Consider the following 50,052-nt stretch of genomic DNA (forward strand, 5'->3'; position numbering starts at 1 on the left):
TGCGTTCCGGACGCCGGGCCCGTGGGGCCAGCGGGCCGTCGACGGTGAGCAGGAGCAGCAGCGCGGTGACCGTCACGAGGAACACGCCCCACGGCACCCTGCCGGTGAGCACGAGCGGGGGGCACCAGAGCGCGAGCAGCGGCGCGCCGACCGCCGCGGGGCGGCGCAGGGCGCCGGCGAGGATGTCGGCGAGCAGCAGCACCAGGAGGGTGCCCCCCACGGTGAGCAGGCCCATCGGGACGCTGCCTGCGACGGGTGCCACCTCGGAGCGCGCGATCTCCCCGCCCTCGCCGAGCCGCGTGACCACGCGGGCGAAGTGTTCCGGCGTGACGATGAACGTCGGGTCGGCGGTGGGCCCGCCGAACCGGGCGAGCACGAACCAGGCGGCGACGACGGCCCCGAGAAGGGTGGGCAGGGCCGAGCCCGACTCGCGCGCGCGCCGGCCCTGCGCGCGGGCCCGGCGCTCGAGCAGGACGCGGGTCGTGACCGTCGTCGCGGAGACGAGGACGATCCCGACCAGCCCGGCCCGCGTCCAGCCGCCCGCCAGCACGACAGTCGTGAGAGAGAGCATCGATGCGGCCACCGCGACCGCGACGAGCACGCCCGACGCGACGATGCGGGTCGTGGGGCCGGCGTGGGCGGGGATCATGCGATGCCCTCCGCGAGGAGCGCCCACGCGTGCTCGGGCGGCGTCCCGGGCCGGCAGGTGGTGACGCGCCATCCCGCGGCGCGCAGCTCCGTGACGGTCCGGTCGGCGGGGCCGGCCGCGCGACCGTCCTGCGTGCGACCGTCCGTGGGCGCGACCACCACGGCCCAGCAGGTGCCCTCGACGCCGAGCTCGGCGACCTCGCGGAGGGCGGCGTCGGGCAGCACGCCGAGGATGGCCACCGTGATCTCGTCCTGGGAGCGTGTCGTGCGCAGCGCCCGGACGGTGGTGAGGGTGGCGCGCTCCGCGTCGGCACCGCCGCGGTGCCCCTGCAGGTCGACCGTCGAGTCGAGGATTGCCGCGCGCCCGGTCCGCGCGCCCGCGGCGAAGGGCGTCGGTGCCGGCCCCGCTCCCGTCGGCACGAGCCGTGCCGGGTGTCCGGCGTCGAGGAACGACAGGGCGATCGAGGCGGCGAGCTCCACCGACATCTCGCCCTCCGCGAGGGTGCGCACGCCGCGGGGCGTGGGCCACGCGCCGTTCCGGGAGTCCACCGGGGGCGGGAGCAGCGACCGGTCGAGCAGAACGGTCACGGGGCGCACGCCCGCGCTCTCGTCGGCGCGGACCATGAGGCGGCCCTGCCGGGCGGACCCGGCCCAGTGGACGCGGCGGGGGTCGTCGCCGGCGACGTACTCGCGCAGCACCGAGTCGTCGGTCGACGCGAGCCGTGCACCGGTCGCGGCCCGTTCGACCTCGCCCAGCACGCGCGTGCGGGTGGGGAGCTCGACGGTGCGGGGCCACACCGCGACGCGCGTCGCGACGCCCAGGGGTTGCGTGGTGCGGACCAGACCGAACGCGTCGGTCCGGGTGGTCAGCAGGGGCCCGAGCGGCCAGCGCCCGCGCCGCGACGGGGTGAGCGCGTAGGAGACCGCGATGCGGTCCGCGTGCGCCGTCACGCGGGCCCGGATGCCGTGCGGCCCGGCGAGCTCGTGCGCCGCCTGCTCGGACAGGCGCAGGCGAGCGAGGCGCTCGTACGCGGCGCCGGTGCGGGCCCGGGCCCCGACGACGAGGCGGACCGCGGCGGACTGGTCGCGCACGACCGGGTTCGGGGTGAGCTCGCGCGTGACGTCCAGCGCTCCGCGGCCGGCGTCGAGCCGCTGCGCGCCCATGAGGGCCCAGGCGAGCAGGACGGCGAGCGCGGCGGCAGCGCCGAGCCCGACGACGTCGGGCAGCTCGAGCAGCGCTCCCGTCACGCCGAGCACAGCGCCCGCGCACAGGAGCGCGAGGCCGCGGCGGGTGGGCCGCACCCGGGCGAGGCGTCCCAGCGCCGGGTGCTCGGTCTTCGGCGTGGCCGTCGTGGCGGTCGTGGCGCCCGGGGGTGTGTCGCGAGGGGTGCCGCCCTCGACGCGACCGACAGGGCGGTCCGTGGCGACGTCGCCGGTCATGGTCGGCGCCTCACCGACCGCGCTCGCGCGTGGGGCGCGAGAAGGACGCGGGAGGCGGTGGCGACCGGACCGCCCGGACCTGGCCGCCCGGCACGGCCGTGCGCTGGACGATCTCGTCGATCACGCCCTGGGCGGTCACGCCCCCGAGCCGCGACTCGGTGCTGAGGATGAGACGGTGCGCGAGGACCGGGGTCGCGAGTTCCTGCACGTCGTCGGGCAGCACGTGGTCCCGGCCGGACATCGCCGCCGTGGCCTTGGCGACGCGCAGCAGCTGGAGCGAGGCGCGGGGCGAGGCGCCGAGCCGGAGACCGTCGTGGGTGCGCGTCGCGCCGACGAGGTCGAGGACGTACTGCTTCACGGCCGGCGCGGCGTAGACGGCCCGGACCAGGCGTGCGTACCGCACCATGTCGTCGCCGGTCGTGACGGGTGACAGGTGGGAGAGCGGGTCGGACACCTCCTGGCGGTCCAGCATCTGCATCTCGGCGTCGTTGTCCGGGTAGCCGACGGTCAGCCGGGCCATGAAGCGGTCGCGCTGGGCCTCGGGCAGCGGGTACGTGCCCTCCATCTCCACCGGGTTCTGGGTCGCGACGACGAGGAACGGGCGCGGCAGCATGTGCGTGGTGCCGTCGATGGTCGTCTGACCCTCCTCCATGCACTCCAGGAGCGCGGACTGCGTCTTGGGGGAGGCGCGGTTGATCTCGTCGCCGATCACGACGTTGTTGAAGACCGGTCCCGGCCGGAACTCGAAGTCGTGGGTGCCGGTGCGGAAGATGTTGACGCCCGTGAGGTCGCTGGGCAGCAGGTCGGGTGTGAACTGGATGCGACCGACCTGGCAGTCGACGCTGCGGGCGAGCGCCTTCGCGAGCGTCGTCTTGCCGACTCCGGGGACGTCCTCGATCAACAGGTGACCCTCGGCGAGGAGGACTGCGACCGTCGTGTCGGCCAGCCCGCGGCGCCCCGAGACGACCGAGTCCACCGCGTCCCGGACGCGGCCGGTGGCGGCCACGAGCTCGTCGAGACCGCGGGCCAGGGCGTCCGGGCCGAGCTCGTCGTCCGGCCGGGTGCGACCCTCGGCGTCCTCCGTCTCCGTGCGGGCGCCGGCGAGCGTGGGGGAGACGGGTTCTGGGTGCACGGGTGACCTCCGGTTCACGTGCTCATGACGGTTCTCGCAGCCTAGTGGAATCGCGACCGGACGTGACGACGATCACCCGATCCACGTCGCTCCACGTCGCTCCACGGGCCGCTCGCCGCAGGGCGTCGCGCCGGTGTCGACCGTTGCCTGGAGGCGGCGGGAGGCGGCGGGAGGCGCCTGCCGGGGCGGTGCGGTCACCCGGTCGCGCCTCCACGGCGCACGCCCTCCATCCCGCTCCACCCGGGCTCTGTACGGCTGACCTGCGGCGATGTGTGAACCGCGGGTGAGATGGGGAGCCCTACCCATCCTTGACCGCGCCTGGTGGAGCAAAGTGGAGTAGCGTGGAGCATGCGGGAGCCCGAGGGGAGGTGCCGGCCGTGGCAGGACTGGAGGACGCGTTTCCTGGGGTCGGGCTGCTGCTGGGCACCTACACCCCCAAGCTCGACGAGAAGGGCCGGCTCATCCTCCCGGCGAAGTTCCGCGCCCGACTCGCTCCCGGTCTCGTCATGACGAGGGGGCAGGAGCGTTGCCTCTTCCTACTCCCCATGGACGAGTTCGGCCGCATGTACGAGCAGGTCCGGCAGGCTCCGGTGACCAGCCGGCAGGCGCGCGACTACCTCCGCGTGTTCCTGTCGGGCGCGAGCGACGAGCTGCCGGACAAACAGGGCAGGGTCGTCGTCCCGCCCGCCCTGCGCGCGTACGCCGGCCTCGACCGGGACGTCGCCGTCATCGGCGCCGGCACCCGGGTGGAGGTCTGGGACCGGACGACGTGGGAGAGCTACCTGGCCGAGCAGGAGTCGTCGTACTCCGAGACGTCCGAGCAGATCTTCCCGGACCTGCAGTTCTGAGCACCACCGACAACCGCAGAGCAACAGGGCACCCCGCACACCGGGTGCCACCGGGCCCCGCACGGCGAGGCCTCCTCCCGCGAGGGTCTGGCGTACTTCCCCGGCGCCAGAACGACGCGGAGGGAGACCTGGCCGGACGGGGCCCGACGACCAGCCGGCACGAGACCGCGACACGAGAGACAGCGAGAGGAGACCACCGATGAGCCCGACCCACGACGCCCGCCCCACCGGGGACCGGCACCGGCCCGTGCTGCTGCAGCGCTGCGTCGACCTCCTCGCGCCGGCCCTCACGGAGCCGGGCAGCGTGCTGGTCGACTGCACGCTCGGCATGGGCGGTCACACCGAGGCCGTCCTGGAGCAGGTCCCGACGGCGCGCGTCGTCGGGATCGACCGCGACCCGCAGGCGCTCCGCCTCGCCGGGGAGCGGCTCGCCCGCTTCGGCGAGCGGTTCACGCCGGTGCACGCGGTCTACGACGAGATCGGCGACGTGGTGGCGGACCTCGGGCTGAGCGCGGTCCAGGGCGTGCTCATGGACCTCGGGGTCTCGTCGCTCCAGCTCGACGAGGCCGGCCGCGGCTTCGCCTACTCGCAGGACGCGCCGCTGGACATGCGCATGGACCAGACGCGCGGGATCACCGCGGCCGAGGTGCTCAACACCTACGACGAGCGTGCTCTCGCCCGGGTGCTGCGCGAGTACGGCGAGGAGCGGTTCGCTCCGCGCGTCGCGCGCGCGATCGTGCGGCGCCGTGCGGAGCGTCCCTGGGAGCGCACGGCCGAGCTGGCCGACGTCGTGCGCGCGTCCATCCCCGCGGCCGCGCGTCGGACCGGCGGCAACCCCTCCAAGCGCACCTTCCAGGCGCTGCGGATCGAGGTGAACGGCGAGCTCGAGGCGCTCGAGCGCGCGGTGCCCGCCGCGATCGAGGCGCTCGCGGTGGACGGGCGGATCGTCGTGGAGTCCTACCAGTCGCTGGAGGACCGCATCGTGAAGCGGGCCCTGGCCCGGGGGACGACGTCGAGCGCCCCGGCGGGCCTGCCCGTCGAGCCGGAGACGCACAAGCCCTACCTCGAGGCCCTGACGCGGGGCGCCGAGGAGGCCGACGAGGCGGAGCTGGTGCGCAACCCGCGGGCCGCCTCGGTGCGGCTGCGCGCCGCCCGCCGCGTGCGCCCCACCCCTGCCCACCTGAAGACCAGCTCGCGACAGTCGAGCTCGCGACAGTCCAGCTCGCGACAGACCAAGGAGGACCGCCGATGAGTGCCCTGCGTGCCCCCGCCACCCCCGGGACCCGTCCCGCCGCCCCGCCGCGCCGCGCGCCGCTCACCTCGCTGCCCGGCGGCGGCGCCACCGCCGACCGCGGGCGCAGGCTCGACGCGGTCCGCGCGCCCCTCCAGGCGACGTCGGGCGTGCCGTTCCTCGTCCTGTGCGCCGTCGTGCTCGCGGGGGCGCTGCTCGCCGCGCTCCTGCTGAACACGACGATGGCCCGCGGGTCCTACGAGGCGGCCCGCCTGCAGGCCCAGGTCGGGCTGGTCGCCCAGGACGTCGAGGCGAAGCAGGCGGACCTGCGCGCCAACGAGGCGTCGCTCGCGGATCGGGCCGAGAAGCTCGGCATGGTTCCCGCCGAGGACCCGACGATGATCAGCATCGAGAAGCGTGCCAAGGTCGGGTTCGGCGCGGAGGCGGGCTCCTCGGAGAAGCCGTGAGCGAGCGGCGGAGGTCTCCTGCGCCGCGGTCGGGCGCGGGCTCGACATCCGGGGCTGGGCGCGGCTCGGTCAGCGGTCGTGCGACACGCCCGGCCCCGGCGCGCACGACCCGGGCCGCCTCGCCGCAGACTCGGGGGGTGGCACCTCGACGCACGACAGGGACGACGGCACGCGGCGCGACGGCGTCCGGCCGCGCCACGTCGGGCCCGGCGAAGGCGGGCGCGGCGAAGCGGGACCGCACGTCGAAACGGACGACCGCGCCCGCCCGCCGCACCGGCGGGCGCAGCGCGGTGCGCTCCGGTGGCGGTTCCCCGCCGCGGCCGCGCACCGGGCGTGCGCGGGGCGGCAGGCCCGGAGACCCGGAGCGCCGGCAGCGCTGGATCATGGTGGTCGCGGTGCTCGTCCTGACGGTGTTCGTCGGGCGCCTCGTCCAGGTGCAGATCTTCCAGGGCCCGGCGCTCGCCGCCAAGGCCCAGGACGAACGGACCACGAGCTCCGTGGAGGTCGCGCACCGCGGTGACATCGTGGACGCGAACGGCCGCGTGCTCGCGACGTCCGTGGACCGGTACACGATCTCCGCCGACACCCTGGCGATCCAGAGCTTCCAGGGCGGGCAGCGCGTGGACGCCGCGACGGGCGAGGCGGTGCAGGACGGGGCCCTGGGCATCGCCCAGCTCCTGGCCCCCGTCCTCGACGCGCAGCCGGCGGAGCTCGCGGCCAAGCTCAACGGCGACGACCAGTACGTGATCCTCAAGCGCAACGTCGTGCCCGAGGTGCAGCGGGCGATCGCCAAGCTGAAGCTGCAGGCGTACGTCCGCACGGAGCTGACGTCGCGCCGCACCTACCCGTCCGGCGTGGTCGCGGGCACGCTCGTGGGGTACGTCGACCAGGACCAGGTCGGCAAGGGCGGTCTCGAGCGGGCGTACGAGGACGTGCTCGCGGGCACGGACGGCAGCACCACCTTCGAGCGGGGCCGCGACGGCGTCAAGATCCCGAATTCCGCGCGCGACTCCACCCCGGCCGTGCCGGGCGGCGACGTCGAGCTGACGATCGACGCGGACGTGCAGTGGAAGGCGGAGGAGCTGCTCGACGACGCCGTGTCGAAGACCGGCTCGAAGTACGCCATGGCCGTGGTGCAGGACGTGCGCACGGGAAAGGTGCTCGCGGTGGCCGACTCGGGCGACGTCGACCCGAACGACCGGAGCACCTCCGCCGTGGCGAACGGCTCCCGGGCCGTCAAGGACGTCTTCGAGCCCGGCTCCACCGGCAAGGTCATCACCATGGCCGCCGCCCTGGAGGAGGGCTACTGGAAGCCGGACAGCCAGTTCTCCGTGCCGTACCGCTACACCGCGCCCAACGGGGAGAGCTTCAAGGACTCGCACGACCACCCGGTGCAGCAGCTGACCCTCGCGGGGGTGCTGGCGCACTCGTCGAACACGGGCACCGTGCAGGTCGGGGAGAAGATCCCCGCGCAGGTGCGGTACGACTACCTCGGGAAGTTCGGCTTCGGCTCGCCGACGGGCCTGGGCCTGCCGGGCGAGTCGGCGGGCATCATGCCCGACCCGAAGTCTTTCGCGAACGACGCGCGCACCCCGTACACGATCCTGTTCGGCCAGGGCGTGGCCGTGAACGCGATGCAGGCCACGCAGGTCTTCTCGACGGTCGCGAACGGCGGCGTGCGGGTGGAGCCGGGCCTGGTGGCGGGCACGCGCGCCGCGGACGGCACCCTCACGCCATCGGCGGCGCCCGAGAAGACGCGCGTGGTGTCCGAGAAGACCGCCGACTCCGTGATGCGGATGATGGAGTCGGTGACGGGCGAGGAGGGCACCGCCGAGAACGCCCGCGTCCCCGGCTACCGGGTGGCGGGCAAGACCGGCACCGCGCAGATGTGGCTGCCCGGCGGGGGCACCACCTACATGGCCTCGTTCATCGGGGTCGCGCCCGCGGACGACCCGCGCTACACGGTGTCGGTGTTCCTGCGCAGCCCGCAGTCCTCGATCTACGGTGGTGTCGTCGCGGCGCCGGTGTTCAGCGACCTCATGGGGTACACGCTGCAGAAGATGGACGTGCCCCCCAGCAGCGCCCCGGCCGACCCCTACGACCTGACGTGGTGAATGCCGTGGTGACGTCCGTGACGGTCGTCATGCCCGGCACGTCGGGTGCGGGGCCGTCAGCCCGCAAGCGGTAGGTTCTTCTCCGTGACATCCCCGCTTCCCCGTATCCGGCCCGCGGGCACGACGCCCCGACGGGTGCGGGACCTCGCTCTGACCTTCGGGCTCGAGGTGACGACGCCGGCGGCCGACCCCCACCAGGTGGCACGACCGTCGGCCGGTACCGACGTCGTCGTCACCTCGGTCGCGTCCGACAACCGCGTCGCCACCGACGGCGACCTCTTCGTCGCCCTGCCGGGCGCGCACGCGCACGGCGCGCGGTTTGCCGCCGACGCGGTCGCGCGCGGCGCCCGTGCCGTCCTCACCGACGCCACGGGGGCCGAGGCCCTCGCCGCCGGCCCCGACCGGCTCGACCCGGCGGTCCCCGTGCTCGTCGCGGCCGACCCGCGGGCCGTCCTCGGACCGGTGGCGGCCTGGGTCTACGGCGAGCCCGCCGAGCACCTCATGACCTTCGGCGTCACCGGCACCAACGGGAAGACGACCACCACCTACCAGCTCGACCACCTGCTGCGCGCCCTGGGCTGGACGGGCGGGCTGATCGGCACCGTCGAGATGCGCGCGGGCGACCGTGTGCTGCCGAGCCGGCTGACGACGCCCGAGGCCGCCGACCTGCAGGCGCTGCTCGCCGCGATGTGCGAGGCCGAGGTGCGCACGCTCGCGATGGAGGTGTCCTCGCACTCGCTGTCCATGCACCGCGTGGACGGCATCGAGTTCGGCGTGGTCGGATTCACCAACCTCAGCCAGGACCACCTCGACTTCCACGGCGACCTGCAGGCCTACTTCGACGCGAAGGCGTCCCTGTTCACGCCCGAGCACGCGCGCCGCGGCGTCGTGGTGGTCGACGACGTGTGGGGCGAGCGCATGGCGGCCGCCGCGCAGGTGCCCGTCGCGACGCTGCGCACCCGCCCCGCCCGCGACGGCGAGCGCGCCGTCGACTGGGCGGTCACCGACGTGACGGCGCACGGCACCGGCTCCGCGTTCACGCTGACCCACACGGACGGTCGGTCCCTGCGGACCTCCACGTCGCTGCCGGGGGAGTTCAACGTGGCGAACGCCGCGCTGGCGGTCGCGATGGTGCTGGAGGGCGGCGCGCACGTGGCTGACGTCGCCGAGGCGCTCGAGGCCGGCGACGGGCTCTCGGCCGTCGTGCCCGGCCGGATGGAGGTCGTCGGGGCAGGGGGCGCCGAGGGGGAAGGAGACCCACGCGTGATCGTGGACTTCGCGCACAACACGGACGCCCTGGAGCTGGCTCTCGCAGCGCTGCGCCCCACGACCGCCGGCCGGCTGGTCGTCGTCTTCGGCGCCACCGGCGACCGGGACAAGGGCAAGCGCCCCGCCATGGGCGCGGCCGCCGTCGCCGGCGCGGACGTCGTCGTGGTGACCGACGACGACCCCCACGGGGAGGACCCGGCCGCGGTGCGCGCGGAGGTCCTCGATGGCGCTCGGGCCGCCCGGCAGGTCGCCCACGAGGCCGGCCGCGACGTCGTCCTGAGCGAGGTCGCGCCCCGAGCGAAGGCGATCGCGGACGCCGTGCTCGACGCGGCCGCCCAGGACACGGTGCTCGTGGCGGGACGCGGCCACGAGACGATCCAGGAGGTCGCGGGCGTCGACCTCGAGCTCGACGACAGGGCAGAGGCCCGCCGGGCGCTGGTGCGCCGGCACGAAAGGACGACCGCATGATCGAGCTGACCGCCGCCGACGTCGCCGAGGCGACCGGGGGCCGGCTGCACGCCGCGCCGCAGACCGCCGTGACAGGGCCCGTCGTCGTGGACTCGCGGCGGGTCGTGGCCGGCGGGCTGTTCGTGGCGCTGCCAGGGGAGCGGGTGGACGGGCACGACTTCGCGCGGACCGCCGTCGAGGCCGGCGCGGCGCTCGTGCTCGCCGCGCGGGAGGTCGACGGCGTGCCCACGGTCGTCGTCGACGACGTGCGGGCGGCGCTCGGCGAGCTCGCCCGCGCGGTACTCGCCCGCGTGCGGGACGGGGGGGAACTGCGCGTCGTGGCCGTGACCGGCTCGGTCGGCAAGACGACGACGAAGGACCTGCTCGGACAGCTGCTCGCGGACGCGCTGCCGGACGGCGTGCGCCCCGAGGACGCCCTGGTCGTGACTGCGGGGTCGTACAACAACGAGGTGGGCCTGCCGCTCACCGTGCTGGGCGTCACCGAGGCCACCCGGTATCTCGTCCTGGAGATGGGTGCGGACGGCCCGGGCAACATCGCCGACCTCACGCGCATCGCGCCGCCCGACGTCGGCATCGTGCTGGCCGTCGGCACCGCGCACGTGGGCAAGTTCGGCTCGGTCGAGGCCATCGCGCGCACCAAGGCCGAGATGGTCACCGGCGTCCTGCCGGGCGGCACCGTGGTGCTCAACGCGGACGACCAGCGGGTGGCGACGATGGCGTCGCTCGCGACCCCGGAGCACACGGTCGTGACCTTCGGGACGATCCCGTCGGCCGACGTGCGCGCCGCCGACGTGGAGGTCGAGGCCACCAGCCGCGCCTCGTTCGCGCTCGTCGTCCGCCCCCGGAACGGGGCGGACGACGGCGCACCGGAGCCGCTGCCCGTGGCGCTGCGCCTCGTCGGCGCGCACCACGTGAGCAACGCGCTCGCGGCCGGCGCCACCGCGCTCGCGCTGGGCGTCCCCGCGGCCGAGGTGGCCGCCGGGCTGTCCCGCGCGACGCCCGTCAGCCCGCACCGGATGGCCGTGACCGAGCGGCCGGACGGCATCACCGTCATCGACGACGCGTACAACGCCAACCCCGACTCGATGCGCGCGGGCCTGCGTGCTCTCGCGGTGATCTCCGGGCGCACGCGCCGGTCCGTCGCGGTGCTCGGTGAGATGCTCGAGCTGGGCGACGACGCGCGCGCCGCGCACGACGCGATCGGCCGGCTCGTGGTGCGTTTGAACATCAAGCTGCTCGTCGTCGTCGGCGACGGGGCATACCACATCCACGAAGGTGCCCTGCAGGAGGGGTCCTGGGGAGAGGAGTCGGTCTTCGTGCCCGACCTCGAGGCCGCGCGCGCGGTGCTCGCCGAGGCACTCGAGCCCGGGGACGTCGTCCTCGTGAAGTCGTCGCTCGGGTCCGGGCTGTGGCGCCTCGGCGACGAGCTCGCCGCGGGCGGGCCGGCAGCGCCGGCCACTGACTCCGGCGTCGAGCCCGGCGTCGAGTCCGGCAGCGAGTCCAGCGTCGAGTCCGGCTCGGAGGTCGCCCCGTGATCGCGATCCTGGCCTCGGCCGGCGTCTCGCTGGTCGTCGCGCTCTTCGGCACGCCGCTGTTCATCCGGTTCCTCGTGCGCCGCAACTACGGCCAGTTCGTGCGGCAGGACGGCCCGACGGCGCACTTCACCAAGCGCGGCACCCCGACGATGGGCGGGGTCGTGATCATCGGCGCGACGCTGGTCGGCGTCGCCGCGTCGATGGCGGTGGCGGGCCGGCTGCCGAGCGCCTCGGCCCTGCTGAGCCTGTACCTCATGACGGGTCTGGGCGTGGTCGGGTTCCTCGACGACTTCACCAAGATCCGCAAGCAGCGGTCGCTCGGGCTCACCCCGAAGGCGAAGATCGTCGGCCAGGGCTTCGTGGGCATCAGCTTCGCGGTGCTGGCGCTGCAGTTCCCCAACGACAACGCCCGCACGCCCGCATCGATGCGCATCTCGTTCCTGCGCGACACCAACCTGGACCTGGCGTTCGCGGGCGCGACGGTCGGCCTGATCCTGTTCGTGGTGTGGGCCAACTTCCTCATCACGGCCTGGTCCAACGCCGTCAACCTCACCGACGGGCTGGACGGGCTCGCGACGGGTGTGTCCCTCGCCGTGTTCGGCGCCTACGTGCTGGTGAGCATCTGGCAGCTCAACCAGTCGTGCCAGCGGCTCGCCGCGGCCGGGCCCCGCTGCTACGAGGTGCGCGACCCGCAGGACCTGGCGATCGTCGCCGCGGCGATCACGGGAGCCTGCCTCGGGTTCCTGTGGTGGAACGCGAGCCCGGCGAAGATCTTCATGGGCGACACCGGGTCCTTGGCCCTGGGCGGCGCGCTGGCCGGCATCTCGATCCTGTCGCGCACGGAGCTGCTCGCGGCCATCATCGGCGGTCTGTTCGTCATCATCGTCATGTCCGACGTCATCCAGATCGGCTTCTTCAAGCTGACCGGGCGGCGCGTGTTCAAGATGGCGCCGCTGCACCACCACTTCGAGCTGTCCGGGTGGGGCGAGGTGACGATCGTCATCCGGTTCTGGCTCATCGCCGGCCTGTTCGCCGCCCTCGGGATGGGCATCTTCTACGCCGAGTGGGTGGTCACGTGACGCCGTCGCCCGACGGGCGGGGCGTCGTTCCGGGGACGGCCCCGGACGTCGATCTGGGCCGGGCGCGGGTCGTGGTCGCCGGGCTCGGCGTGAGCGGGCGAGCCGTGGTCGAGGCGCTCGCGGACCGGGTGGGCTCGCTCGTGACGGTCGACGTCCGGGCGGACGATGCCGACGTGCGCGACACCGACGACCCCGCGGTGGCCGAGCGGGTCGTCGCGGCGGCCGACCTGGTCGTCACGTCACCCGGATGGGCGCCCAGCACCCCGCTGCTGGCCGCGGCGAGGGCCGCGGGCGTCCCGGTCTGGAGCGAGGTCGAGCTGGCTTGGCGGCTGCGTGCGGACCGGGCTGATCGTGCGGACGGCTCCGGCCCGGCGCCGTGGCTCGCCGTGACCGGGACCAACGGCAAGACGACGACGGTCGAGATGCTCGCCTCGATCCTGTCCGCCGCGGGGCTGCGCGCCGTCGCGGTCGGGAACGTCGGGACGCCCGTCGTGCAGGCGGCCCAGGACCCCGGGCTCGACGTCCTCGCGGTGGAGCTGTCCAGCTTCCAGCTGCACCACACGCTCTCGACGTCGTTCGAGGCGGCGGCGGTGCTCAACGTGGCGCCCGACCACCTGGACTGGCACGGCTCGCTCGACGCGTACGCCGCCGACAAGGGGCGGATCTACGCGCGGGCGCGGGTGGCGTGCGTCTACAACGTGGCCGACCCGCGCACCGAGCGGCTCGTGCTCGACGCCGACGTGCAGGAGGGCGCCCGGGCCGTCGGGTTCACGATCGGCGCCCCCGGGCCCGGCCAGCTCGGCGTCGTGGACGACGTCCTGGTCGACCGGGCGTTCCACGCGGTGCCCGACGCCCGCGACCGGCAGGGCACCGCGGCCGAGCTCGGCACGCTCGCCGACCTGGCGCACCTCGCGCCCGCGGGCGGCGCCACGGTGCCGGCGCACGTGGTCGCCAACGCCCTGGCCGCCACCGCGCTCGCCCGCGCCCACGGGGTGCCCGCGTCCGCGGTGCGGGACGGCCTGCGGGCGTACCGGCCCGGGGCGCACCGCATCGCCCGGGTGCGCGAGCTCGACGGCGTCGCGTGGGTGGACGACTCGAAGGCGACCAACGCCCACGCGGCCGCGGCCTCGCTCGCCGCGTACGCGCCCGGCACCGTCGTGTGGGTGGCGGGCGGCCTGGCCAAGGGCGCGTCGTTCGACGAGCTCGTCGCCGACCGCGCGGACCGGCTGCGTGCCGCCGTCGTGATCGGGGCGGACCCCGAGCCGATGCGGGGGGCGCTGGCCCGACACGCCCCCGAGATCCCCGTCGTGGTGGTCGATCCCGGCGACACTGGGTCGGTGATGCGTCGCGCGGTCGCGGCAGCACGTGACGCCGCCCGTCCGGGCGACACCGTGCTGCTGGCCCCCGCCGGCGCGTCGATGGACCAGTTCGCCTCCTACGCGCAGCGCGGGGAGGCCTTCGCCACGGCCGTGGCGGAGCTGTAGGCGGCAGGGGCTCCTGCCGGGACGAGCGAGGGGGGCCGGATGGCGGTCACGACGGGCACCCCGCGAGGCTCGTCGCGCGGGCCGGGCAAGCCGAGAGCACCGGGCACGTCGAGGGGGCCCGGCAAGCCGAGGGGGCCCGGCAAGCCGAGGGGACCCGGCAAGCCGAGGGGACCCGGCACGTCGAGAGGACCCGGCACCTCGAGAGGACCCGGCACCTCGAGAGGACCAGGCGACCGGCCCTGGCTCGGACAGTGGAACTCCACGGTCACGAGCTACTACCTCATGGTCGGGGCGACGGGGCTGCTGCTCGTCATCGGGCTCGTCATGGTGCTGTCCAGCTCCGCGGTCACGTCGATCGCCGAGGGCGACTCCGCCTACGCGGCGTTCCTGGTCCAGGCGCGATACGCCCTCATCGGGCTGCCGTTCATGCTGCTGGCCGCGCGGCTGCCGGTGCGCTGGTACAAGCGCCTCGCCTGGCCGGCGATGCTCGTCGGGCTGGGGCTGCTCGTCGCGGTGCTCTTCCTCGGCAAGGACGTCAACGGCAACCGCAACTGGCTGGCGCTCGGCCCCCTCCAGTTCCAGCCCTCGGAGCTCGCCAAGCTGGCGCTCGCGGTGTGGCTGGGCGCGGTGCTCGGCCGCAAGCAGCACCTGCTGGGCAGCTGGCCGCAGGCCGTGGTGCCCGGGGTGCTCGGCCTCGGTGCGGTGCTGGGGCTCGTCATGGCCGGGCACGACCTCGGCACAGCTCTCATCCTCGCGATGCTGGGGCTCGGCGCCTACTGGGTCTCGGGGGCGCCCGCCACGATGCTCGGGCTGGGGGCGGTGAGCGCCGCGCTGTTCGTCGGATGGACGTTCATCGTCAACCAGGACAGCTCCGACCGGCTCACCCGCATCTTCGCTGCCTACGGTTCCTGCACCGACCGGCAGGGCGAGTGCTACCAGTCGATCCACGGCATGTACGGCCTGGGCACCGGCGGGCTCTTCGGCGTCGGGCTCGGCGCCAGCCGCGAGAAGTGGAAGTACCTGCCGGAGGCGCACAACGACTTCATCTTCTCGGTGATCGGGGAGGAGCTCGGGCTGCTGGGCACCCTGCTGGTGCTCGCCCTGTTCGCCGTCCTCGGCGTCGCGATGGCGCGCGTGGTGCGCCGGCACCTCGACCCGTTCGTGAAGATCACCACGGCCGCGATCGGCTGCTGGATCGTCGGGCAGGCGTTCATCAACATCGGCGTGGTCATCGGGGTGCTACCGGTGATCGGCGTGCCGCTGCCGCTGGTCTCGGCGGGCGGATCCGCGCTGGTCACCACGATGGTGGCACTGGGAGTGGTCATCAGCTTCGCGCGCAGCGAGCCGGGCGCCGCGGAGGCGCTCGCCGCCCGCCCGAGCGTCGTGCGCAGGTCCATGGCGGTGCTCGGCCGACGGCGCCGGGCGGGCTCGGGCAAGGGGGGCGGGGGCCGATAGGGTCCCGGGTGTGAAGAGATCTGCAGTCACGTCCGTCGTCCTCGCCGGGGGCGGCACCGCCGGCCACGTCAACCCGCTGCTCGCCGTCGCCGACGAGCTACGTGCACGCGAGCCCGAGGCGCGGGTCCTCGCGCTCGGCACCACCACGGGCCTGGAGGCCGAGCTCGTCCCGGCGCGCGGCTACCGGCTGTGGCCCGTGCCCCGCGTGCCGCTGCCCCGCCGCCCGAGCGTCGACCTGCTGCGCCTCCCGGGCCGGCTGACGGCGGCCGTGCGGGCCGCCGAGGCGGCGATCGACGAGATCGGCGCCGAGGTGGTCGTCGGCTTCGGCGGGTATGTCTCCACCCCGGCGTACCTCGCTGCCCGGCGCCGCGGCATCCCCGTGGTGGTTCACGAGCAGAACGCGCGCCCGGGCCTGGCGAACAAGCTCGGCGCCCGGTGGGCCGCGCGCGTGGGCGCGACCTTCCCCGGCACGCCGCTGCCGGGAGCCCAGATGGTCGGCCTGCCGCTGCGGGCGGAGATCGCGGACCTGATCACGCGGCGCGAGGCCGACCCCGTGGCGGCGCGGGTGCAGGCCGCGGACGCGCTGGGCCTGGACGCCGCGCTGCCGACGCTCGTCGTCACCGGTGGCTCGTCGGGTGCGGTGTCGGTCAACGCGGCGCTCGCGGGATCGGTGGACGCCCTGCTGGCCAGCGGGATCCAGGTGCTGCACCTCACCGGCAAGGGCAAGGACGGCCCCGTGCGGGCGGCGGTCGAGGCCGCCACCGCGGCGGGCGGGCACGAGGCGGCGCGTTACCAGGTGCGGGAGTACCTGTCCGAGATGCACCTGGCGCTCGCCGCCGCGGACCTCGTCGTGGGTCGGGCCGGCGCGGGCACGGTGTGCGAACTCGCCGCGCTGGGTGTCCCGGCCGTCTACGTGCCGCTGCCCTATGGCAACGGGGAGCAGCGGCTCAACGCCACGCCCCTCGTGGAGGACGGGGGTGGGGTGCTGGTCAACGACGCGGACCTCAGCCCGGCGTGGGTCGCGCAGCACGTGCCCGCGCTGCTCGCCGACCGGGCCCGGCTCGAGGCCATGTCGTCCGCGGCGCGGGCGTCCGGCGTCCGCGACGGCGCCGCCCGGGTGGCGGATCTCGTGGCCGAGGCCGTCGCCGAGGCGGGCACCCGCCCCGACTCCGAGCAGCAGGCATGAGCGGGACGGGACCCGCGACGCCGGCCCCCGAGCCGCCCCCGGCGCTGCCGGTGGAGTCCCTCGGCCGGGTGCACCTGATCGGCGTGGGCGGCGCGGGCGTCTCCGTCGTGGCGCGGCTGCTGGCCGCCCGCGGCGCCGACGTCCAGGGCTCCGACGCCGCCGACGGCCCGGCGCTCGAGGCGCTGCGCGCCGACGGCGTGCGAGTCTGGGTCGGGCACGACGCGGCGCACGTCGTGGGCACGGACGGCGCGCCGCTCGTCGACACCGTCGTCGTATCGTCGGCCGTCCGGGACACCAACCCGGAGCTGGCAGCCGCCCGCGGCGCGGGGGTGCGCGTGCTGCACCGCTCGCAGGCCCTCGCCTCCCTGATGCTCGAGCGCCGCGCGGTGGCCGTCGCCGGGGCCCACGGCAAGACGACCACCTCGGCGATGGTCGCCACCGTGCTGAGGGCCTGCGGGGTCGACGCCTCGTTCGCGATCGGCGGCACGGTGCGTGTGCGGGACGACGCCGGCCGTGAGACCGCCGTCCCGGGCGGCCACCTCGGCAGCTCCGACGTGCTGGTCGCCGAGGCGGACGAGTCCGACGGCTCGTTCCTCAACTACGCCCCCACGGTGGCCGTCGTGACCAACGTCGAGCCGGACCACCTCGACCATTACGGCTCGCAGGAGGCGTTCGAGCAGGCCTTCGTCCGGTTCGCGGCACGGATCGTCCCGGGAGGCACGCTCGTGGCGTGCGTCGACGACGCCGGCTCGGCGGCGCTCGCCGCGGCCCACCGTGCGGCGGGCCACGCCGTCGTCACCTACGGGCAGGCCGAAGGGGCCGACGTCCGGGTCCGCGACGTCGTCGTCGGCGCCGGGACCGTGGCGGCCGTCGTGTCCGGCGGCCCGCTGGGCGCCGATCCGCGTGACCTGCGGCTTGCCGTGCCGGGGGCGCACAACGCGCTCAACGCCACGGCCGCCGTCGTCACGGCAGCGCTGCTGGGCGTCGAGCCGGGCGACGCGGTGGCCGGCGCGGCGACGTTCGTCGGGACCGGGCGGCGGTTCGAGCCCAAGGGCGAGGCCGACGGCGTGCGGGTGGTGGACAGCTACGACCACCACCCGACCGAGGTCGCGGCCTTGCTGCGCGCGGCGCGGCCCGTGGCGGGCGACGGGCGCATCGTCGTGCTGTTCCAGCCGCACCTGTACTCGCGCACGCGCATCTTTGCCGAGCGGTTCGCCGCTGCGCTCGCGCTCGCGGACGAGGTCGTGGTCACAGGGATCTACCGGGCGCGCGAGGACGTCGACCCGGCCGTGGGCCCCCGCACGATCACGGACCTGCTCGAGCGGACGGAGTCCGGCGGGGGAGTGCGCGCCGTGGAGGACCGCGACGAGGCCGCGCACGTGGCCGCGGCGCTCGCTCGCCCGGGTGACCTGGTGCTGACGGTCGGTGCGGGCGACGTGACCGAGCTCGGGCCGGTGATCCTCGCGGACCTCGCCGCACGGGCCACCGGCGTGGCGTCGCCGACCAGCGCTCCCGGCGACGCGAACATGGGGTGATGCGACCGCCAGCCCGCCCGCGCCCGACGCCTCGCGCGACCCCATCGGGTCCTGCGACGGGCGCCACGAGGTCGGCGGCACGGGCGGCCTCGACCGCGACGGCACCGACCGCGACGGCACCGACCGCGACGGCACCGACCCCGAGGGCACCGACCCCGAGGGCACCGACCCCGAGGGCACCGACCCCGACGACGAGGAAGAAGGCCCCCGCGTCCTCGAAGTCTTCCGGGACGACCGCCGTCGTGCCGGCCGGACAGGCGGTTCCCCCGCGGGTGTCGACGGCGATGGCCGACCGGCTCGCGGAGCGCACCGCGATGCGTCGGCACCGCGCCTGGCGACGGGTGGCCGCCGGGGTGCTGTCCGTGGCGGTGGTGGTCGGGCTCGCGGTGGCGGCGTTCTGGTCCCCGGTCCTGGCCCTCGAGAAGGGCGACGTCTCCGTCTCCGGGGCGGACGAGTACATCGACGAGGACGCGGTGCGCGAGATCGTCGAGGCCCCCGGCGGCACGCCCCTGCCGCGGCTCGACACCGTCGCGCTGCGCGAGCAGGTCCTCGACGTCCGCGGCGTGAAGGACGTACGGATCTCGCGTGCCTGGCCGCACGGCCTGGTCGTGTCGCTCACGCCGCGCGTCCCCGTGGCCGCCGTCCCGGACGGCGACGAGCTCGCACTGCTGGACTCGGCGGGCGTCCGCGTCGCGACGCGCGACGCGGCTCCCCGCGGGTTGCCGCAGGTGGACGTGCCGGTGGACGACGGGCGGGCACTGCAGGCCGCGCTGCACGTGCTCGCGGCCCTGCCGGCAGGACTCTCCGACAAGGTCGAGCAGGTGAGTGCGGACACGCAGGACGCGGTGGAGACGGTGCTGGAGGACGGCACCACGATCCGCTGGGGCGGTAGCTCGGACCTGCCCCTCAAGGTCGAGGCGGTGCGCACCCTGCGCAAGCTGGACGGCGAGGCGCGCACCATCGACGTGTCGTCGCCCGAGCTCCCGGTGACCCGGTGAACCGGTGACCGGGCCGGCGCGGGACCGGGCGGGTCGAGCACCCGGGTGCGGGCACCACAAGTACCGGGTGCGTGCGACACGCCGAGAGACGTCCGGCGTCGTGCCTGACACGACGCCTACCGTCGATCGCAGCAGCAGCCTGACATAACTCTAACCCTCAACTCGAACCTTAAGGTGAGACCCTACGGGTCGACGAGGGGGAACGAGACCGGACGTCGGGACAAGGAACGACCCGAGAGGCAACGACGTGGCAACTCCGCAGAACTACCTGGCAGTGATCAAGGTGGTCGGTATCGGCGGTGGCGGCGTGAACGCCGTGAACCGCATGATCGAGGTCGGGCTCAAGGGTGTCGAGTTCATCGCCATCAACACCGACGCGCAGGCGCTGCTGATGTCGGACGCCGACGTCAAGCTCGACGTCGGCCGCGAGCTCACTCGTGGCCTGGGCGCCGGCGCCGACCCCGAGGTCGGCAAGAGGGCGGCCGAGGACCACGCCGAGGAGATCGAGGACGTCCTGCGGGGCGCCGACATGGTCTTCGTGACGGCGGGCGAGGGCGGCGGCACCGGCACCGGCGGCGCACCCGTGGTGGCGCGCATCGCGCGCTCGCTCGGCGCGCTGACGGTGGGCGTCGTGACACGTCCGTTCACCTTCGAGGGGCGGCGCCGCTCCGTGCAGGCCGAGCAGGGGATCGAGGCGCTCCGCGAGGAGGTCGACACCCTGATCGTCATCCCCAACGACCGGCTCCTGTCGATGTCCGACAAGAGCGTCTCGGCGATCGCGGCGTTCCACTCCGCGGACCAGGTGCTGCACTCGGGCGTCCAGGGCATCACGGACCTCATCACCACACCGGGGCTGATCAACCTCGACTTCGCGGACGTCAAGTCCGTCATGCAGGGGGCGGGCTCGGCGCTGATGGGCATCGGTTCGGCGCGGGGCGAGGACCGGGCCATCCAGGCGGCCGAGCTGGCGATCTCGTCGCCGCTGCTCGAGGCGTCGATCGACGGGGCGCACGGCGTCCTTCTGTCGATCCAGGGCGGCAGCGACATCGGGCTCTTCGAGGTGCACGAGGCCGCACGCCTGGTCCAGGAGGCCGCGCACTCCGAGGCGAACATCATCTTCGGCACCGTCATCGACGACGCACTCGGCGACGAGGTGCGGGTGACGGTCATCGCGGCCGGCTTCGACGGTGGGGTCCCGCAGACCCGCAAGGACGGGCGCGGCCTCGGGCAGATCGCGGGGGCTTCCCCGAAGCCCGCCACGCCGGGGCTGCCCGGGCAGGGCGGCCCGGCGACCACGCCCGTGCCGCAGCCCGATGCGGCGCGTACCGCCCAGGGGGCCAACCCGGCGGTGGGCCAGCCGCGTCCCATCCCGGCCGAGCCGGACGACGTGCCCGTGAGCCTCGACGCGCCCCCGGCCCCGCCGGTCCCGGTGGCGTCGGCGGACCCCCGGCGGCCGTTCACGGTGGTCGAGGACGCCGAGGGCGAGGGGGTCACCGTCGAGCGTCCGGTCGAGGTGCCCCGGCTGTTCGACGAGCCGCGCCGCCCGGCCGAGGAGCTCGACGTGCCCGACTTCCTCAAGTGAGCCAGGAGTGAGCGGAAGGCTCGACGGCATGGTCGGCTGGGCTCAGGAGGCGCTGTTGCCGGCACAGTTCGGTGCGGGGCTGCTGCGGGTGGACCTCGGGGAGGGCGTCGTGGCGGGCTTCACGACGCGCCACGGCGGGGTGTCCCCGGCGCCGTGGTCCTCGCTCGACCTGGGCATGTCGACCGGTGACGACCCCGTGCGGGTCCGGGCGAACCGGGCGCGGCTCGGGGAATGGATCAGGGCTCCGGTCGCGTTCGCCGCGCAGGTGCACGGCGACCAGGTGCTGAGCCTGGGGGCACCCGAGCATGCCGAGTGGTCGTCGTCCGAGCCGCCGGCCTCGGCGGGGGAGGCCGACGCGATGGTCACCGCGGAGGCCGGCCTCGGCCTCGGGGTCCTCGTCGCCGACTGCGTGCCCGTCGTGCTGGCCGACCCGGTGGCGCGCGTGGTGGCCGGCGCGCACGCCGGGCGCAAGGGCGTCGCAGCGGGCGTCGTGCACCGCGTCCTCGACGCGATGGTCGCCCGCGGCGCCCGCGTCGAGGACGTTCGCGCGGCCGTCGGCCCGGCGGTCTGCGGCACCTGCTACGAGGTGCCGGCACTGATGCGTGCCGAGGTCAGCGCCGTCGTCCCCGAGACCTGGTCGACCACGACCGCGGGCACGCCGGCACTCGACCTCCCCGCGGGGGTGCTGGCGCAGCTCGCTGCCCGCGGCGTCCCGGCCGTGCGGGTGGACCGGTGCACGCTCACGGATCCCGACCTCTACTCCCACCGTCGCGCCACCGCCCGCGGTGCGACGACGGGGCGTCAGGCGGGCGTCGTCGTCCTCGTGTGACCTGGAGTGCCGTCCGGAGCGGCGCCCTGCGTGGAGCGGGACACACCCGGCGTGTCGTGCGGCCCCGCGTGGACGGGCGTGGTTAACGTCGTGACACCGTCCGGGACGGAGGACGGTACGTGGCGACGAACGGAGCAGGGCGATGGGCGGAGCGCTTCGCAAGACGATGTTGTACCTGGGGCTCGCCGACGACCAGGGTGAGTCGGAGGAGTACCTCGACGAGTACGAGGAGCAGGAGGCACCGGTGCGCGACCGTGACGACTACCAGGCGCAGGTCACCCCTCTGCATCGGGGCGGCGCAGGCGAGTCCGTCGTCGCCTCCGACCTGCGGCGGATCACGACCATCCACCCGCGTTCGTACAACGACGCGCGCACCATCGGCGAGGCGTTCCGTGGTGGTACGCCCGTGATCATGAACCTGTCCGACATGGACGACGCCGATGCCAAGCGCCTGGTCGACTTCTCGGCCGGCCTGATCTTCGGGCTCCGTGGCTCGATCGAGCGCGTGACCAACAAGGTGTTCCTGCTGTCTCCCGAGCACGTCGAGATCGCGGGGGAGGAGCGCCGCCCTCCGGAGAAGCCCACCGCCGGCCGGGGCGCCTTCTACAACCAGAGCTGACCGCGTTCCGACGCGCACGACCGGCCGGGGCAGCCCGTGCCCGGCCCGGGGCCGTCCGCCCCTCCGGTAGGTTCGACCTGTGAGCCTCGTCTTCAACCTGGTCTACGTCGTCCTCTGGCTGTTCCTGCTGTGCCTGATCGTGCGCCTCGTCTTCGACTGGGTCCAGTTCTTCGCCCGGGACTGGCGCCCGAAGGGTGTCCTCCTGGTCGTCGCCGAGGGGGTCTACACCGTCACGGACCCCCCGCTACGGTTTCTGCGCCGCCTCATCCCGCCCCTGACGCTGGGCCAGATCCGCCTGGACCTCGCGTTCCTCGTGCTCTTCCTCGGGGTGTCGATCCTCATGCGGGTCTTCTCGTCCCTCGCGAGCCGCTGAGCGGTCGGCCCCGACCTCGACCCCTTTGGCACGCCCACGGCGGCAGGTGTGAAGACGTCGTGTGGGCGGGACGCACCGGCCCCCTCGAGCGGGTCGTCCGTGGACGCGTCCGCTACCGTGGTCATCCAGACGACCCGGTACGGGGTCCCCCGACTACTGTTGCAACCGCAATGAGGTGAGACGATGGCGCTGCTGACGGCAGAGGACATCCTGAACAAGAAGTTCTCCGCGACAAAGTTCCGTGAGGGCTACGACGTCGAAGAGGTCGACGACTTCCTCGATGAGGTCGTCCGGACCCTCACGGCGGTCCAGGAGGAGAACGACGACCTGCGCTCCAAGCTCACGGCTGCGGAGCACCGCGTCGGCGAGCTGAGCCGCTCGGACGCGGCGCAGCAGGCGCACCCCACGCCCACCCCGGCTCCCGCGCCGACCCCGGCGCCGGTCGCCGCGGCGGCGCAGCAGCAGCCGGCGGAGCCGGAGTCCGCGACCGGGATGCTCCAGCTGGCCCAGAAGCTGCACGACGACTACGTGCGGTCCGGCCAGGAGGAGGGCGACCGGCTCATCTCCGAGGCCAAGTCCGAGGGCTCGCGCATCGTCCGCGAGGCGGAGGAGACGAGCCACCGCACGCTCTCGCAGCTGGAGCAGGAGCGGTCGCTGCTCGAGCGCAAGATCGACGAGCTGCGGCTCTTCGAGCGGGACTACCGGACGCGCCTCAAGAGCTTCCTGCAGAACCTGCTGGGCGACCTCGACGCCCGGGGTTCGGCGCTGCCGCCCCAGCAGCGGCAGAACGCCGCCGCCGGCCGTAGCTCGGAGCTCTGAGCGGGGGGCCGTCACCCCGCGCATCCCGCTCCGTCTTCCCTCTGTCGCGCCGAGCGGCCCGCACGACCTCACGCGCCTCACCGCGCGTGCTGTTGTGCGGGCCGCTCGGCGCCCTTACGCTGCGTTGACTCGTCGTCGACGCACCAACGAAAGGGCACCGATGGCTAAGCTCTCGACCACCACTCGCGCCGCTCTGCGGGAGAACTTCCCGCACCTCGCGCGGGACGTGAAGTCGTTCCCGGTCCGTGACGGTGAGGAGCCGTGGAGCCTGCGCGAGGTCGAGGAGCTGGCCGCCTTCCTGCTCGAGGACAGGGAGCGGCTCGAGCGCGAGCTCGCCACGGCCGACCAGGAGCTCTCGGACCTGCTGCGCAACTCCGGGGACGGCGCGGGCGACGACCAGGCCGACTACGGCTCGAGCGCGCTCGAGCGGGAGCAGGAGCTGACCCTGGTCAACAACATGCGCGACCTGCTCGCCCAGACGTCGCACGCCGTCGACCGCATCAGCAAGGGCACCTACGCCACCTGCGAGGTCACCGGGCTGCCCATCGGCAAGGCCCGCCTGCAGGCGTTCCCTCGCGCGACGCTCTCCCTCGAGGCGAAGGCGCGCGAGGAGCGGCGCTGACCCGCGTCCTGGCGCACGTCCTGGCTCACCGTGCGTCGGCCTAGACTTGCGCACGATGTCGACCACGCCCGCCGGCTCTGCCCCGGCCCCTGAGCCCTTGCCGCGCGCCGGCGCACCCGAGTCGCCCCTGTCGGGCGCCCCCGCCGAGACCGTGTCCCCGGCGCGGCGCCGGCGCCTGCTGACCTGGACGTTCGCGCTGGCCGCGATCGTGCTGCTCGCGGACCAGCTCACCAAGTGGTGGGCCGAGTCGGCCCTCACCCTCGGCGACGCGCCGTCGCCCCTGGTGGGCGAGCTGCTGCAGCTGCGCCTGATCTACAATTCGGGTGCGGCGCTGTCGATCGCGACCGGCATGACGTGGCTGCTGACCATCGTGGTCTGCGTGGTGGTCGTGGTCATCGTGCGTGCGATCCGCCGGATCGGTTCGACCGGGTGGGCCGTCGCCCTGGGGCTGCTGCTCGGAGGGGCGCTCGGCAACCTCGGCGACCGGTTCTTCCGCGACCCCGGCTTCGCGCGCGGCCACGTGGTCGACTTCATCGACTACGGCGTCTTCGTGGGGAACGTCGCGGACATCGCTGTCGTCACCGCGGCGGTGCTCATCGTGATCCTGTCGTTCCGGGGGATCGGGCTCGACGGCCGTCGGCACACGGACGACGACGCCGCGACCGACAGCGACGACGACGCCGCGACCGACAGCGTGACCGACAGCGCGACAGACAGCGCGACAGACGAGGGACGTTGACGGTGTCCACGCGGACGCTGCCCGTCCCCGACGGGCTGGCGGGCGAGCGCGTCGATGCGGCCCTCGCCCGGATGCTCGGGTTCTCGCGCACCCAGGCGGCGGAGCTCGCGGCGTCGGGGGCGGTGCTCCTGGACGGTCGCGAGGTCGGCAAGTCCGACCGGGTGGTGGCCGGCGGCCGGCTCGAGGTGACGGTCCCCGAGGCCCGGCCCGCGTCTGCCGCAGTCGTCGCGGAGCCCGTGCCGGGCATGTCGATCGCCTACGAGGACGACGACGTCGTGGTCGTGGACAAGCCGGTCGGGGTCGCGGCGCACCCGTCGCCCGGCTGGACCGGGCCCACCGTCGTCGGGGCGCTGGCCGCGGCCGGCTACCGGATCGCGACTTCCGGCGCGGCCGAGCGGCAAGGGATCGTGCACCGCCTCGACGTGGGCACCTCTGGCCTGATGGCGGTGGCCAAGAGCGAGGCGGCGTACACCGGCCTGAAGCGCGCGTTCAAGGAGCGCACCGTCGAGAAGGTCTACCACGCGCTCGCGCAGGGCCACCCGGAGCCGACCGCGGGCACCATCGACGCGCCCATCGGCCGGCACCCGAGCGCGGACTACCGGTTCGCCGTCGTGGCGGACGGCAAGCACTCGGTGACGCACTACGAGGTGCTCGAGATGCTGCCCGCGGCGTCGCTGGTCGAGGTGCACCTGGAGACGGGGCGCACGCACCAGATCCGGGTGCACTTCCAGGCCGTGCGCCACCCGCTGGTCGGCGACCTCACCTACGGCGCGGACCCGGTGCTGGCGTCGAAGGTGGGGCTGGAGCGGCAGTGGCTGCACGCCGTGCGGCTCGGGTTCGAGCACCCGCTGACCGGCCGCTGGGTCGAGGTGACCAGCGAGTACCCCGACGACCTCGCCCACGCCCTCGAGGTCGTGCGCGGCGCGTACGCGTAGCGCAGGTCTTGTCCCACGACGTCCCACGCCCTAGCGTTCGTCGGGACGGGTGACACGAGTCACTCGCGACCTCGACGAGGAGGACGCATGCCAGCACACCCTGCGCCGGGATCCCCGGCGCCGAGACGTCGGCACCGGCTCACGCCGGTCGTCGCGGCAGGAGCAGCACTCGTGACCGTCCTGGCGGGGGCCGCCACAGGAGTCGGCGAGGCGCAGGCCGCCCCGACCCAGCGCGTCGATCCGACCGACCCGGACCTCGGCCCGAACGTCACGGTCTTCGGCCCGGACACGCCGCAGGCCGAGATCCAGGCGACGATGGACGCGCTGCACGAGCAGCAGGTGGATGCGGAGATGGGCGCCGGCCGGCACGCGGTGTACTTCCTGCCCGGCACCTACGGGTCCGCGGCGGACCCGCTGCAGGTGAACGTCGGCTACTACACCGAGGTCGCCGGGCTCGGCGCCTCGCCGCAGGACGTCACCGTCGAGGGCGCGATCGAGGTGCGCAACCGCTGCTTGGGCGACGACGCGAACCCGAACTGCATCGCGCTGGTGAACTTCTGGCGCACGGTCTCGAACCTCTCCCTCGAGGTGAACACGTCCGGCCAGGACGGCTGCAAGGCCACGGCGAACTTCTGGGCCGTCTCGCAGGCGGTCTCGATGCGCCGGCTCGACGTCCGCGGGCCGCTGTCGCTCATGGACTACTGCACCGCGGGGCCGCAGTTCGCCAGCGGTGGGTTCATCGCCGACTCCCGGTTCGACACGTCCGTCGTCAACGGGTCCCAGCAGCAGTGGCTCACCCGCAACAGCGAGCTGGGCGGCGGCTGGTCCAACGGAGTGTGGAACCAGGTGTTCTCCGGGGTCGAGGGCGCGCCGAGCGAGGCGGGCTTCCCCGCGGAGCCGTACACCACGCTGGACGAGACGCCCGTGAGCCGCGAGAAGCCGTACCTGTTCGTGGACGCGAAGGGCCGGTACCAGGTGCGCGTGCCGGAGGCGCGGACCGGGACGAGCGGCGTCTCGTGGGCGGACGGCGTCACGGCGGGTCGCACCGTGCCGATCACGGACTTCTACATCGCGCGGCCGGGCGACTCGGTGGCCACGATCAACGCCCAGCTCGCGCGGGGCAAGCACCTCCTGGTCACCCCCGGCGTGTACGACGTAGCGCGCAGCATCCGGGTGACGCGGCCGGGTACGGTCGTGCTCGGCCTGGGTCACGCGACCCTCACGTCGGTAGGCGGAGCGGTGCCGCTCGTCGTCGCGGACACCGCGGGCGTCGTCGTCGCCGGCGTGACGATCGACGCCGGGGTCGAGGAGTCGCCCGCGCTGCTGCGGGTCGGCACGGCCCCGAAGCGCGGATGGGCCGAGAAGGTCGACGCGCTGCGCGACCGCCTCTGCACCCGCCCGCTCTACGCCTGGCTCGACCCGCGCTGCACCACCGGCACGAACCCGGTCACGCTGTCCGACGTGTACTTCCGCGTCGGCGGGCCGCACGTCGGCAGCACCGATGTCGCGCTCGAGATCAACGCCGACGACGTGCTCATCGACCACGCCTGGGTGTGGCGCGCGGACCACGGCGTGGAGGGCTTCGCCACGGACGGGTCCGAGGGGGTCAACGGCGACTCGGAGCGCTGGCGCACCAACGTCGGTCGCACCGGCGTGGTCGTCAACGGCGACCGGGTGACGGCGACGGGCCTGTTCGTCGAGCACTTCCAGGAGCACAACACGGTCTGGAACGGCGAGGACGGCACCGTGGTGCTCTACCAGAACGAGCTGCCGTACGACCCGCCGACGCAGGCGGACTGGACGCAGCCGGATGGGACCCTGGGCTGGGAGGGGTACAAGGTCGGCGACGACGTGCGGCGGCACCGGCTCTTCGGCGGCGGGGTGTACGTGTTCAACCAGAACAACCCGCAGATCGTCACCGAGAACGGGTTCGCGGTGCCCGAGCGGCCGGGCGTGCGGCTGCACCACCTCATGACCGTGAACCTCAGCGCGGGGACCATCGAGCACGTCGTCAACGGCGTGGGCGACGCGGTGCCGCCGTCGACGTCGGGCACCCCCGAGTACGTCGTCGACCACCCGACGCCCTGACGCGCGCCGGCCGAGGGTCAGGCGGACCCGCGCACCACGACGCGGGCGCCCTCGGCCGGCCAGGGCGGGGCCTCGCGGCCGTCGAGGGCGGCGAGGACCGAGGCAGCCAGGTGCTCTGCCTGGCGGGTCACGGGCTGCGCGACCGTCGTGAGCGGCGGGGCGGCTACGCGCGCCGCGGGGGAGTCGTCGACGCCGACGACCGCGAGCCCCGACGGCACCGTCAGCCCCGCCTCGCGCGCGCCCGCGAGCACGGCGAGGGCGACGTCGTCGTTGTAGGCCGCGACGGCGGTGATCCCCCCGTCGGACCAGGCGCGCACCGCACCGGCCGCCGGCTCCCCGGCCGGGACGGCGACCGACGGCGGCGGGGGGAGCCCGAGGGCGGCGCACGCCGCGCGGACGCCGGCGAGGCGGCCGTCGGCGAACCGGCTCAGGCGGGGGTCGTCGGTGGTGGCGAACGCCAGGCGCTCGTGGCCGGCCCGCGCCAGGTGCCGCACCTGGAGGTCGCCGATCCCGCGCTGCGAGGCGTCGAAGTCGTCCCCGGCCGTGCCGTCGGAGGTGGCGTCGGAGGTGGTGTGCTCGACCGCCCCGACGACAAGGATCCCGGCCAGCTCCATGGCGAGCGCGTCCGCCGCGGTGAACGGCGCGAGCCCGACCACCGCCAGGGGCGCCACGGCGCGCCAGAGTTCGGCCAGGTCGCGGGAGTCGCGATGGTGGTGCACGAGGACGAAGAGCCCGCGGGCTGCGAGCGGGTCGGTGAGGTGGTCCAGGAGGTCCTCGACGACGGGGCCGGCCGGCCAGTCCGGCAGCACGGCCACCACCAGGTCGCTGCGCCCGCGTCGCAGCGTCCGCGCGGCGGCGGACGGCGCGTACCCCAGCCGCTCGGCGGCGGCGCGGATGCGCCCTCGCGTGGTGTCGGAGACCGACGCCCCGGGCGTCTTGTTGAGCACGTAGCTCACCGTCGTCCGCGACACGCCTGCCGCGCGCGCGACGTCGGCGCTGGTCACTCGCGGCACTGCTCCTCCTCGGGCTGTCGACGGTTGCCAGCACCTTACGCGGGGTCGGGACACCCCGGGCTAGTGGCACCGGCCCGTCGGTGGCTCTGCCTAGACTCATCGCATGCCCGCCGAGACTGACGATTTCGTCCATCTGCACGTGCACACCGAGTACTCGATGCTCGACGGCGCGGCGCGGATGAACGACCTGTTCAGCGAGGTGCAACGGCTGGGCCAGAAGGCCATCGCCATCACCGACCACGGCTACCTGTTCGGCGCGTTCGACTTCTGGAGCACGGCGCAGAAGTACGGCGTCAAGCCGATCATCGGGGTCGAGGCGTACGTGACGCCGGGTACCAGCCGCCACGACCGCACCAAGGTGCAGTGGGGCGAGCAGCACCAGCGGCGCGACGACGTGTCCGCGGGCGGCGCGTACACCCACATGACCCTGTGGGCGCGCAACAACGAGGGCATGCACAACCTGTTCCGCGCGTCGTCGCTGGCGTCTCTCGAAGGTCAGATGGGCAAGTGGCCGCGGATGGACCGCGAGCTGCTGGAGACCTATGGCAAGGGGCTCATGGGCACGTCCGGCTGCGTGTCGGGCGAGGTCCAGACCCGGCTGCGGCTGGGGCAGTGGGACGAGGCGGTGCGCGCGGCGGGCGAGCTGCAGGACATCCTCGGCAAGGAGAACTTCTTCGTCGAGGTCATGGACCACGGGATCGAGATCGAGTCCCGCACGTACAAGGACCTGCTGCGTCTCGCCGAGACGATCGGCGCCCCGCTGGTGGCCACGAACGACCTGCATTACACCAAGCAGGACGACTCCAGCTCGCACGAGGTCCTCCTCGCAGTGAACTCCGGGTCGACGCTCGACGAGCCGACCTACGACCAGGGCGGCAGCCGCTTCGCGTTCAGCGGGGACAGCTTCTACGTCCGCTCGGGCGCCGAGATGCGCCGCCTGTTCTCCGAGCTGCCGGAGGCGATCGACAACACGCTGCTCATCGCCGAGCGCTGCGAGGTCTCGTTCGACACCAAGGCGAACTACATGCCGCGGTTCCCCGTGCCGGACGGCGAGGACGAGATCAGCTGGTTCGTCAAGGAGGTGGAGGCGGGCCTGCGCCGCCGCTACCCGGACGGCATCCCCGACGACGTGCGCAAGCAGGCGAACTACGAGGTCGAGGTCATCATGCAGATGGGCTTCCCGGGGTACTTCCTCGTGGTGGCCGACTTCATCAACTGGGCCAAGGCGCAGGGCATCCGGGTCGGGCCGGGCCGTGGCTCCGCGGCGGGCTCGATGGTGTCCTACGTCATGGGTATCACGGAGCTCGACCCGCTCAAGCACGGCCTGATCTTCGAGCGCTTCCTCAACCCGGAGCGCATCTCGATGCCCGACGTCGACGTGGACTTCGACGAGCGCCGGCGCTCCGAGGTGATCCGGTACGTCACCGAGAAGTACGGCGACGACCGCGTCGCGATGATCGTCACGTACGGCTCCATCAAGGCCAAGCAGGCCCTCAAGGACGGCTCGCGCGTGCTCGGCTTCCCCTTCGCCATGGGGGAGAAGCTCACCAAGGCGATGCCGCCGGCCGTCATGGGCAAGGACATCCCGCTGTCCGGGATCTTCGACCCGAAGCACGAGCGGTACGCCGAAGCCGCGGAGTTCCGCGCGGTGCACGACGCCGACCCCGAGGCCCAGCGGGTGGTCGAGACGGCCCGCGGCATCGAGGGCCTCAAGCGGCAGTGGGGCGTGCACGCCGCGGGCGTCATCATGTCCAGCGACCCGCTGATCGACATCATCCCGATCATGCGCCGCCCCCAGGACGGCGCCGTCATCACCCAGTTCGACTACCCGACGTCCGAGGGCCTCGGCCTCATCAAGATGGACTTCCTCGGGCTGCGCAACCTCACGATCCTCGACGACGCGCTCGAGAACATCGAGATGAACGGCAAGGAGCCGCTCGAGATCGAGACGGTGGCGCTCGACAACCAGGCCACCTACGACCTGCTGGCCCGGGGCGACACGCTCGGCGTCTTTCAGCTCGACGGCGGAGCCATGCGCTCCCTGCTGCGCCAGATGCGGCCCGACAACTTCGAGGACGTCTCCGCCGTCATCGCGCTGTACCGGCCCGGGCCGATGGGCATGAACTCGCACATCAACTACGCGCTGCGCAAGAACGGCCTGCAGCAGATCGAGCCGATCCACCCGGAGCTGGCGGAGCCGCTGGCCGAGGTGCTCGACGAGACCTACGGCCTGATCGTCTACCAGGAGCAGGTGCAACGCGCCGCGCAGGTCCTCGCCGGCTACTCGCTCGGTCAGGCCGACCTGCTGCGCCGCGCGATGGGCAAGAAGAAGAAGGAGATCCTCGACAAGGAGTTCGTGCCGTTCGAGGCGGGCATGAAGGAGCGCGGCTACTCCAAGGCCGCGATCCAGGCGGTCTGGGACACCCTGGTGCCGTTCGCCGGGTACGCCTTCAACAAGGCGCACTCCGCCGGGTACGGGGTCGTGTCCTACTGGACGGCGTACCTCAAGGCGAACTACCCGACCGAGTACATGGCCGGCCTGCTGCAGAGCGTGCGGGACGACAAGGACAAGATGGCGCTCTACCTGGGCGAGTGCCGTCGCATGCACATCACGGTGCTGCCCCCGGACGTCAACGACTCCGCGGCCAAGTTCACCGCGGTCGGCTCCGACATCCGGTTCGGCCTCACCGCCGTGCGCAACGTCGGCGCCAACGTGGTGGACGCGATCATCGCCGCCCGCGAGGCCAAGGGCGTCTTCACCTCGTTCACGGACTTCCTGGACAAGGTGCCGGCCGTCGTGTGCAACAAGCGCACCATCGAGTCGCTCATCAAGGCCGGGGCGTTCGACTCGCTCGGGCACCCTCGCCGGGCGCTGCTCGTGGTCCACGAGCAGGCCGTGGACTCGGTCATCTCCGTGAAGCGCAAGGAGGCCGAGGGGCAGTTCGACCTCTTCGCCGACTTCGGCGGCGACCAGGAGGACGCGGCGATGACGTTTGCCGTCGACGTGCCCGACCTGCCGGACTGGGACAAGAAGCAGCGGCTCGCTTTCGAGCGCGAGATGCTCGGCCTGTACGTGTCCGATCACCCGTTGTCCGGGCTGGAGCACGTGCTCGCGCGGGCCGCCGACACGTCGATCGCCTCCCTGATGGCCGACGAGGGCCGGCAGGACGGGTCGACCGTCACGGTGGCCGGTCTGCTCACCAGCGTGCAGCGCAAGATGAGCAAGAACGGCAACCCGTGGGCGGCCGTCACGGTCGAGGACCTCGAGGGCGCGGTCGAGGTGATGTTCTTCGGCGAGACGTACCTCGCGTACTCGACGATCCTCGCGGAGGACCAGGTCGTGACGCTGCGGGGCCGGGTGCGCCGGCGCGACGATCAGATGCAGCTGCAGGCCATGGAGGTGTCCCTGCCGGACACGTCCGCCGTCGCGGACGCGCCCGTGCTCGTGACCGTGCCGCACACCCGGTGCGTCGAGCCGGTCATGGTGCGGCTGCGCGAGGTGCTCGCCACGCACCCCGGCTCGGCCGAGGTGCACGTGAGCGTCGCCGAGCCGGGCAAGCGCACGGTGGTCCGGGCCGCGGACACCCTGCGGGTCGAGAAGTCGCCCGCCCTGTTCGGTGATCTCAAGGCCCTGCTCGGCCCGAGCTGCCTGTCATGACCACCCCACCGGTCGAGCCCACCCCGCCGGTCGAGCCCACCCCGCCGGTCGAGCCTGTCGAGACCTGGGACGACGGATCCGCGGACCATCGGTTCCGCGTGGTGCCGGCCGCGTACGTGTACCTGCGGCGGGAGGGGCAGGTACTGCTGCACCTGCGGCAGGGCACCGGGTTCATGGACGGCCACTGGGCGGCGGGTGCCGCCGGGCACGTGGAGCCGGGGGAGTCCGTCGTCGATGCCGCCGTGCGCGAGGCGCGCGAGGAGCTGGGCGTCGAGATCGAGCCCGCGGACCTGGCCCCGGTGACGACCATGCACCGCGGGCAGCCCGGTGGCCCCGCGCTCGAGCAGCGGGCCGACTTCTTCTTCACCGCGACGCGCTGGTCGGGCACCCCCGAGATCCGCGAGCCGCACAAGGCGGCCGACCTGCGGTGGTTCGCGTTCGTCGCGCTGCCTGAGCCGGTGGTGCCGCACGAGCTCGCCGTCCTGCGGGCGCTGCACGACGCGGGTCGGCACGGCACCCAGGTGCCGCCGATCCTCACCCACGGCTTCTGACACCGACGGCTTCTGACTCCGCGGGGGCGCTGGGTGGTTGCCCGTAGGCTCATGCCGTGTTCCGCCTCAACCCCGAGCAGCTCGTGTTCGTCACCGAGCGCCATCTCGCCACCTTGACCACGCTGCGCGCCGATGGCAGCCCGCACGTGGTGCCGGTGGCCTTCACGTGGGACGCCGGCACGGGTGTGGCGCGTGCCGTCGCGCCGCGGACGTCGGTCAAGGTGACCAACGCCCGCCGCGCGGCCTCCGACGGCTCACTGCCGCGAGCGGCGCTCTGCCAGGTCGACGGCGGTCGCTGGATCACGCTCGAGGGCGCGATCGAGGTGGCCGAGGACGCCCAGGAGGTCGCGGAGGTCGTCGTCCGGAACGCGAGACGCTACGGGCCGCTCGCGCCCGAACCGGACCCGGTCGTGCTGCGGCTGCGGGTGGACCGCGCCATGGCGTCGACCTACATGGCCTGAGGAGCGTTGTGGGCGCGAGACACGCCGCAATGACGGAGGTGATAGCGGCGTGTCTCGCGCCCACAACGAGAGCGCTGGTCAGGCGACGACCGCGGACTCGTCGCCCTCGGGAAGGGAGAGCGTCACGCGGTCGCCGCGCACCAGCTGGCGGCCCCGGCGGGTCTCGACCTCGCCGTTGACCCGCACCTCGCCGTCGGACACCAGCTCCCGCGCGTGGGTGCCGGACTCGGCCAGGCCGGCGAGCTTGAGGAACTGACCCAGCCGGATCAGATCGTCGCGGATCGGGACGTCCGGGGTATCGGGATTCGCGCTCATGCGTCCATTCTCCGACAGACGCCGCCCGCCGCCGACCTGCGCTGCCTAGACTGGTCGGGTGATCCGACGCATCGATCTTCGCGGGCAGCACCTGACCCGCACCGAACTGCTCGGGGTGCTGCCGCGCCCCGAGGTCGGTGTGGACCAGGCGCTGGACGCCGTCGCCCGCATCCTCGCCGACGTCCGCACCCGGGGCGCCGCCGCGCTGCGCGACCTGGCGGAGCGCTTCGACGGGGTGCGACCGGAGCATCTCCGCGTCCCGGCGGCCGCCCTGGACGACGCGCTCGCGGGGCTTGACCCGGTCGTGCGCGCCGGCCTGGAGGAGGCGATCCGCCGCGTACGGGCCGTGCACGCCGAGCAGGTCCCGACCGAGCACACGACGCGGCTCGGCCCCGGCGCGGTCGTGCGCCAGCGCTGGATCCCTGTCCAGCGCGTGGGGCTCTACGCGCCCGGGGGGCTGGCGGTCTACCCGTCCTCGGTGATCATGAACGTCGTCGCCGCGCAGGAGGCGGGGGTGCGCAGCCTGGCCCTCGCGTCGCCGCCGCAGAAGGAGAGCGGCGGACTGCCGCACCCGACCATCCTCGCGGCGTGCGCCCTGCTCGGCGTGGACGAGGTGTACGGCGTCGGCGGCGCCCAGGCGGTCGGCATGTTCGCCTACGGCGCGGCGGGCTCCGAGCCGCAGGACGGAGCGGTGCTGTGCGAACCCGTGGACGTCGTGACGGGGCCGGGCAACGTCTTCGTCACGGCCGCGAAGCGCCTGGTGCGCGGGGTGGTCGGCATCGACGCGGAGGCTGGCCCCACCGAGATCGCCGTCCTGGCCGACGCCACGGCGGACCCGGGGCACGTCGCCCTCGACCTCATCAGCCAGGCCGAGCACGACCCGATGGCGGCGTCCGTGCTGGTCACCCCGTCGGTGGAGCTGGCGGGTGCCGTGGAGGCGCGCGTCAGCGACCTCGTCGGCTCCACGAAGCACTCCGCGCGCGTCATGCAGGCGCTCGGCGGGCCGCAGTCCGCGGTCGTGCTGGTCGACGACCTCGAGCACGGCCTCGCGGTCGTGGACGCCTACGGGGCGGAGCACCTGGAGATCCAGACCGAGAACGCGGCTGAGCTCGCCGAGCGGGTCCGCTCGGCGGGGGCGATCTTCGTGGGGCCGTGGTCGCCGGTGTCGCTGGGGGACTACATGGCGGGCAGCAACCACGTGCTTCCCACCGGGGGGTCGGCACACTTCTCCAGCGGGCTCGGCGTACACGCCTACCTGAAGTCCGTCCAGGTGATCGAGTACACGCGCGAGGCACTGGGGGAGCTCGCCGACCGGATCGTCGCGGTCGCCGACGACGAAGACCTGCCTGCGCACGGCGAGGCGGTGCGCGGCCGCTTCCTCTGAGGACGCGATCGACCGAGAGCGGGATCGACTCGGGGCCGTCGACCGGCATCGCGCCGGGCGGTGGCCCCCGTTGTTCCGCGAACACGATGTTCCGACGTGCAAAGAATAGTGTGCCAAGCGCACGACTCCACCCTGTCGGCTCGGTCGGTGGCGCGTGCGAGCATTGACGCATGCCCGCCCCGCCGCCCCGCCTCGATCCGATCGCGGTGGGCGGGATCGTCGGGAACGCCGCGTTCCGACGGGCCCAGGGCTACCAGCGCGCGGGCATGGTGACGACGTGGCGGTGGGACCCCGACGCGCTGGTGCTGACGTCCCGCGTCGCGGGGAGCGGGCCGCAGCCGTATACCTGCCGCGTCTGGTTCACGATCGGCGGCGACGGCCGGTACGAGTTCGACGCGTCCACCTGCAGCTGCCCCGTCGGCGGCGACTGCAAGCACGTCGCGGCCACCCTGCTCCACGTCGGTCAGGTGGCGGGCGCTGAGAGCGAGCGCGGGGCCGGCGACCGGTCGGACCAGCCCGACGGATGGCGCGGTCTCCTCGCCCCTGTCACGAGGGCGGGGCCGCTGCCGGCGGCGGGGCACGGCTCCGGCGGTGTCCTGCCCGTCGCGCTGCGGTTCCGCCTCGACGAGCCGTTCGGCGACCTGCCGCCCCAGCTGGCCGTGCGGCCGGTGGTCCGGGGCCGGAACGGCTGGAAGGTCGCGCCGGAGGGCAGCTGGGAGGCGCTCGCCACCGGGCTCTACGCGTTCTCCGACGTCCGCGCGACCCCCGCGCCGGAGGTCCGGCGTTGGTTCGCGGACCTTGGGTCGGCCCTCGGCGAAGGCGGCGGATACGGCCGCACCCGCCAGGCCTGGCGCCCGCTCGCCGCGGGCGGCCGGGGCGTGTGGGCGCTGCTGGCCGAGGCGCCGGACCTCGAGATCCCGCTGGTCGCGCACGGGGCGCGCGACGAGGTCCGCCTCGCGCGCCGGGCCGAGGCCCGTCTGGTCGTCGGGGCCGCCGGCGACAGCGGGGCGGGTGTGCGGCTGGAGGCGGTCGCCGCCTTCGACGGCGTGGACCGGGTCGACGGCGCGACGCTCGGGACCGTCGGCGACACCGGTCTGTATGCGGTCGAGGCGGGGGACGGGCGCACGGTGCTACGCCTGGGTCCCACGGCTCGGCGCCTGGGCGACGCGACCCGCGAGCTGGTCGTGGTGGGCCGCGTCGACGTGCCCACCGACGACGTCGGCGAGCTCTTCGCCGAGCACCTCCCGGCGCTGCGGCGGGCGCTGCGAGTCGTCTCCGACGGCAGCGTCGCGCTGCCGGAGCTGCCGCGCCCGGTCCTCGTCGCCCGGGTCGCGTTCGCGTCGCCCGAGAACGCGCGGGTCGAGTGGTCGTTCGAGTACCCGCCGGTCGAGCTCGCTGCGGAGCACGCCGGCCGGCGCCCCGCGGAGCGGCCCCGCACCGTGCCGCTCGAGGGCGCCGACGCCGACAGCCTCCGTGACGTCGACACGGAGGCAGAGATCCTCGCGAAGGCGCAGGCGACGGTGCGTGGCGTGCCCGGGTTCGAGCGCTTCGAGCTCGGCACCCGCGCGGAGCTCGCCGGGCTCGACGCGCTGGACCTCGCCCACGGCGTGCTCCCGGCGCTGGCGACGGTGGGGGACGTGCGCGTCGACGCCAGCGACGTGCCGGACTACCTGCACCTCGACGCCGCGCCGCGGGTGGTCGTGTCGGGGGCGCCGTCCGGCGACTCCGACTGGCTCGACCTCGGCATCTCCGTGACGGTGGCCGGCAAGTTGCTCCCGTTCACCCGCTTGTTCACCGCGCTCACGCACGGGGACAGGCGGCTGCTGCTCGTGGACGGCTCGTGGCTGCGCCTCGACCAGCCGGTGCTGGGGCGGCTGCGTGACCTGATCGCAGAGGCCACCGCGCTGAGCGACCGTCCCGGCAGGGCGCGCGTCAGCCGCTACGACGCGCAGCTGTGGGGCGAGCTGGAGGACGTCGCCGACGTGGTGGAGGCGGCCGAGGCGTGGCGGCGGTCGCTCGCGGGGCTGCGCTCGCTGGCCGCCGGGGAGGCCGTACCCGAACCGGTCGCCGTGCCCGCGGGGGTCCGGGCGGAGCTGCGGCCCTACCAGCACCAGGCGTTCGAGTGGCTCACCTTCCTGTGGCGGCACGGGCTGGGCGGCATCCTCGCCGACGACATGGGGCTCGGAAAGACCGTCGAGGCCCTGGCATTCCTGGCGCACGCGCGGGCCACGGAGCCGGGCGCCCCGCCGTTCGTCGTCGTCGCGCCGGCCTCCGTGGTCGGCAACTGGGCGGACGAGGCCGCGCGGTTCACGCCGGACCTACGGGTGGTCCCGATGGTGGCCACGGGCCGCAAGCTGGGGTCGAGCGTGGCGGAGCTCGCCGCGCAGGCCGACGTGCTCGTCACGTCGTACGCCGTCTTCCGGCTCGAGTTCGACGCCTTCGAGGCCCTCGACTGGAGCGGGCTGATCCTGGACGAGGCGCAGGTAGCCAAGAACCCGCGTACCCGGGCGCACGAGACGGCGCGCCTGCTGGGCGCTCCGTTCAAGCTCGCGATCACCGGGACCCCGCTCGAGAACAACCTCATGGAGCTCTGGGCGGTGCTCGCGATCGTCGCGCCGGGACTCTACCCCTCGATGCACCGGTTCCGCGCCGAGACGGCCCGCCTCGTCGACGCCGCCGGGAAGGACGACGACCCCCAGGTGGTCGCGGCCGGCAACCGCGCTCTCGGGCGGCTCAAGCGCCGCATCCGTCCGCTCGTGCTCCGCCGCACCAAGGAGCAGGTCGCGCCCGAGCTGCCGGAGCGCCAGGAGCGGGTGCTGCGGGTGCCGCTCACGCCCGACCACCGCAAGATCTACGACACGCACCTGCAGCGCGAGCGGCAGCGGCTGCTCGGCCTGCTGGAGGACTTCGACGCCAACCGGGTGGCGATCTTCCGGTCCCTCACGACGCTGCGCCGCCTGGCCCTCGACGCCGCGCTGGTAGACGACGCGTACGCGCACGTCGCCTCGGCGAAGCTGGACGTCATCGCCGACGAGCTCGTCGAGATCGCGGCGGAGGGGCACCGCGCCCTGGTCTTCTCGCAGTTCACGTCGTTCCTGCGGCGGGTGGAGTCGCGGTGCGCGGCCGCCGGCCTCGCCACGGCCTACCTCGACGGCGCCACCCGCCGGCGCGCCGAGGTGATCCGTGGCTGGAAGGACGGCGACGCCCCGGTCTTCCTCGTCAGCCTCAAGGCGGGGGGAGTGGGGCTCAACCTCACGGAGGCCGACTACGTCTACCTGCTCGACCCCTGGTGGAACCCGGCGGCGGAAGCCCAGGCGATCGACCGGACGCACCGCATCGGCCAGACCCGCAACGTCGTGGTCACCCGCCTTGTCGCGGCGGACACGATCGAGGAGAAGGTCATGGCCCTGGCCCGGCGCAAGGCCCGGCTCTTCGACGCCGTCATGGACGACGAGGCGGGCACGTTCGCGCGCGCCCTCGCCGCCGAGGACGTGCGCGGGCTGCTGGAGGGATAGCCCGCCCGGGCCAGGCCGTCAGTGGCGGGTCGTCGTCGGCGGGTCGTCAGCGGATCCCGAGCACGAACGGGTGCACCGCGGTCGCGCCCGCCTGGCGGAGCAGCCGTGCCGCGACCGTGAGGGTCCAGCCCGACTCCGTCCAGTCGTCCACCAGCAGCACGGTGCGCCCGGGCAGCCCTTGCAGCGCCGCGTCGTTCAGCTCGAGCCGCAGCCGGCGTGCCACCCCCGCCAGGCGCATCGCCGAGTTCACGTCGTGCCGGCCAGGCTGCTCGGCACCCGGCTCGGGGCCCACGGCGCCGATGAGAGGTACTCCCAGGTAGGCAGCCAGGCCGGAGGCCAGGTGGTAGGTGAGCTGCGGCCTGGTGACCGACCGCACCGCGACCACTCCCTCGATCAGGTGCCGGGGCGGCGCCTCGTCGGCGCCCCGGGAGTCGTCGTCCGCGCCGTCGCCACCGGGGGCGCCGCCGGGGTGGATCGCGTCCCAGTCGTCCAGAACCCGGGCCGCGGCGTGCCGCAGGGGTACGGGCACCTCGCCGTCGGGAGCCGTCGGGGCGAGGAGCTCCCGCAACGGACCGGACCAGCCGAGCCCGTCGAGCCGGGCCACCGCCCGCCCGGTCTCGGCGCGCTCCGCCGGGGGGATCTTGCCCTTGAGATCGAGACCGAGGGCGGCCAGCCCGGACGGCCACATCGCGCGCGGCCCGACCTCGACCCCGGGTCGGTCCATGTCCGCGCGGGCCGCGGCGATGGCCTCGGCGTCGGGCACCGCCGGCAGCGCGACCGACCCGCACCGGTCGCAGCGCCCGCAGGTCCAGCCCGCCGGAAGCTCCGGGTCGTCGAGCTGGGCGCGCAGGTAGGCCATCCGACACCCGGAGGTGGCGACGTAGTCCACCATCGCCTGCTGCTCGGCCTCGCGCGTGGCCGCCACCCTGGCGTACCGCTCGGCGTCGTACTCCCACGGCGTCCCCGTCGCGACCCAGCCGCCCTGCACCCGGCGCACCGCGCCGTCGACGTCGAGCACCTTGAGCATCGTCTCCAGGCGCGAGCGCTTGAGGTCGACCTGCGTCTCGAGCACGGGCGTCGACACCGCGCCGTCCGCGGCGGACAGGGCGTCGAGCGTGGCCCTTACCTGCGCCTCGGCCGGGAAGGCCTGCGCGCCGAACCAGTCCCAGATCGCCCGGTCCTCCTGCCCCGGCAGCAGCACCACGATCGCGTCGTCCACGCCACGCCCGGCACGCCCCACCTGCTGGTAGTAGGCGATGGGCGACGACGGGGCCCCGAGGTGCACCACGAACGCCAGGTCCGGCTTGTCGAAGCCCATGCCGAGCGCAGACGTCGCGACGAGCGCCTTGACCCGGTTCTCCTTGAGGTCCTCCTCCAGCTGCTCCCGCTGGGTTGGGTCGGTGCGGCCGGTGTACGCGGCGACGGTGAGCCCGGCCCCCCGCAGCTGCTCCGCGACCTGCTCGGCCGCCGACACCGTGAGGCAGTAGACGATGCCCGACCCGTCGACGTCCTGCAGCGCCTCGACCAGCCACGCGACGCGCGTGGGCTGGTCGGGCAGCTCGAGGACGGCCAGGTGCAGGGATTCGCGGTCCAGCCCGCCGCGGAGCACCAGGACCTCGTCGGTGGTCGACGTCTCGCCCTGGGCGGCGGCCGGGCGGTTGCCCCGGATGGCCAGCTGCTCGGCGACGTCGGCCGTGACGCGGGCGTTGGCGGTGGCGGTGGTGGCCAGCACCGGGATGCCCTCGGGCAGGTCGGTGAGCAGCGTGCGGATGCGCCGGTAGTCCGGGCGGAAGTCGTGCCCCCAGTCGGAGATGCAGTGCGCCTCGTCGATCACGACCAGGCCGGCGTCCGCCGCGAGCCGGGGGAGCACCTCGTCACGGAAGGCGGGGTTGTTGAGCCGCTCCGGGGAGCACAGCAGCACGTCGACCTCGCCGGCGGCGATCGCCGCGTGCACCTGGTCCCACTCGGTGATGTTCGAGGAGTTGATGGTCACGGCCCTGATGCCGGCGCGCGCCGCGGCGGAGATCTGGTCGCGCATCAGTGCCAGCAGCGGAGACACGATCACGGTGGGCCCGGCACCACGCGCGCGCAGCAGCGACGTGGCGACGAAGTAGACCGCCGACTTGCCCCAGCCGGTGCGCTGCACCACCAGGGCTCGACGACGGAACGCGACCAGCGCCTCGATGGCGCGCCACTGGTCGTCGCGCAGCGCGGCGTCCTCGCGGCCGACCAGGGCACGCAGGGCCTCCTCGGCCTGCTCGCGCAGGGTGCCGCCGCCCTCGCCGGCACTGTCGAGCAGGCCGCGCAGCATCGCGAGCTTCGCGCGCTTCGCCGCATCGCCGGACGGCTGCCGTGTCGCGGACTCCTGGCTTGGTTCAGCGGTCGGTGCGGCGGGCGGCTCCGGCTCCGGAGCGGGGTCACCCGGCGGCACCTGCCCATGCGGCATCTGGTCGTCCGGCATCTGGTCGTCGGGCATCTGGTCGTCCGGCGGGACGTCCTCGTCGGTCGGGGCGAACACGAGGTCGGCGTACGGGTCGTCGGAGTGACTCACGTCGTCGATCGTAGGCGCCCCCGCCGACGCCCGTCCCCGGCCCTCCACAGGCCCGGCGCCCCCGTGCCCCTCCGAACGACCCGCGGCAGCGGACGTCAGCGCACGTCAGCGCACGTACTCGCGCAGGAGCGCCACGGCCGAGGCCACCACCGCCACCACCTCGGAGGCCGCCGCGACGATCTGCGTGGTCCCGGCGAACGTCTCGTTGATGCCGTAGAAGCCGACGGTCGACGACAGGACGAACGCGAGCAGCGTCAGGCCGCCGAAGCCGATGCCGCCGACGAGCGGCAGCCAGTGTCGCCAGGCGACGAGCAGCACCGCGAGCACGACCCCGGCGAGGGCGTTGAGCAGGAACAGCGGGCCGACGACGGCGACGGTGTCGTAGCCGTCGAGGTACAGCACCACGTGAACCACGGCCGAGACGAGGACCGCGGCAGCGGCGACCAGGCGCCACCACCGGGCGACGGGCGCCCGGGCGGCGGGCGCGCCGTGATGCCGGGGTGGCACGGCTCCCTGCGACGAGTCCATGATAATGATGCTCCCATTCCACGGGCGCGCCGTCGTCGTGGTCGGCACGTTCCGCCGCAACCCGTCCGACCCCCCGGAGGACCTCGTGCGCAGCAGCATCCCGTCTCGGCGTCCGGACCGTCCGTGACCGCCGCCCGTACCGGGTGCGAGGCCGGGCACCCCTGTGCCTGCGGCCCGACGCGGCGCCAGGTCCTGCGCAGCACCGGGGTGGTCGCGGGGGCTGTCGTCGGAGCCGGTGCGCTGGCATCCTGCTCGGACCCGGAGCCGTCCCCGCAGGAGGCGGCGGACTCCGCGAGCTCCGCCGGGGCTGGGACGGTCGTCGTGGCGCTCGCGGACGTGCCCGTGGGCGGCGCCGTCGCCACGAAGGTGGAGGGCCAGGACGTGCTAGTCACGCAGCCGACCGAGGGCGAGGTACGCGCGTTCAGCGCGATCTGTACGCACGCGGGGTGCACCGTGGCGCCCGGCGAGGGGGAGCTGGTCTGCCCGTGCCACCAGTCGCGGTACGCGCTCGAGGACGCGGCCGTGCTCGGTGGGCCGGCGCCGGAGCCGCTGCCGGCCCTCGAGGTCACGGTCTCGGGCGAGGACGTCGTCCTCGCGTGAGCGTCAGCTCCGCATGTCCATCACGACGCGGCCGTCGATCTTGCCATGGGTCATCTCGTCGAAGATCGCGTTGATGTCGCCGAGGGGCCGCACGGTGTAGGTCGGGCTCACCTTGCCGCGGGCGAAGAAGTCGAGCGCCTCCGCCATGTCCTTGCGTGTCCCGACGATCGAGCCGCGCACCGTGAGGCCGAACAGGACCGTGGTGAAGATGTCCAGCGGGAACTTCTCCGGCGGCAGCCCCACGAGCGAGACCGTGCCGCCGCGCCGCAGCGCGCCCACGGCCTGCGGGAACGCGTGCGCGTTGACGGCGGTCACCAGCGCGCCATGGACGCCGCCCCCGGTCTGGTCCTGCAGGTCGGCGGCCGGGTCGGCGGAGGTCGCCGCGTTGGCCGTCACCTCGGCGCCGTGCGCGCGCGCGAGCTCGAGCTTCGCGTCGTCGACGTCGACCGCGGCCACGCGGCGGCCCATCGCGACCGCGTACTGGACCGCGATGTGCCCGAGCCCGCCGATCCCGGAGATCAGCACCCACTCGCCGGGCTTGGTGTCGGTCACCTTGAGGCCCTTGTAGACCGTGACGCCCGCGCACAGGATCGGCCCGACGGCGGACAGGTCGACGCCGTCGGGGACGAGCGGCGCGTAGCGCGCGTCGACGAGCATGTACTGCCCGAACGACCCGTCGACCGAGTAGCCGCCGTTCTCCTGGTTCGGGCAGAGGGTCTCCCAGCCGGTCTCGCAGTACTCGCACTCGCCGCAGGCGCTCCAGAGCCACGCGTTGCCGACCGTGTCGCCGATCTTGACGCGGGTCACCTGGTCGCCGACCGCGACGACGTGCCCGACGCCCTCGTGCCCGGGGACGAACGGCGGGTTCGGCTTGACCGGCCAGTCGCCGTGCGCGGCGTGCAGGTCCGTGTGGCACACGCCGGTGTAGTCGACCTTGACGAGGGCCTCGCGCGGCCCCGGGGCGGGGACCTCCCGCTCCTCGACGGACAGCGGCTCGGTGAACGAGTGGACGACTGCGGCCTGCATGGTGCTCATCTGGAACTCCGTCCTGGGCCGGACGCGTCACGGCCCCCACGTCGGAACTGCTGACACCTCGACGGTAAGCACGGCCCGTCCCGATCGCAGCGTGTGGACGGGGGCCGCCGGGTCCCCGGTCGTTCCGTAGACTGGCGCGGTGACCATCCCTCTGCCCGCCCCCGCGCCCACGGGTGGCGTGGCCGGCGCACGGCTGCCGCTGCGACCCGAGCTCGCCGACGAGGTGCCCTACGGCGCCCCGCAGCTCGACGTGCCTGTCCGGCTCAACGTGAACGAGAACCCCTACGCGCCCTCGGAGGCGGTCGTCGCGACGATCGCCGAGCACGTCGCGGACGCGGCGCGCGGCCTCAACCGCTACCCGGACCGCGACTTCGCCGCGCTGCGCGAGGACCTCGCCGGCTACCTGGCGCTCGAGTCGGGCGTGCGCGTGGGTGCCGAGCAGGTCTGGGCGGCCAACGGCTCGAACGAGGTCATGCTGCACCTGCTGCAGGCGTTCGGCGGCCCGGGCCGCACGGCGCTGTCGTTCGCGCCCACCTACTCGATGTACCCGGAGTACGCGCGCGACACCCACACCCGCTGGGTCACCGGACGCCGCGAGACCGACTTCACGCTCGACGTCGACCACGCGGTCGCGACGATCGAGGAGGTCCGGCCGTCGGTGATCCTTCTCGCGAGCCCCAACAACCCCACCGGGACGGCGCTGCCCCCCGCGACGGTCGAGGCCGTGCTGGCCGCCGCCGCCCGGGTCGAGGTCCCGGACGCCCCCGAGGCCGGCGGGCGCCGCGCGGGGGCGGTCGTCGTCGTGGACGAGGCCTACGCCGAGTTCCGGCGCCCTGGCACCCCGTCGGCGCTGGAGCTGCTCGGCGACCACCCGCACCTGGCGGTGACGCGCACGATGTCGAAGGCGTTCGCGGCCGCGGGGCTACGTCTCGGCTACCTCCTCGGGTCGACGGCGCTCGTCGACGCGCTCCGGGTGGTCCGGCTGCCGTACCACCTGTCGGCCGTGACGCAGGCGGCGGCACGGGGCGCGCTCGCGCACCACGACGAGCTGCGCGCCCAGGTGCGCGACCTAAGCACCGAGCGGGACGCGCTCGTCGCGTGGCTCCGCGCGCAGCAGGTCGATGGCCGACCCCTGCAGGTGGCCGACTCCGACGCCAACTTCGTGCTGTTCGGCACCTTCGCCGACCGGCACGCCGTGTGGCAGGGGCTGCTCGACCGCGGCGTGCTCATCCGCGAGACCGGGCCCGACGGCTGGCTGCGCGTCTCGGTGGGCACGCCCGCGGAGAACACGACCTTCCGCACGGCGCTCACCGACGTCATGACGGGTGCACCGGCCGGCGCACCGACCGAGCAGGAGGACCGATGACCCGCCGCACCGCCCGCGTCGAGCGCACGACCAGCGAGTCGAGCGTCGTCGTCGAGCTTGACCTCGACGGCACGGGACGCACGGAGATCTCCACGTCCGTGCCGTTCTACGACCACATGCTCACTGCGCTGGGCAAGCACTCGCTCATCGATCTCACGGTCCGCGCCACGGGCGACACCGACATCGACGCCCACCACACGGTCGAGGACGTCGCGATCGTGCTCGGCGAGGCCCTGCGCGAGGCGCTCGGCGACAAGCGCGGCATCGCCCGCTTCGGCGACGCGACCGTGCCGCTGGACGAGGCGCTCGCGCTCGCCGTGGTCGACGTGTCGGGGCGCCCGTACCTCGTGCACTCCGGCGAGCCGGCCGGGCAGGAGTACCACCTCATCGGCGGGCACTTCACCGGGTCGCTGACCCGGCACGTGCTCGAGTCGATCGCCCACCACGCGGGCATCTGCCTGCACGTGCGGGTCCTCGCGGGTCGCGACCCGCACCACATCGTCGAGGCTCAGTTCAAGGCGTTGGCGCGTGCGCTGCGCGCCGCCGTCACCCCCGACCCGCGCGTCGAGGGTGTCCCGTCCACGAAGGGTGCGCTGTAACCGCATGACCAACGACCCCGACCTGCCCGAGAGCCTCCCGGAGGGCCTTCCCGCGGACCTGGAGATCCCCGACGACCTGTCGGGGCTCGACGGCACACGAAAGGACCCCGAGCTGGCGGTCCTCATCACCCAGATCGCCGGGGCCGAGCCGCTGGCCGCCGCTAGCGCGCTGGCCGAGCTCGACGTCGACGCCGCGCCCACCCCGGTGGGTGCCGTCGCCGTTCTTCGCGACACGAGCAACGACGCCCCCGACAAGGCCGCGACCGCCATCTCGAAGCTCGTGGCGGGCGTGCCCCTGGTCCTGGTGACGCGCTGGGGCGAGCAGCTCACCTGCGTGCGCTACGCCGACGGCAAGGCCGAGGGGGAGCTCCCTCCGGGGCTGGTCCTCGGCGGAGCGCCCGAGGCGCTCGAGGACCTCGTCACCGGGCAGATCACCGTGGCCGACCTGCCCGGCGTCGTGCCCTCCGCCAGCATCGGCCGCTTCAAGGCGATGCGGATGCTCTCCGGCGCCGCGCGCAAGGCGCGCAAGAAGCAGTAGGGGGACGTATGCAGGACACTCCTCGTGATGCCGCACCGAGCGGTGCCCGGGTCCCCGCCGACGCCGGTGCGGGGATCCCCCCGCTCCTGCCCCACGGAGGCACGGCCGCACGGCTGAACCCGGCTCCTGCCGCTGCCCGGGTCGAGGGTCACCCGCGGGTGGTCGTGCTCGACTACGGCTTCGGCAACGTGCGCTCGGCCGTCCGGGCGCTCGAACGGGTCGGGGCCGACGTCGATCTCACGGCGGACCTGGCGGTCGCGGGTGAGGCGGACGGCCTCGTGGTGCCCGGCGTCGGCGCGTTCGCGGCGTGCATGGCCGGGCTGCGGGCGGTGCGCGGCGACCAGGTGATCGACCGGCGGCTTGCCGGGAACCGCCCGGTGCTAGGCATCTGCGTCGGGATGCAGGTCATGTTCGACGCGGGCGTGGAGCACGGCGACCGGGCCGAGGGCCTGGGGGAGTGGCCGGGCGTCGTCGAGAAGCTCCAGGCGCCGGTGGTGCCGCACATGGGCTGGTCCCCCGTCGAGGTGCCCGAGGGCTCCCGGCTGTTCGCGGGGGTGGAGCGCGAGCGGTTCTACTTCGTGCACTCGTACGCCGCCCAGGAGTTCGCTCAGGGCCACGACGCCGGCGCGGACCCCCGCTTCACGCCGCCCCTCGTGACGTGGGCGCGGCACGGTGCGCCCGGCGCCGAGTCCCGGTTCGTGGCCGCCGTCGAGAGCGGCCCCCTGGCCGCGACGCAGTTCCACCCGGAGAAGTCCGGCGACGCCGGCGCCACCCTGCTGGAGAACTGGGTCCGGTCCCTCTGACCTGACCGGTGGTCGAGCCTGTCGAGGCCACCGTTGCCGCAACCCTGGTGGTCTCGACAGGCTCGACCACCGCCGATGCTTGGAGACACACCCATGACCGACCGCCTCGTCCTGCTGCCCGCCGTCGACGTCGCCGACGGCCAGGCCGTCCGCCTCGTGCAGGGGGAGGCCGGGTCCGAGACCTCGTACGGCGACCCGCTCGCCGCCGCCCGCGACTGGCAGTCCGGTGGCGCGGAGTGGATCCATCTCGTGGATCTCGACGCGGCCTTCGGGCGCGGCTCGAACGCGGAGCTCCTGGCGCAGGTCGTGGCCGACCTCGACGTGCAGGTCGAGCTGTCGGGCGGGATCCGGGACGACGCCTCCCTCGAGCGGGCGCTGGCGACCGGTGCGCGCCGCGTCAACATCGGCACGGCCGCGCTGGAGGACCCGGAGTGGACCGCGCGCGTCATCGCGGAGCAAGGCGACGCCGTCGCCGTGGGGCTGGACGTGCGCGGCACCACCCTCGCCGCCCGGGGCTGGACGAAGGAGGGCGGCGACCTGTGGGAGGTGCTCGCCCGCCTGGATGCCGCCGGCTGCGCGCGGTACGTGGTCACCGACGTGACGAAGGACGGCACCCTGCGGGGCCCGAACGTGGACCTGCTGCGCGAGGTCGCGTCCCGGACGCCGGCCAAGGTCGTGGCGTCGGGCGGGATCTCGTCGCTCGCGGACCTCGAGGCGCTGCGCGCGCTGGTGCCGGACGGCGTCGAGGGCGCGGTCGTGGGCAAGGCGCTGTACGCCGGCGCGTTCACGCTGCCCGAGGCGCTCGACGTGGCGGGCCGGCGATGAGCGCCTCCGACCCGGGCGTCGGCCAGGGCGCCGGCCAGGGCGGTTCCGACGGGAGCACCGCCGAGGTGGACGGGCGCGCGCTGCCCGGCCACTTGCGCTCGATCCAGCCGTCCTCGCAGTTCGCGGGCGACGACGGGACGGCCGACCCGGAGCTCGCCCGGCTGCTGCGGGCGCACGCCGACGGGGCGGGCTCGCTGCAGGACGTGGTGCGGCGGCTGGCCGCGACCCGGGTGCTGGTGCCCGTGCTCGCCGAGCTGGCGGTGGCCGACGTCGTGGAGCACGAGGGGTCGTCGGGCACCCAGGAGCTGCAGGTGGACAAGGAGGCCGCCGCCGGCGTCGTGGCGATCGAGACGGCCGACGGGCGTCGCGCGCTGCCTGTCTTCACCTCCGTCGACGCGATGCGGGCATGGCGCGTCGACGCCCGCCCGGTCCCGGTCGAGGCCGCGCGCGCCGCGCTGTCGGCCGTGAGCGAGGACTGGTCGCTGCTGGTCGTCGACCCGGCGGGCCCGGCGACCGCGCTGGTGCCGCGGCCGGCGGTCTGGGCGCTCGCGAAGGGCCAGGAGTGGCGGCCGGCGCTCGTGCCGGCGGCCGGCGACAGCGCGCAGCTCGAGGTCGACGCGGAGGTCGCCGCGGCGGTCGCGGACGCCGCCGCGCCGGTGCAGTACGTCGTGCGCGCGCACGCGGAGCGGGGCAGGCGGGCGGAGATCGCGGTGGTGCTCGCCCTGGATCCGGGCCTGGACCGGGCGGGCCTGGACCGGGTGCTGGCCCAGGTGAACGCGCGCCTCGGCGCCTCGACCGTGATCGCGGAGCGGGTCGACTCGCTCGAGCTGCGGGTGGGCGCGGCGCGCTGACCCGCCGCTCGAGCGAGTCGCCCCCGCCGGCACGATCTCAGTCGCAGGGCGGGATGGCCCGGAAGCCCTCGGCGTCGTCCAGCACGCGTTCCAGCGTGGACAGGGGCACCAGCAGCGAGCGGCCGTCGGAGGTCTTGGCGTACACGACGCCGATCACCCGGCCCTCCGCGTCGATCGCGGCCGAGCCGGACGACCCGGGCTCGACAGGGGCGTCGGTGAGTAGCACCTCGCCCAGGTTCTCGTGCAGCGGGTCGGTCGTCGCGCCGATGACCTCGCCCGCGGTGACGGTGAGCTCGCCGCCCTCGGGGTAGCCCACCACCGTGACGTCGTCGCCGGGGCGTGGGTCGGAGTCCGCGAGCGTCGGGAAGCTGGGCAGGGGGTCGGCGGTGCGCACCAGGGCGAGATCCGCCAGCGAGGCGCTCCCCGCGGCCGCGACCTCGAGGTCGCGGCCGTCGTAGGTGCTGACCTCGAGCGACTCGGAGTCGGCCACGACGTGTCTGTTGGTGATCAGGGTGTGCTCGTCGACGGCGAAGCCCGAGCCGGTGGAGAGGCCCGCGCAGCCGACGTTGCGGATGCGCACGGCCATGCGCTGCACGGCGTCGAAGCCGTCCGGGGAGAGTCCCTCCCCGCCGGTCGGGTCCAGCACCGGCGGAGACGTGGGCACGACGTCGCTCGGCACGGGGTCGGGCAGCGTGGGGAGAACCCCACAGCCCGCCACGGTGGCCGCGGCGAGCGTGACGGCCACCGCCGACCGCGCCAGCCGCGCCGACAGCCGGGTCACTGCTCCAGCTCCTGCTGGAGCTGGTCGTTCGCGCGGGCGGCCTGCTTGCAGAGCGTCTTGACGTCGGAGGCGAAGCGGTCGAGGTCCGTCGGGTCGTAGGAGCCGCTGTCCTCCAGGTACTCGATGAGCTGTGACTGGGCGTCGACGCAGTCGCCGAGGGCCGTCGTGACGACGCCCGCGGCCTCGCTCACCCGGGTCTGGTAGTCGAGGTACTGCTGCGACGCGACGTTCTCGTCGCCGAGCTGCGCCTTCTCGTTGGCGAGGTCGGTGATGCGGCCCGTCGCGGCGGCGAGCTGCTCCCGCGCCGCGACCAGCTCCGCGTCCGTGGCCTCGAGCTTGGTGCCCAGGGCCGCGACCTGCCCGGCGTAGCCGCGTGCCTCGTCCTCCCACGAGGCGCTGTGCTCCTGCCAGCGGGCCGTGGTGAGCCAGAGGTAGGCGGCGAGGCCGACGGCCCCGGCCAGGAGTACCCCGACCACGACCACGGTCGACCGACGGCGCCGCACCGGCGAGCCGGCCCGCGGGGGGGTTACCGACGGTTCCGGCGGTGGTGGGGGCCAGGCGGACGGGGCGGACATGTCAGACGACGGAGCCGGTGTACTTCTCGCCGGGGCCCTCGCCGGGCGCGTCCGGGACGACCGACGCCTCGCGGAAGGCGAGCTGGAGCGAGCGCAGGCCGTCCCGCAGGGACCGCGCGTGCTGGTTCCCGATGTCGGGGGCGCTGGCGGTGACGAGCGCGGCGAGCGCGGTGATGAGCTTGCGGGCCTCGTCCAGGTCGAGGTGGTCCCCGGCCTGGGCGTCCTCGGCCAGGCCGCACTTGACGGCGGCGGCGCTCATGAGGTGGACCGCGGCGGCCGTGATGACCTCGACGGCGGCGACGTCGGCGATGTCACGGGTCGCCGAATCCTCGGTGCTCGTCGAGGAGGTGGTCGGGGCGTCGGCGGCGGGGGCCGCATCAGGCGAGGTGGTCATGGGGTCCATCTTCGCATCGTGCCGGTCGGTCGAGGGCGGGTCGGGCTCGGGCCGAGCATGGCTGAGCATGGCTGAGCATGGCTGAGCATGGCTGAGCATGGCTGAGCATGGCTGAGCATGGCTGAGCATGGCTGAGCATGGCTGAGCATGGCTGAGCATGGCTGAGCATGGCTGAGCATGGCTGAGCATGGCTGAGCATGGCTGAGCATGGCTA

Annotated in this window: 45 protein-coding genes (1 of these 45 running past the window's edge); 34 read left to right on the forward strand and 11 right to left on the reverse strand. The window is 74.2% G+C overall.

What is annotated here, in order from left to right:
* The 3 genes in view from AC1C2V_RS14665 to AC1C2V_RS14675 are tightly spaced (at most 10 nt apart) and all read right to left on the reverse strand, a layout consistent with a single transcriptional unit that may run on beyond the window.
* Positions 1 to 649: the 5' portion of a transglutaminase TgpA family protein gene (locus AC1C2V_RS14665; protein ID WP_495390360.1), read on the reverse strand. 1,595 nt of this gene lie to the left of the window's left edge; the window shows 649 of its 2,244 coding nt (coding positions 1-649); it begins with the start codon at positions 647 to 649; its stop codon lies beyond the left edge, outside the window.
* Positions 646 to 2,088, reverse strand: coding sequence for a DUF58 domain-containing protein (locus AC1C2V_RS14670; protein WP_495390361.1), 1,443 nt, complete (start codon positions 2,086 to 2,088; stop codon positions 646 to 648). Before AC1C2V_RS14670 ends, AC1C2V_RS14665 begins: the two co-directional genes overlap by 4 nt.
* A 10-nt stretch (positions 2,089 to 2,098) precedes the next feature.
* Positions 2,099 to 3,220 (reverse strand): AAA family ATPase, encoded by a 1,122-nt coding sequence (locus AC1C2V_RS14675; RefSeq protein WP_495390362.1) that lies wholly within the window; start codon positions 3,218 to 3,220, stop codon positions 2,099 to 2,101.
* Positions 3,221 to 3,633: 413 nt separating this feature from the next.
* On the opposite strand from AC1C2V_RS14675, the gene mraZ reads away from it, so the two are divergent.
* From mraZ to AC1C2V_RS14780, 21 genes are all read left to right on the forward strand, one after another.
* Entirely contained in the window at positions 3,634 to 4,068 is a 435-nt protein-coding gene (gene mraZ / locus AC1C2V_RS14680; RefSeq protein WP_495390440.1) for a division/cell wall cluster transcriptional repressor MraZ, read from the forward strand.
* Positions 4,069 to 4,267: 199 nt separating this feature from the next.
* Positions 4,268 to 5,320 (forward strand): 16S rRNA (cytosine(1402)-N(4))-methyltransferase RsmH, encoded by a 1,053-nt coding sequence (rsmH, locus tag AC1C2V_RS14685; protein WP_495390363.1) that lies wholly within the window; start codon positions 4,268 to 4,270, stop codon positions 5,318 to 5,320.
* A complete protein-coding gene (gene ftsL / locus AC1C2V_RS14690; RefSeq protein ID WP_495390364.1) occupies positions 5,317 to 5,766 on the forward strand; it encodes a cell division protein FtsL in 450 nt (149 codons plus the stop codon). Before rsmH ends, ftsL begins: the two co-directional genes overlap by 4 nt.
* A gap of 137 nt (positions 5,767 to 5,903) precedes the next feature.
* Positions 5,904 to 7,880, forward strand: coding sequence for a peptidoglycan D,D-transpeptidase FtsI family protein (locus AC1C2V_RS14695; protein WP_495390365.1), 1,977 nt, complete (start codon positions 5,904 to 5,906; stop codon positions 7,878 to 7,880).
* Positions 7,881 to 7,964: 84 nt separating this feature from the next.
* Complete coding sequence (locus AC1C2V_RS14700; RefSeq protein ID WP_495390366.1) at positions 7,965 to 9,617, forward strand: UDP-N-acetylmuramoyl-L-alanyl-D-glutamate--2,6-diaminopimelate ligase; 1,653 nt, start codon at positions 7,965 to 7,967, stop codon at positions 9,615 to 9,617.
* The gene (locus AC1C2V_RS14705) at positions 9,614 to 11,152 is read left to right on the forward strand and encodes a UDP-N-acetylmuramoyl-tripeptide--D-alanyl-D-alanine ligase (RefSeq protein WP_495390367.1); all 1,539 of its coding nucleotides are present in this window, start codon (positions 9,614 to 9,616) and stop codon (positions 11,150 to 11,152) included. The genes AC1C2V_RS14700 and AC1C2V_RS14705 overlap by 4 nt, the downstream gene beginning before the upstream one ends.
* A complete protein-coding gene (gene mraY, locus AC1C2V_RS14710) occupies positions 11,149 to 12,231 on the forward strand; it encodes a phospho-N-acetylmuramoyl-pentapeptide-transferase (protein WP_495390368.1) in 1,083 nt (360 codons plus the stop codon). Before AC1C2V_RS14705 ends, mraY begins: the two co-directional genes overlap by 4 nt.
* On the forward strand, positions 12,228 to 13,715 hold the full coding sequence (gene murD, locus AC1C2V_RS14715) for a UDP-N-acetylmuramoyl-L-alanine--D-glutamate ligase (RefSeq protein ID WP_495390369.1): 1,488 nt from the start codon (positions 12,228 to 12,230) through the stop codon (positions 13,713 to 13,715). The genes mraY and murD overlap by 4 nt, the downstream gene beginning before the upstream one ends.
* Positions 13,716 to 13,997: 282 nt before the next feature.
* Positions 13,998 to 15,170, forward strand: a complete 1,173-nt coding sequence (gene ftsW / locus AC1C2V_RS14720) for a putative lipid II flippase FtsW (protein WP_495390370.1) — start codon at positions 13,998 to 14,000, stop codon at positions 15,168 to 15,170.
* A 10-nt stretch (positions 15,171 to 15,180) separates the two neighbouring features.
* Positions 15,181 to 16,356 (forward strand): undecaprenyldiphospho-muramoylpentapeptide beta-N-acetylglucosaminyltransferase, encoded by a 1,176-nt coding sequence (murG, locus tag AC1C2V_RS14725; RefSeq protein ID WP_495390371.1) that lies wholly within the window; start codon positions 15,181 to 15,183, stop codon positions 16,354 to 16,356.
* Entirely contained in the window at positions 16,353 to 17,891 is a 1,539-nt protein-coding gene (gene murC, locus AC1C2V_RS14730) for a UDP-N-acetylmuramate--L-alanine ligase (RefSeq protein WP_495390372.1), read from the forward strand. The genes murG and murC overlap by 4 nt, the downstream gene beginning before the upstream one ends.
* A 242-nt stretch (positions 17,892 to 18,133) precedes the next feature.
* Positions 18,134 to 18,889 carry a cell division protein FtsQ/DivIB gene (locus tag AC1C2V_RS14735; protein WP_495390373.1) on the forward strand — a complete coding sequence of 252 codons (756 nt, stop codon included), beginning with the start codon at positions 18,134 to 18,136 and terminating at the stop codon, positions 18,887 to 18,889.
* 247 nt (positions 18,890 to 19,136) lie between these two features.
* Positions 19,137 to 20,471 carry a cell division protein FtsZ gene (gene ftsZ / locus AC1C2V_RS14740; RefSeq protein ID WP_495390374.1) on the forward strand — a complete coding sequence of 445 codons (1,335 nt, stop codon included), beginning with the start codon at positions 19,137 to 19,139 and terminating at the stop codon, positions 20,469 to 20,471.
* A 7-nt stretch (positions 20,472 to 20,478) separates the two neighbouring features.
* Positions 20,479 to 21,300, forward strand: coding sequence for a purine nucleoside phosphorylase YfiH/LACC1 family protein (locus tag AC1C2V_RS14745; protein ID WP_495390375.1), 822 nt, complete (start codon positions 20,479 to 20,481; stop codon positions 21,298 to 21,300).
* A 142-nt stretch (positions 21,301 to 21,442) separates the two neighbouring features.
* Entirely contained in the window at positions 21,443 to 21,919 is a 477-nt protein-coding gene (locus AC1C2V_RS14750; protein ID WP_495390376.1) for a cell division protein SepF, read from the forward strand.
* A 79-nt stretch (positions 21,920 to 21,998) separates the two neighbouring features.
* Positions 21,999 to 22,292 (forward strand): YggT family protein, encoded by a 294-nt coding sequence (locus tag AC1C2V_RS14755; protein ID WP_495390377.1) that lies wholly within the window; start codon positions 21,999 to 22,001, stop codon positions 22,290 to 22,292.
* Positions 22,293 to 22,475: 183 nt separating this feature from the next.
* Positions 22,476 to 23,111 (forward strand): DivIVA domain-containing protein, encoded by a 636-nt coding sequence (locus tag AC1C2V_RS14760; RefSeq protein ID WP_495390378.1) that lies wholly within the window; start codon positions 22,476 to 22,478, stop codon positions 23,109 to 23,111.
* A gap of 160 nt (positions 23,112 to 23,271) precedes the next feature.
* Positions 23,272 to 23,733 carry a TraR/DksA family transcriptional regulator gene (locus AC1C2V_RS14765; protein ID WP_495390379.1) on the forward strand — a complete coding sequence of 154 codons (462 nt, stop codon included), beginning with the start codon at positions 23,272 to 23,274 and terminating at the stop codon, positions 23,731 to 23,733.
* A gap of 55 nt (positions 23,734 to 23,788) precedes the next feature.
* Positions 23,789 to 24,472 carry a signal peptidase II gene (locus tag AC1C2V_RS14770; RefSeq protein WP_495390380.1) on the forward strand — a complete coding sequence of 228 codons (684 nt, stop codon included), beginning with the start codon at positions 23,789 to 23,791 and terminating at the stop codon, positions 24,470 to 24,472.
* 2 nt (positions 24,473 to 24,474) lie between these two features.
* Positions 24,475 to 25,407, forward strand: coding sequence for an RluA family pseudouridine synthase (locus AC1C2V_RS14775; RefSeq protein ID WP_495390441.1), 933 nt, complete (start codon positions 24,475 to 24,477; stop codon positions 25,405 to 25,407).
* Positions 25,408 to 25,494: 87 nt separating this feature from the next.
* Complete coding sequence (locus AC1C2V_RS14780; protein WP_495390381.1) at positions 25,495 to 27,495, forward strand: pectate lyase-like domain-containing protein; 2,001 nt, start codon at positions 25,495 to 25,497, stop codon at positions 27,493 to 27,495.
* A 17-nt stretch (positions 27,496 to 27,512) separates the two neighbouring features.
* On the opposite strand, the gene AC1C2V_RS14785 is transcribed toward AC1C2V_RS14780, so the two are convergent.
* A complete protein-coding gene (locus AC1C2V_RS14785; RefSeq protein ID WP_495390382.1) occupies positions 27,513 to 28,508 on the reverse strand; it encodes a LacI family DNA-binding transcriptional regulator in 996 nt (331 codons plus the stop codon).
* A 103-nt stretch (positions 28,509 to 28,611) separates the two neighbouring features.
* On the opposite strand from AC1C2V_RS14785, the gene dnaE reads away from it, so the two are divergent.
* From dnaE to AC1C2V_RS14800, 3 genes are read left to right on the forward strand one after another with little or no spacing between them, the layout of a single operon-like run.
* A complete protein-coding gene (gene dnaE, locus AC1C2V_RS14790) occupies positions 28,612 to 32,166 on the forward strand; it encodes a DNA polymerase III subunit alpha (RefSeq protein WP_495390383.1) in 3,555 nt (1,184 codons plus the stop codon).
* Complete coding sequence (locus AC1C2V_RS14795; RefSeq protein WP_495390384.1) at positions 32,163 to 32,717, forward strand: NUDIX hydrolase; 555 nt, start codon at positions 32,163 to 32,165, stop codon at positions 32,715 to 32,717. The genes dnaE and AC1C2V_RS14795 overlap by 4 nt, the downstream gene beginning before the upstream one ends.
* Before the next feature lie 56 nt (positions 32,718 to 32,773).
* Positions 32,774 to 33,178, forward strand: a complete 405-nt coding sequence (locus AC1C2V_RS14800) for a pyridoxamine 5'-phosphate oxidase family protein (RefSeq protein WP_495390385.1) — start codon at positions 32,774 to 32,776, stop codon at positions 33,176 to 33,178.
* 78 nt (positions 33,179 to 33,256) lie between these two features.
* On the opposite strand, the gene AC1C2V_RS14805 is transcribed toward AC1C2V_RS14800, so the two are convergent.
* Complete coding sequence (locus AC1C2V_RS14805; protein ID WP_495390386.1) at positions 33,257 to 33,493, reverse strand: RNA-binding S4 domain-containing protein; 237 nt, start codon at positions 33,491 to 33,493, stop codon at positions 33,257 to 33,259.
* A gap of 58 nt (positions 33,494 to 33,551) precedes the next feature.
* On the opposite strand from AC1C2V_RS14805, the gene hisD reads away from it, so the two are divergent.
* On the forward strand, positions 33,552 to 34,877 hold the full coding sequence (gene hisD / locus AC1C2V_RS14810; protein WP_495390387.1) for a histidinol dehydrogenase: 1,326 nt from the start codon (positions 33,552 to 33,554) through the stop codon (positions 34,875 to 34,877).
* A gap of 170 nt (positions 34,878 to 35,047) precedes the next feature.
* Positions 35,048 to 38,392 carry a DEAD/DEAH box helicase gene (locus AC1C2V_RS14815; RefSeq protein ID WP_495390388.1) on the forward strand — a complete coding sequence of 1,115 codons (3,345 nt, stop codon included), beginning with the start codon at positions 35,048 to 35,050 and terminating at the stop codon, positions 38,390 to 38,392.
* A gap of 46 nt (positions 38,393 to 38,438) precedes the next feature.
* Here AC1C2V_RS14815 and AC1C2V_RS14820 read toward each other — a convergent pair whose 3' ends face one another.
* Both AC1C2V_RS14820 and AC1C2V_RS14825 read right to left on the reverse strand, forming a co-directional pair.
* Entirely contained in the window at positions 38,439 to 40,703 is a 2,265-nt protein-coding gene (locus AC1C2V_RS14820) for a RecQ family ATP-dependent DNA helicase (protein WP_495390442.1), read from the reverse strand.
* Between the two features lie 345 nt (positions 40,704 to 41,048).
* Positions 41,049 to 41,471: a hypothetical protein gene (locus AC1C2V_RS14825; RefSeq protein WP_495390389.1), complete on the reverse strand. Its 423-nt coding sequence runs from the start codon at positions 41,469 to 41,471 to the stop codon at positions 41,049 to 41,051.
* A gap of 4 nt (positions 41,472 to 41,475) precedes the next feature.
* Here AC1C2V_RS14825 and AC1C2V_RS14830 point away from each other — a divergent pair, with 4 nt between their 5' ends.
* Together AC1C2V_RS14830 and AC1C2V_RS14835 are read left to right on the forward strand one after the other, a co-directional pair.
* Positions 41,476 to 41,598 (forward strand): hypothetical protein, encoded by a 123-nt coding sequence (locus AC1C2V_RS14830; RefSeq protein ID WP_495390390.1) that lies wholly within the window; start codon positions 41,476 to 41,478, stop codon positions 41,596 to 41,598.
* Positions 41,595 to 42,071 (forward strand): Rieske (2Fe-2S) protein, encoded by a 477-nt coding sequence (locus AC1C2V_RS14835; protein ID WP_495390391.1) that lies wholly within the window; start codon positions 41,595 to 41,597, stop codon positions 42,069 to 42,071. The genes AC1C2V_RS14830 and AC1C2V_RS14835 overlap by 4 nt, the downstream gene beginning before the upstream one ends.
* A 3-nt stretch (positions 42,072 to 42,074) precedes the next feature.
* Here AC1C2V_RS14835 and adhP read toward each other — a convergent pair whose 3' ends face one another.
* Positions 42,075 to 43,106, reverse strand: coding sequence for an alcohol dehydrogenase AdhP (gene adhP / locus AC1C2V_RS14840; RefSeq protein WP_495390392.1), 1,032 nt, complete (start codon positions 43,104 to 43,106; stop codon positions 42,075 to 42,077).
* Between the two features lie 139 nt (positions 43,107 to 43,245).
* Here adhP and AC1C2V_RS14845 point away from each other — a divergent pair, with 139 nt between their 5' ends.
* From AC1C2V_RS14845 to AC1C2V_RS14870, 6 genes are all read left to right on the forward strand, one after another.
* A complete protein-coding gene (locus AC1C2V_RS14845) occupies positions 43,246 to 44,472 on the forward strand; it encodes a histidinol-phosphate transaminase (RefSeq protein WP_495390393.1) in 1,227 nt (408 codons plus the stop codon).
* Complete coding sequence (hisB, locus tag AC1C2V_RS14850; protein ID WP_495390394.1) at positions 44,469 to 45,071, forward strand: imidazoleglycerol-phosphate dehydratase HisB; 603 nt, start codon at positions 44,469 to 44,471, stop codon at positions 45,069 to 45,071. Before AC1C2V_RS14845 ends, hisB begins: the two co-directional genes overlap by 4 nt.
* A 4-nt stretch (positions 45,072 to 45,075) precedes the next feature.
* The gene (locus tag AC1C2V_RS14855) at positions 45,076 to 45,609 is read left to right on the forward strand and encodes a hypothetical protein (RefSeq protein WP_495390395.1); all 534 of its coding nucleotides are present in this window, start codon (positions 45,076 to 45,078) and stop codon (positions 45,607 to 45,609) included.
* An 8-nt stretch (positions 45,610 to 45,617) separates the two neighbouring features.
* Positions 45,618 to 46,412 carry an imidazole glycerol phosphate synthase subunit HisH gene (hisH, locus tag AC1C2V_RS14860; RefSeq protein ID WP_495390396.1) on the forward strand — a complete coding sequence of 265 codons (795 nt, stop codon included), beginning with the start codon at positions 45,618 to 45,620 and terminating at the stop codon, positions 46,410 to 46,412.
* Positions 46,413 to 46,505: 93 nt separating this feature from the next.
* Positions 46,506 to 47,237, forward strand: a complete 732-nt coding sequence (gene priA, locus AC1C2V_RS14865) for a bifunctional 1-(5-phosphoribosyl)-5-((5-phosphoribosylamino)methylideneamino)imidazole-4-carboxamide isomerase/phosphoribosylanthranilate isomerase PriA (protein WP_495390397.1) — start codon at positions 46,506 to 46,508, stop codon at positions 47,235 to 47,237.
* The gene (locus AC1C2V_RS14870) at positions 47,234 to 48,088 is read left to right on the forward strand and encodes an SseB family protein (protein ID WP_495390398.1); all 855 of its coding nucleotides are present in this window, start codon (positions 47,234 to 47,236) and stop codon (positions 48,086 to 48,088) included. The genes priA and AC1C2V_RS14870 overlap by 4 nt, the downstream gene beginning before the upstream one ends.
* A 37-nt stretch (positions 48,089 to 48,125) precedes the next feature.
* On the opposite strand, the gene AC1C2V_RS14875 is transcribed toward AC1C2V_RS14870, so the two are convergent.
* The 3 genes from AC1C2V_RS14875 to AC1C2V_RS14885 all read right to left on the reverse strand — a co-directional run bounded on the left by AC1C2V_RS14875 (position 48,126) and on the right by AC1C2V_RS14885 (position 49,838).
* On the reverse strand, positions 48,126 to 48,869 hold the full coding sequence (locus tag AC1C2V_RS14875; RefSeq protein WP_495390399.1) for a S1C family serine protease: 744 nt from the start codon (positions 48,867 to 48,869) through the stop codon (positions 48,126 to 48,128).
* Positions 48,866 to 49,345 (reverse strand): hypothetical protein, encoded by a 480-nt coding sequence (locus tag AC1C2V_RS14880; protein ID WP_495390400.1) that lies wholly within the window; start codon positions 49,343 to 49,345, stop codon positions 48,866 to 48,868. Before AC1C2V_RS14880 ends, AC1C2V_RS14875 begins: the two co-directional genes overlap by 4 nt.
* A gap of 100 nt (positions 49,346 to 49,445) precedes the next feature.
* Positions 49,446 to 49,838, reverse strand: coding sequence for a DUF1844 domain-containing protein (locus AC1C2V_RS14885; protein ID WP_495390401.1), 393 nt, complete (start codon positions 49,836 to 49,838; stop codon positions 49,446 to 49,448).
* Positions 49,839 to 50,052 lie beyond the last annotated feature (214 nt).

The organism is Isoptericola sp. Y541, from assembly GCF_059445465.1.

Bases quoted from the DNA above. Each gene is read 5' to 3' on its own strand.
- AC1C2V_RS14885 (WP_495390401.1), bottom strand. From the start codon at position 49,838: ATGACCACCTCGCCTGATGCGGCCCCCGCCGCCGACGCCCCGACCACC.
- AC1C2V_RS14795 (WP_495390384.1), top strand. From the start codon at position 32,163: ATGACCACCCCACCGGTCGAGCCCACCCCGCCGGTCGAGCCCACCCCG.
- AC1C2V_RS14820 (WP_495390442.1), bottom strand. From the start codon at position 40,703: ATGCTGCGCGGCCTGCTCGACAGTGCCGGCGAGGGCGGCGGCACCCTG.
- dnaE (WP_495390383.1), top strand. From the start codon at position 28,612: ATGCCCGCCGAGACTGACGATTTCGTCCATCTGCACGTGCACACCGAG.
- AC1C2V_RS14855 (WP_495390395.1), top strand. From the start codon at position 45,076: ATGACCAACGACCCCGACCTGCCCGAGAGCCTCCCGGAGGGCCTTCCC.
- AC1C2V_RS14805 (WP_495390386.1), bottom strand. From the start codon at position 33,493: ATGAGCGCGAATCCCGATACCCCGGACGTCCCGATCCGCGACGATCTG.
- AC1C2V_RS14705 (WP_495390367.1), top strand. From the start codon at position 9,614: ATGATCGAGCTGACCGCCGCCGACGTCGCCGAGGCGACCGGGGGCCGG.
- AC1C2V_RS14815 (WP_495390388.1), top strand. From the start codon at position 35,048: ATGCCCGCCCCGCCGCCCCGCCTCGATCCGATCGCGGTGGGCGGGATC.
- hisB (WP_495390394.1), top strand. From the start codon at position 44,469: ATGACCCGCCGCACCGCCCGCGTCGAGCGCACGACCAGCGAGTCGAGC.
- priA (WP_495390397.1), top strand. From the start codon at position 46,506: ATGACCGACCGCCTCGTCCTGCTGCCCGCCGTCGACGTCGCCGACGGC.
- ftsL (WP_495390364.1), top strand. From the start codon at position 5,317: ATGAGTGCCCTGCGTGCCCCCGCCACCCCCGGGACCCGTCCCGCCGCC.
- AC1C2V_RS14780 (WP_495390381.1), top strand. From the start codon at position 25,495: ATGCCAGCACACCCTGCGCCGGGATCCCCGGCGCCGAGACGTCGGCAC.
- AC1C2V_RS14670 (WP_495390361.1), bottom strand. From the start codon at position 2,088: ATGACCGGCGACGTCGCCACGGACCGCCCTGTCGGTCGCGTCGAGGGC.
- rsmH (WP_495390363.1), top strand. From the start codon at position 4,268: ATGAGCCCGACCCACGACGCCCGCCCCACCGGGGACCGGCACCGGCCC.
- murC (WP_495390372.1), top strand. From the start codon at position 16,353: ATGAGCGGGACGGGACCCGCGACGCCGGCCCCCGAGCCGCCCCCGGCG.
- AC1C2V_RS14760 (WP_495390378.1), top strand. From the start codon at position 22,476: ATGGCGCTGCTGACGGCAGAGGACATCCTGAACAAGAAGTTCTCCGCG.
- AC1C2V_RS14770 (WP_495390380.1), top strand. From the start codon at position 23,789: ATGTCGACCACGCCCGCCGGCTCTGCCCCGGCCCCTGAGCCCTTGCCG.
- AC1C2V_RS14870 (WP_495390398.1), top strand. From the start codon at position 47,234: ATGAGCGCCTCCGACCCGGGCGTCGGCCAGGGCGCCGGCCAGGGCGGT.
- AC1C2V_RS14765 (WP_495390379.1), top strand. From the start codon at position 23,272: ATGGCTAAGCTCTCGACCACCACTCGCGCCGCTCTGCGGGAGAACTTC.
- AC1C2V_RS14825 (WP_495390389.1), bottom strand. From the start codon at position 41,471: ATGGACTCGTCGCAGGGAGCCGTGCCACCCCGGCATCACGGCGCGCCC.
- ftsW (WP_495390370.1), top strand. From the start codon at position 13,998: ATGGTCGGGGCGACGGGGCTGCTGCTCGTCATCGGGCTCGTCATGGTG.
- adhP (WP_495390392.1), bottom strand. From the start codon at position 43,106: ATGAGCACCATGCAGGCCGCAGTCGTCCACTCGTTCACCGAGCCGCTG.
- hisH (WP_495390396.1), top strand. From the start codon at position 45,618: ATGCAGGACACTCCTCGTGATGCCGCACCGAGCGGTGCCCGGGTCCCC.
- AC1C2V_RS14830 (WP_495390390.1), top strand. From the start codon at position 41,476: ATGATGCTCCCATTCCACGGGCGCGCCGTCGTCGTGGTCGGCACGTTC.
- AC1C2V_RS14750 (WP_495390376.1), top strand. From the start codon at position 21,443: ATGGGCGGAGCGCTTCGCAAGACGATGTTGTACCTGGGGCTCGCCGAC.